The 47,131-nt window shown below is 66.1% G+C and carries 41 protein-coding genes, 2 tRNA genes and 1 riboswitch; of the genes, 19 read left to right on the plus strand and 24 right to left on the minus strand.

Going from position 1 to position 47,131, the window contains the following annotated elements:
- The first annotated feature begins 135 nt into the window (after positions 1–135).
- Positions 136–612: a YbaK/EbsC family protein gene (locus ACFW6D_RS29440; protein WP_379333480.1), complete on the plus strand. Its 477-nt coding sequence runs from the start codon at positions 136–138 to the stop codon at positions 610–612.
- Between the two features lie 2 nt (positions 613–614).
- Here ACFW6D_RS29440 and ACFW6D_RS29445 read toward each other — a convergent pair whose 3' ends face one another.
- Positions 615–1,757: a Fic family protein gene (locus ACFW6D_RS29445; RefSeq protein WP_379333482.1), complete on the minus strand. Its 1,143-nt coding sequence runs from the start codon at positions 1,755–1,757 to the stop codon at positions 615–617.
- A 197-nt stretch (positions 1,758–1,954) separates the two neighbouring features.
- Here ACFW6D_RS29445 and ACFW6D_RS29450 point away from each other — a divergent pair, with 197 nt between their 5' ends.
- Genes ACFW6D_RS29450 through ACFW6D_RS29460 form a run of 3 tightly spaced genes read left to right on the plus strand, consistent with a single transcriptional unit; the run spans position 1,955 to position 3,366 of the window.
- The gene (locus tag ACFW6D_RS29450; RefSeq protein ID WP_379333547.1) at positions 1,955–2,422 is read left to right on the plus strand and encodes a flavin reductase family protein; all 468 of its coding nucleotides are present in this window, start codon (positions 1,955–1,957) and stop codon (positions 2,420–2,422) included.
- A gap of 40 nt (positions 2,423–2,462) precedes the next feature.
- A complete protein-coding gene (locus ACFW6D_RS29455) occupies positions 2,463–3,098 on the plus strand; it encodes a Uma2 family endonuclease (protein WP_379333484.1) in 636 nt (211 codons plus the stop codon).
- Positions 3,099–3,108: 10 nt separating this feature from the next.
- A complete protein-coding gene (locus ACFW6D_RS29460) occupies positions 3,109–3,366 on the plus strand; it encodes a hypothetical protein (protein WP_379333486.1) in 258 nt (85 codons plus the stop codon).
- A gap of 50 nt (positions 3,367–3,416) precedes the next feature.
- On the opposite strand, the gene ACFW6D_RS29465 is transcribed toward ACFW6D_RS29460, so the two are convergent.
- The gene (locus ACFW6D_RS29465) at positions 3,417–4,733 is read right to left on the minus strand and encodes an aminotransferase class V-fold PLP-dependent enzyme (protein ID WP_379333488.1); all 1,317 of its coding nucleotides are present in this window, start codon (positions 4,731–4,733) and stop codon (positions 3,417–3,419) included.
- Positions 4,734–4,774: 41 nt separating this feature from the next.
- Positions 4,775–4,889: riboswitch (SAM riboswitch) on the minus strand.
- Positions 4,890–5,001: 112 nt separating this feature from the next.
- On the opposite strand from ACFW6D_RS29465, the gene ACFW6D_RS29470 reads away from it, so the two are divergent.
- The 7 genes from ACFW6D_RS29470 to ACFW6D_RS29500 all read left to right on the plus strand — a co-directional run bounded on the left by ACFW6D_RS29470 (position 5,002) and on the right by ACFW6D_RS29500 (position 16,910).
- Positions 5,002–6,120, plus strand: a complete 1,119-nt coding sequence (locus ACFW6D_RS29470; RefSeq protein WP_379333490.1) for a DUF6183 family protein — start codon at positions 5,002–5,004, stop codon at positions 6,118–6,120.
- Positions 6,121–6,356: 236 nt separating this feature from the next.
- Positions 6,357–7,487, plus strand: a complete 1,131-nt coding sequence (locus ACFW6D_RS29475; protein WP_379333492.1) for an AAA family ATPase — start codon at positions 6,357–6,359, stop codon at positions 7,485–7,487.
- Positions 7,488–7,510: 23 nt separating this feature from the next.
- The gene (locus ACFW6D_RS29480; RefSeq protein ID WP_379333494.1) at positions 7,511–9,706 is read left to right on the plus strand and encodes a S8 family peptidase; all 2,196 of its coding nucleotides are present in this window, start codon (positions 7,511–7,513) and stop codon (positions 9,704–9,706) included.
- A complete protein-coding gene (locus ACFW6D_RS29485; protein ID WP_379333496.1) occupies positions 9,699–10,964 on the plus strand; it encodes a hypothetical protein in 1,266 nt (421 codons plus the stop codon). The genes ACFW6D_RS29480 and ACFW6D_RS29485 overlap by 8 nt, the downstream gene beginning before the upstream one ends.
- Positions 10,965–11,073: 109 nt before the next feature.
- Positions 11,074–11,499: a MarR family winged helix-turn-helix transcriptional regulator gene (locus ACFW6D_RS29490; RefSeq protein ID WP_379238689.1), complete on the plus strand. Its 426-nt coding sequence runs from the start codon at positions 11,074–11,076 to the stop codon at positions 11,497–11,499.
- Positions 11,500–11,655: 156 nt separating this feature from the next.
- Positions 11,656–15,555: a Pls/PosA family non-ribosomal peptide synthetase gene (locus ACFW6D_RS29495; protein WP_379333497.1), complete on the plus strand. Its 3,900-nt coding sequence runs from the start codon at positions 11,656–11,658 to the stop codon at positions 15,553–15,555.
- Positions 15,555–16,910 (plus strand): M1 family metallopeptidase, encoded by a 1,356-nt coding sequence (locus ACFW6D_RS29500; RefSeq protein WP_379333498.1) that lies wholly within the window; start codon positions 15,555–15,557, stop codon positions 16,908–16,910. The genes ACFW6D_RS29495 and ACFW6D_RS29500 overlap by 1 nt, the downstream gene beginning before the upstream one ends.
- On the opposite strand, the gene ACFW6D_RS29505 is transcribed toward ACFW6D_RS29500, so the two are convergent.
- Positions 16,907–17,368: a DUF2752 domain-containing protein gene (locus ACFW6D_RS29505; protein ID WP_379333500.1), complete on the minus strand. Its 462-nt coding sequence runs from the start codon at positions 17,366–17,368 to the stop codon at positions 16,907–16,909. The genes ACFW6D_RS29500 and ACFW6D_RS29505 overlap by 4 nt on opposite strands.
- A 237-nt stretch (positions 17,369–17,605) precedes the next feature.
- Here ACFW6D_RS29505 and ACFW6D_RS29510 point away from each other — a divergent pair, with 237 nt between their 5' ends.
- Positions 17,606–18,694, plus strand: a complete 1,089-nt coding sequence (locus ACFW6D_RS29510; protein ID WP_379333502.1) for an alpha/beta fold hydrolase — start codon at positions 17,606–17,608, stop codon at positions 18,692–18,694.
- A gap of 97 nt (positions 18,695–18,791) precedes the next feature.
- On the opposite strand, the gene ACFW6D_RS29515 is transcribed toward ACFW6D_RS29510, so the two are convergent.
- Together ACFW6D_RS29515 and ACFW6D_RS29520 are read right to left on the minus strand one after the other, a co-directional pair.
- The gene (locus ACFW6D_RS29515; protein ID WP_379333504.1) at positions 18,792–20,111 is read right to left on the minus strand and encodes an alpha/beta hydrolase family protein; all 1,320 of its coding nucleotides are present in this window, start codon (positions 20,109–20,111) and stop codon (positions 18,792–18,794) included.
- A 34-nt stretch (positions 20,112–20,145) separates the two neighbouring features.
- Complete coding sequence (locus tag ACFW6D_RS29520; protein ID WP_379333506.1) at positions 20,146–20,715, minus strand: ArsR/SmtB family transcription factor; 570 nt, start codon at positions 20,713–20,715, stop codon at positions 20,146–20,148.
- A 110-nt stretch (positions 20,716–20,825) separates the two neighbouring features.
- Here ACFW6D_RS29520 and ACFW6D_RS29525 point away from each other — a divergent pair, with 110 nt between their 5' ends.
- From ACFW6D_RS29525 to ACFW6D_RS29535, 3 genes are all read left to right on the plus strand, one after another.
- Positions 20,826–21,707, plus strand: a complete 882-nt coding sequence (locus ACFW6D_RS29525) for a hypothetical protein (protein WP_379333508.1) — start codon at positions 20,826–20,828, stop codon at positions 21,705–21,707.
- A gap of 82 nt (positions 21,708–21,789) precedes the next feature.
- Positions 21,790–22,452, plus strand: a complete 663-nt coding sequence (locus ACFW6D_RS29530) for a pyridoxal 5'-phosphate synthase (RefSeq protein ID WP_379333549.1) — start codon at positions 21,790–21,792, stop codon at positions 22,450–22,452.
- A 50-nt stretch (positions 22,453–22,502) separates the two neighbouring features.
- Complete coding sequence (locus ACFW6D_RS29535) at positions 22,503–23,555, plus strand: transposase (protein ID WP_379333510.1); 1,053 nt, start codon at positions 22,503–22,505, stop codon at positions 23,553–23,555.
- Positions 23,556–23,656: 101 nt separating this feature from the next.
- Here ACFW6D_RS29535 and ACFW6D_RS29540 read toward each other — a convergent pair.
- Both ACFW6D_RS29540 and ACFW6D_RS29545 read right to left on the minus strand, forming a co-directional pair.
- Positions 23,657–23,747, minus strand: a tRNA-Tyr gene (locus ACFW6D_RS29540).
- Positions 23,748–24,252: 505 nt separating this feature from the next.
- Positions 24,253–24,645: a hypothetical protein gene (locus tag ACFW6D_RS29545; RefSeq protein WP_379333512.1), complete on the minus strand. Its 393-nt coding sequence runs from the start codon at positions 24,643–24,645 to the stop codon at positions 24,253–24,255.
- A gap of 550 nt (positions 24,646–25,195) precedes the next feature.
- On the opposite strand from ACFW6D_RS29545, the gene ACFW6D_RS29550 reads away from it, so the two are divergent.
- Positions 25,196–26,425 (plus strand): hypothetical protein, encoded by a 1,230-nt coding sequence (locus tag ACFW6D_RS29550; RefSeq protein WP_379333514.1) that lies wholly within the window; start codon positions 25,196–25,198, stop codon positions 26,423–26,425.
- Between the two features lie 521 nt (positions 26,426–26,946).
- Here ACFW6D_RS29550 and ACFW6D_RS29555 read toward each other — a convergent pair.
- The 4 genes from ACFW6D_RS29555 to ACFW6D_RS29570 all read right to left on the minus strand — a co-directional run bounded on the left by ACFW6D_RS29555 (position 26,947) and on the right by ACFW6D_RS29570 (position 28,426).
- Positions 26,947–27,432: a hypothetical protein gene (locus ACFW6D_RS29555; protein ID WP_379333516.1), complete on the minus strand. Its 486-nt coding sequence runs from the start codon at positions 27,430–27,432 to the stop codon at positions 26,947–26,949.
- 156 nt (positions 27,433–27,588) lie between these two features.
- Positions 27,589–27,792 (minus strand): hypothetical protein, encoded by a 204-nt coding sequence (locus ACFW6D_RS29560; RefSeq protein ID WP_379333518.1) that lies wholly within the window; start codon positions 27,790–27,792, stop codon positions 27,589–27,591.
- On the minus strand, positions 27,789–28,031 hold the full coding sequence (locus ACFW6D_RS29565) for a hypothetical protein (protein ID WP_379333520.1): 243 nt from the start codon (positions 28,029–28,031) through the stop codon (positions 27,789–27,791). The genes ACFW6D_RS29560 and ACFW6D_RS29565 overlap by 4 nt, the downstream gene beginning before the upstream one ends.
- 77 nt (positions 28,032–28,108) lie before the next feature.
- Positions 28,109–28,426: a hypothetical protein gene (locus tag ACFW6D_RS29570; protein WP_379333522.1), complete on the minus strand. Its 318-nt coding sequence runs from the start codon at positions 28,424–28,426 to the stop codon at positions 28,109–28,111.
- A gap of 195 nt (positions 28,427–28,621) precedes the next feature.
- Between ACFW6D_RS29570 and ACFW6D_RS29575 the strand changes: the two genes are divergently transcribed.
- Positions 28,622–29,827 carry a hypothetical protein gene (locus tag ACFW6D_RS29575; protein WP_379333524.1) on the plus strand — a complete coding sequence of 402 codons (1,206 nt, stop codon included), beginning with the start codon at positions 28,622–28,624 and terminating at the stop codon, positions 29,825–29,827.
- A gap of 348 nt (positions 29,828–30,175) precedes the next feature.
- Here the strand turns inward: ACFW6D_RS29575 and ACFW6D_RS29580 are convergent.
- The 5 genes from ACFW6D_RS29580 to ACFW6D_RS29600 form a co-directional block, all read right to left on the minus strand.
- Positions 30,176–30,251, minus strand: a tRNA-Thr gene (locus ACFW6D_RS29580).
- A gap of 86 nt (positions 30,252–30,337) precedes the next feature.
- Positions 30,338–30,625: a hypothetical protein gene (locus tag ACFW6D_RS29585; protein WP_379333526.1), complete on the minus strand. Its 288-nt coding sequence runs from the start codon at positions 30,623–30,625 to the stop codon at positions 30,338–30,340.
- 175 nt (positions 30,626–30,800) lie between these two features.
- Complete coding sequence (locus tag ACFW6D_RS29590) at positions 30,801–32,000, minus strand: DNA polymerase III subunit delta' (RefSeq protein WP_379333527.1); 1,200 nt, start codon at positions 31,998–32,000, stop codon at positions 30,801–30,803.
- Between the two features lie 66 nt (positions 32,001–32,066).
- Positions 32,067–35,003 carry a type I DNA topoisomerase gene (topA, locus tag ACFW6D_RS29595; protein ID WP_379333529.1) on the minus strand — a complete coding sequence of 979 codons (2,937 nt, stop codon included), beginning with the start codon at positions 35,001–35,003 and terminating at the stop codon, positions 32,067–32,069.
- Between the two features lie 336 nt (positions 35,004–35,339).
- The gene (locus ACFW6D_RS29600) at positions 35,340–35,546 is read right to left on the minus strand and encodes a cold-shock protein (RefSeq protein WP_019044597.1); all 207 of its coding nucleotides are present in this window, start codon (positions 35,544–35,546) and stop codon (positions 35,340–35,342) included.
- A gap of 435 nt (positions 35,547–35,981) precedes the next feature.
- Here ACFW6D_RS29600 and ACFW6D_RS29605 point away from each other — a divergent pair, with 435 nt between their 5' ends.
- Positions 35,982–38,369 carry a DEAD/DEAH box helicase gene (locus ACFW6D_RS29605; protein ID WP_379333531.1) on the plus strand — a complete coding sequence of 796 codons (2,388 nt, stop codon included), beginning with the start codon at positions 35,982–35,984 and terminating at the stop codon, positions 38,367–38,369.
- Positions 38,370–38,669: 300 nt separating this feature from the next.
- Here ACFW6D_RS29605 and ACFW6D_RS29610 read toward each other — a convergent pair whose 3' ends face one another.
- The 7 genes from ACFW6D_RS29610 to ssd form a co-directional block, all read right to left on the minus strand.
- Positions 38,670–39,020: an Rv3654c family TadE-like protein gene (locus tag ACFW6D_RS29610; RefSeq protein WP_379333533.1), complete on the minus strand. Its 351-nt coding sequence runs from the start codon at positions 39,018–39,020 to the stop codon at positions 38,670–38,672.
- 56 nt (positions 39,021–39,076) lie between these two features.
- Positions 39,077–39,391: a TadE family type IV pilus minor pilin gene (locus ACFW6D_RS29615; RefSeq protein ID WP_379333535.1), complete on the minus strand. Its 315-nt coding sequence runs from the start codon at positions 39,389–39,391 to the stop codon at positions 39,077–39,079.
- A gap of 41 nt (positions 39,392–39,432) precedes the next feature.
- On the minus strand, positions 39,433–39,642 hold the full coding sequence (locus ACFW6D_RS29620) for a DUF4244 domain-containing protein (RefSeq protein ID WP_379333537.1): 210 nt from the start codon (positions 39,640–39,642) through the stop codon (positions 39,433–39,435).
- Positions 39,643–39,714: 72 nt separating this feature from the next.
- On the minus strand, positions 39,715–40,290 hold the full coding sequence (locus ACFW6D_RS29625; RefSeq protein WP_379333551.1) for a type II secretion system F family protein: 576 nt from the start codon (positions 40,288–40,290) through the stop codon (positions 39,715–39,717).
- 221 nt (positions 40,291–40,511) lie between these two features.
- Complete coding sequence (locus ACFW6D_RS29630; RefSeq protein WP_379333539.1) at positions 40,512–41,090, minus strand: type II secretion system F family protein; 579 nt, start codon at positions 41,088–41,090, stop codon at positions 40,512–40,514.
- Between the two features lie 421 nt (positions 41,091–41,511).
- Positions 41,512–42,693 carry a TadA family conjugal transfer-associated ATPase gene (locus ACFW6D_RS29635; RefSeq protein ID WP_379333541.1) on the minus strand — a complete coding sequence of 394 codons (1,182 nt, stop codon included), beginning with the start codon at positions 42,691–42,693 and terminating at the stop codon, positions 41,512–41,514.
- Between the two features lie 127 nt (positions 42,694–42,820).
- Positions 42,821–44,143, minus strand: a complete 1,323-nt coding sequence (ssd, locus tag ACFW6D_RS29640; protein ID WP_379333543.1) for a septum site-determining protein Ssd — start codon at positions 44,141–44,143, stop codon at positions 42,821–42,823.
- A gap of 396 nt (positions 44,144–44,539) precedes the next feature.
- Here ssd and ACFW6D_RS29645 point away from each other — a divergent pair, with 396 nt between their 5' ends.
- On the plus strand, positions 44,540–45,352 hold the full coding sequence (locus tag ACFW6D_RS29645) for an HAD-IB family hydrolase (RefSeq protein WP_379333552.1): 813 nt from the start codon (positions 44,540–44,542) through the stop codon (positions 45,350–45,352).
- Positions 45,353–45,787: 435 nt separating this feature from the next.
- Here the strand turns inward: ACFW6D_RS29645 and ACFW6D_RS29650 are convergent, their stop codons facing one another.
- Positions 45,788–46,534, minus strand: a complete 747-nt coding sequence (locus tag ACFW6D_RS29650; RefSeq protein WP_379333545.1) for an oxidoreductase — start codon at positions 46,532–46,534, stop codon at positions 45,788–45,790.
- Between the last annotated feature and the right edge of the window lie 597 nt (positions 46,535–47,131).

A 47,131-nucleotide genomic window follows, 5' to 3' on the forward strand; every position in this document is an offset into this window, starting at 1 on the left:
CGAGTTAGCCGCCGTTGCGCATGCGCGAAGCGCGAGCAACGGCGGCTAACTCGCGGCCCCTCGGGGGCCGCGCTCGAGTTCGCCAGAACTCCAGTAACACAGCACATTTCCGGCAATCCCTTTACTCTGGATAACATGCGCAGGTCGTCATTGCCGCCGGTCGCATGCCGGGTCGCGGAAACACTCATCGCCCGCGGGCATCACGGCGTCATCGTCTGCCCCGAGACGCCGACTCCCACCGCGGCCGACGCCGCCCGCGCCATGGGCGCCCAACCCACCGCCATCCTCACCGCCCAGGTCTTCCTCCTCGACAACGACCCGGTCCTGCTCCTGGTAGCCGACCACCACCGCGTGAACCTGGCCCGCACCGGCAAACGCCTCGAAGGCACCCTCACCCCCGCCTCCACCGCCCTGGTCGAACGCATCACCGGCCAACCCATCGACGGCACCGCCCCCTTGGGCCACCCGACCAACCTCCCCACCTGGGTGGACACCGCCCTCGCCGCCCACCCCGAGGTCTGGGCCGCAGGCGGTCACCCGAACACCGTGTTCCGCACCAACTTCCGCGAACTGGTCCGCATCACCGCAGGCCTACCGATCGAGATCGACTGAAGCTAACCGCGATCGGCGTATGGGTCGACCAGAGTCGCTGGAGTGCGGGCGGTCTCGAGTACATTCTCCGGAAAGCTGGGCCCCGCCGCGTAGTACCTGGCACGCGTACGGCCCACCGGCACAAGGATCTCGCGACGCACCATCTCGCGTAGATCCCGTTGCGCCTGTTGCGTATTGAGCCCTTCGGCCTGCTCGTACCTGGTCCGGCGCACCCGACCCGACATGGCGACATCGTGCAGCGCGGACACGATCCGTTCATCGGAACCCACCGCCAGCAAGTAGTCCGAGGCCCCGTTCCACACCCGCCGTGATCGCTCGACTCGCGCGTGCACGGTCTGTGCCTGCTGGTGATAGGCGGTCAAACTGAACCGAATCCATTCGGAAACATCCTGGTCGGGCCGGTAAACACTCCCGCGCCTGCCGAGCACCTGGTAGTACTCCCAGGTATTGCCGGGCCGCCCGAGCCAAGCTTCGATCGAGGAGAACTCCGGTGCGATCACACCCGCACGCGCGATCATCAACGTCTGCAGCGACCGCGACATCCGCCCATTGCCGTCAGCCCAAGGATGAATCGACACCAGATGAAGATGCGCCATCGCGGCCGCTACCAGCGGATGCGTCGCCGACGGCGCGTTCAGCCAATCCACCAGCTCGCCGATCAGCCCGGGCACCAGCTCGACATCGGGTGCGGTGTAGGCAGCGATACTCGGATCGCGGGCGTCGGTGACGTAGACCGGGCCTCGCCTCCACTGGCCGGCGGGCTTGCGCGGCGAGTGCCGATGGCCTTGCAACATCCAGTGCAGAGCGTTGAGAAAGCCCGCGCTGTACTCGAAATCCTCGACATCGCCGAGCGTCTGAATGTAGGTCATCATCCGCGCGTACGCCGAGGTCTCGGCACGGTTCTCGTCCGAGACCTCCACATCACGTTCGCCGGCGAGCAGGTCCTCCACGTCGACCGTCGAGACCTTGAATCCCTCGATCGAGTTAGATGCCGACACCGCGTCGGCGGTCAAGAACTTCCGCAACCCGCCGACCCAGACCGCCGGAACGCTCTGCAGTTCGTACCGCAGCGACTCACGCATCCGGTCGACCTCGGCGAGCACCGCTTCGTCGGCCGACGACAGTTCGGGAGTGGGAAACAGCATTTCCCCATGATGCATTGACGCAATCATTACGTCAACGCAGGCGGTGGGGCGAGTCGGATCAAGCGGACACAGTGGGCGTGGGCGCAAGTGGGTGGCGGGCGTAAGTTGGGGCGGTGGGCGATGTGCAACCTTCCGAGACCGGACTCGTGGTCCCCGACGACCTGAGCGGGATCACCGCTGAGCAGTATCGGGCCTCCATGCGGCACTACCCGGCCGGCGTCACCGTGGTGACCCTCGGCGCGGAGACCGGGCCGGTGGGTTTCACCGCCACCTCCTTCGCCTCCCTCTCCCTCGAACCGCCGCTGGTGTCGTTCAACATCGCCCACACCTCATCGAGCATCGACGCATTGCGCGCCGCCGATTCGGCGGTCATCCACTTCCTCGGCGAACACCAACGCCACATCGCCGACCGCTTCTCCCGCACCGCCGCCGACCGCTTCACCGACCGCTCCCTGTGGACCACCCTCGACACCGGCGAACCGGTCCTGCACGGCACCCCCATCTGGCTGCGCACCACCATCCACAAACTCATCGACCTCGGCGACCACACCCTGGCCGTAGGCCTGGTAACCCGAGTCCACGACCAAACCGAAGACTCCCCCTCAGCAGCCCCCCTGCTGTACTACAACGGCAAATACCACCGCCCGACAGCCCTCGATACCTGATCGAACAGGCAAACCGCGCTCGAAGGCTAGTGTTGATCCAGTGAGCGAGGCATACGACTGGTCGTGGTTGCGCGGCGGTGTCCCGGGAATCGACCTGGACACCTATCTTGCGATGCCGGAAGACCTCTCTCGGGTGATCGAGGTCAAAGACGGCTTGGTCGTGCACTGCGACTCACCATCGCCGAATCACATCGCCATCGCCGACGCGATCAAACAGTCTCTGCGAGAAGCGATCCGGAAGCGCGATTCCGGTCAACCGTGTCTGAAGGCCAGCGGCGAACTCGACATGCTGGTCTCCGAGGTCCCGTTCAACTTCCGCCGCCCCGACGCCATCGTGTATCGCTGCGTCGAAGACCCCCGCGACAAGTGGAAGACCAAGCCGACCGCGGGCGACGCCCTCCTGGTCGTCGAGGTGGTCTCACCAGCGACTGTCACCGCCGATTGTGTGGACAAGCGAGCGGAATACGCGCGACTCGGCATCGAGCAGTACTGGATCGTCCGCATGGAGAACAACGACGGCCGCGTGAAGTCCATCGAAATCCTCCGCCTCAATACCGCAGGCGTCTACATCTCCGCCGACACCCGCTTCCGCTCCCACAACCCCATCGCGATCGCCGTCTCGGACCCACTCGATGTCACCATCACCTGGGATGTCCTCGACGCCGACCTCGCCTGAGACCGTCTCCATGAGCGAGTTCCGTGTGACAGGTGTCTACCCCGTCAGCTTCAAAGCGAATCCGTCGGTAGTCGGCGACACGACCGACAACTTCACTGTCGGGGCGGCCGTCGAACTCCGACGTGCAGATGAGGTCCTCGCGAGCGGGGTCCTGCAAGCGATCGAGCTACTCTGCCCGGGAGCCAAGGTCGCGCTCACCTTCTCGGACACGATCTCCCAGCACATCCGCGTAGGCGATGTCGTCTACGCGGTCGAGGCGGCCGGATAGTCCCGCCAACTTCCACAGCACAGGCGGTTGACAGCGGAACGAGACGGCGGTCAGCCGATCAAGCAGGGGGCCGCGCCTTCGGGGGAGGCGGCGGTGAGGGGTCGGGTTTCGGGGGTGGGGTTCCAGTGGCCGTCGGTGGCGGCGTAGGCCCAGGTGGGACCGTTGGCGACCAGGGTGGCGACGGCTTCGATCAGGCGGTCTACGTCGGCGGCGGTGGTGCCGAGGCCGATGCTGGCACGCAGGGCGGCGTCGAGGCCGAGGCTCGCGAGGAGGGGGTGGGCGCAGAAACGGCCGTCGCGGACGCCGATGGCGTGTTCGGCGGAGAGGTAGGCGGCTACCTGGCCGGGGGCGTAGTCGGCGATAGTGAAGGCGACGATGCCGACACAGTCGGGGCTGTCGGACCAGATGGTGACCAGGTCGACGCCGGGGATCGCGGACAGGCCGTCGCGGAGACGATCGGCCAGGAAGCGTTCGTGCGCAACGAGTTCGGCGGGATCGATGGCGGCGAGTGCGTCACAGGCTGCGGCAATCGCGGCCGCGCCCAACACATTCGGCGAACCGCCCTCGTGCCGCTGCGGCGCGCAAGCCCATTCCACTTCCGACACACCGACATTGCGCACGGCGCCACCACCGGCAAGGTAGGGCTCACCCTGGTCCAGCCAGTCACGCCGCCCGACGAGCACACCCGAGCCGAACGGCGCGTACAGCTTGTGCCCGGAGAACGCGAGGTAGTCGATCCCGGTCTCGCGCAAGGAGATCCGTCGATGCGGAGCCAGCTGCGCGGCGTCGACGAGAATCCGCGCACCACACAGGTGGGCGATGGTCGCGAGCCGTTCCAGCGGCAGCACCTCACCGGTGACGTTGGATGCCCCGGTCACCGCGAGCAGCGCGGCCGGCTTGCTGCACAACTCGGCGACGACCCGCTGAATCGTCTCCTCGACAGTCGCACCGGCCCGCACCACCCGGCGACCGTGCTCGGTCCACGGCAGGAAGTTGGCGTGATGTTCGATATCGAGCACCACCGTCTCCCCTGGCACGCACCCGGCCAGCAGGTTCAGCGAATCGGTGGTGTTGCGCGTGAACACCACCACCTGGTCGTCGTCGGCATCGAGGAACCGGGCAACCGACCCACGCGAGGCCTCGTAGCACTCGGTCGAGATCCGCGAGGCATACCCCGCACCCCGGTGCACGCTGGCGTAGAACGGCAGCAACTGCGAAATCCGGTCGGTGACCTGCTTCAACGCGGGCGCACTCGCGGCGTAGTCGAAGTTGGCGTAGGAGCTGGTGCCGCCCTGAACGAGCGGAACCTGCAGGTCGGCACCGGAAACGGCGGCGATGGCACAGGTGGGGTCGATTACAGCAGTCATGACGAAATCCCGTCGGCTCAGGGACCCGCTCCACAAGAGTTGGCCCGCGCTTGCCGCGCCCAATTCGGACGTCAGCCTGGTCGTCACCCGGAGCACCCCACCGCGGAGGAGGGTTGCCGACCAGCAAGCCGGGGCTGAACGCTGGTACTCGTGACCTGCAACGAGAGTGACAGATGACCTCGCGGCCTGTCAACTACCCCGGCGGAAGTGGCCTCCTACCGCGCCGAACTTCGATTGCCTCGGCACGGCAGATGCGTACGCTGGGCTCGTGCACGTCGAGATCGAACAGATCATTCGCGAGTTCCCGCAGCGCGACGATTATCGCGACATCCGGGAGCGGATCGAAAGTAGTGTTGGCGCAGGCGATCTCGAGTTCGCCGTGTCGCTCGGCCGAGCGGCGGCCACGGCCTACGGTGCCGGTAATTGGATTGTCGAGGATTGCGTCGGCACATTGCTCCACGCCTCCGCACCGGAGAGGGCCGGGGCCGCGCTCCGGGTGCTCGCGGCGACGAAGCCGGAGAAGAGCCGGGCGGGCCGGATAGCGGCGAAGCTGGCCGGATCGCTGGAAGCGGACGAGGCCGTCGCCGCGTTCGGTCAAGCCGGTCTGATCGGGCCGATCGCGGACGAGCTGCGTGCCTGTTTGCTGCAGGAGTTGATCCTGCGCGGCGTCACGGTGGCCGACCACGACGGGCTCGTGCGGTGGGCGAATTCGGCGCACTGGTCAGGTCATCCGCTGCGCGTGCTGCCGTTCGAACGCACACCCTTCGAGCACGGGCTCGCGCTGCGCCAATTCAGCCAGCACGGTTCGAGCGTCGGCCTGCCGTTCAGTGCCGACACCTCCCCCGCGCTGAGCAGACGCACTCGACTCGCCCTCCCCCGCGCCAAGGAAACTACCCACCCCGCGGTCGCGGACCGACTCGCGCAGGCTGTCGCGAACTGGAAGCGAGAATCCAACGGGCGCATCGAATCTCGGACCTTCGCACTCGGCAGCGTCCCCGACCCGGCGACGACGGCGGCCCTCATGGACACCTTGTCGCTGGAGTGCCTACACGCCCGGCACCCGTCGGCGACCGACCTCGTGGTCACCCCGTCCACACCCGGGCAGGTCTGGTCGATGCTGTTCGCCGCGGCGGCCAACGGCGGCGCCTACAACCACGGCGAAGGCGCGGCCTACGGCCGTCTGCGCGCCTGGCGTTCGCTCGGGGCACTGTGTGGTGCAACAGAATTCGACACCATCGACCATGTCACCCGCCTCGCGCGGGACTGCCACTGGTTCACCTTCGAGGCCGATACCGCATGGTTCGAGCGCGTCGCCTGGGATATCGGCATCGTCGCACTGACCCCCGAACCCGCCCTGTCGATCCTCGCTGCCACCGACACCGACTGACCGGCGCGTTCGCGCGGTGAGGCACGCCCGACGCGGCGGGAATCGCCCATGAGGGGGGCCGGCGGAACTAGCATCCGACGAAGGGAATTGCTGCGCTGAGGGCTCGGCAGATCAATGTGGCGCTGCGGGTGGGGTCCGATGTCAAACCGGTACACAAGGGGTGAACTTTGCCCGCGATGGACGCCGTACGATCGAGTGAAGCGAAAACAGTCCACGTATCAGATCGGAAGAAGACCATGTCATACGCCTTGAGCTCCACTTCGGCGGACGTGAGCGCTGATCTGCCCGATGAATTCGTCCACCTGGCGAGGTTGGCGTTGGCGGGGCGTGAGCAGGATGTCGCGATGTTCGTGCGGCGGGCCGCGCGGCGACACCGGCATGCAAGTCCCGAGTTGGCCGATGCGTTGATCGCGCTGCTGCGCCAGAACCCCACTCGCGCCAATCCCCTTCGCGCTGAGGTGGATACGCCGATTCCGGTAGACGGCGACAGTCGGCTGCCGTTGGTTCGGGTGATCGCACCCGGCGCCACTGTCGAAGTGCCGATCCTGGCCGCCGAGACCTACGACGTGCTCACCCAGATCGTCGATGAGCGCAAGCAAGCCGACCGGCTGGCCGCCGCCGACCTCACCCCGGCGCGCAGCCTGCTGTTCGTCGGCCCGCCCGGCGTCGGCAAGACGATGGCCGCGGCGTGGCTGGCCCATCAGCTGGAGCTGCCGCTGGTGGTCCTCGACCTGGCGACCATCATGAGCAGCCTGCTCGGCAAAACCGGCACCAACCTGCGCCACGCCATCGACTACGCCAAGCAGCGGCCGTGCGTGCTGCTGCTCGACGAACTCGACGCCATCGCCAAACGGCGCGATGACGATCGTGATGTGGGCGAGCTGAAGCGCCTGGTCACCGTGCTGCTGCAGCAGATCGACGACTGGCCGACCGGTGCGGGCCTCGTCATCGGCGCGACCAACCATGCCGACCTGCTCGACCCGGCCGTGTGGCGGCGTTTCGATGTGAGTGTGGAATTCGCGCTGCCCGAGGCCGAGCAACGCTGCGAGGCGATCCGCCGGTTCGCCGGACAGCCACTGCCCGACGGTGCGGTGGATGCGGTCGCGCTCGCGTCGAAGGGGTTGTCGTTCAACGATATCGAGCGAACGATGCTGCGGTTGCGCAGACGTTGCGTGCTGGAGGACCAGCTACTGCCCGGCTTGATGGCCGAGCATTCCGCACGACTAGTAGCTGAACTTCCCAAAACGGATCGGTTACGGCTCGCCCAGACGCTGACGGGCGTGTCAGGCTTGTCTCAGCGGCAGATCAGTGCGCTCACGGGGGTCTCGCGTGACACCATCCGTGGCTTCACCCATCGACGGGAATAACGTGGCAGCTGGGGGGATTTCGGGTGGCGGGACCGCGATTTCTGATCGGGTTCGGTGAGCGGCTCACCGCGCCCATCTCCCCCAGCAGATCCGGCGGTTCGCCGCAGCCGCCGTACACCGTGGCACAGGCGCGGGCCCGGCTCGCGCCGATGCTGAACGCGGCGACCGCGAGTGCGGACGCGTTGCCGAAAACGGCCTGTCCGGAAGACGAGACCGTCACGGCGGTCACCCTGCATCCGCAGTACCTGTCCAAAAGCGGTTACCCCACACGGCTTCTCACGTCACTGCAGCTGGATCCGCTGGGTAGCAGGCCGGTGGCGATCACACCGGAGCACGGCACGCCGCGGGCGAGCACGCTGCTGTTCCTGGCTACGACTCGCGTGAATCTGCAGTTGCTCACTGCGAGAATCGGCGCCGGCGTACCGCTGGGCAGCGCCGAGAACGGCATCGTCTGCCTCGAGGAATTCCGGCTCAACAACCCCGACGACCGTCTGAGACTTACAGCGGCACCGCGTAATTCGGAGACCGTCGCCGAATTGGTCCTGCACTCCGACCGCGATATCGCCCTGCAGGGTCTGCTCGATTTCTCCCGCGATCTCGACCTCGACGTGGCGATCGACCGCAGACTCGACAACGGCGGCCTCGCCTTCGTCCCGGTCACCGGCACCCATGCCGCCATCGCCGCGCTCGCAGGCTACTCGTTCACCAGGGTGATCCGCCGGATGCCGCGCATGCGAACCCAACTCGGACGCGACATATCCACCAAGACGCGGCTTTCCACCTTCCGGCCGATCTTGCCGACCGCCGAACCGACCGACCACGAACTCACCATCGCAGTCTTCGACGGTGGCCTCCCCGCCACCACCCCACTGGCCCGCTGGGTAGACGCCCACACCTTCGCCGACAGCGCCGCACCCCAGCGCAACTACCTCGACCACGGCCACCGCGTCACCTCGGCGCTGCTGTTCGGCAGTGTCGATCCGGTCCACCCGGTGCCGGTCCCGTACGGCTACATCGACCACTACCAGGTACTCGACGAGGACACCGACGACGACCAGTGCGAGCTGTACGCCGCGATCGAACGCATCGATTCCGTACTGCGCCAACGAAAGTACGAGTTCGTCAACGTCAGCATCGGACCCGAACTGCCGATCGAGGACGACGAGGTACACGCCTGGACCGCCTTCTGGGACGACTACCTCAGCGACGGCACCACCCTGGCGACCATCGCCGTCGGCAACAACGGCGAAGCCGATCGCCCCAGTGGCAATGCGCGCGTGCAGGTTCCGGCCGACAGCGTCAACGCTTTGGCAATCGGCTCATCGGATCGCGTTGGTGCGCAATGGAACAGGGCGTCCTACTCCGCGATCGGGCCCGGCCGCTCCCCTGGCACCGTGAAACCCGACCTGCTCGCGTTCGGCGGCAGCGATCACGAGCCCTTCCACGTCGTCGGCCCCGACGGCATTGCCGTCCCGGACTCCGGTACCAGCTTCGCCGCCCCGATGGCACTGCGCGCGGCACTCGGCGCACGCACCCTGTTCGGCCCGAAACTCGGCGCTCTCGATCTGAAGGCCCTGCTCGTCCACACTGCCGAAAGACGCACCAGCTCACCCGATTCCGACTCCGGCCATGGTCGCATCGCCGCCACCCTGGCCGACATGGTCCTGTGCGGCGACGGCGAAGCCCGGGTCCTCTACCAGGGCGAACTGACCCCGGCGAAGTACCTGCGCGCCCATATCCCGCTCCCGGCGGCGCTGCCGGCGGGCATGGTCAGGATTCGAGCCACGCTCGTCTACGCCACACCGGTCGACCCCGCCGACCCCGGCAGCTACACCCGCAGCGGTCTCGACGTCACCTTCCGCCCCCACGACGAGAAATTCGCCGAGCCCACCAGAATCCACCCCGATTCGGCCCCGTTCTTCCGCGCCAACGAACTCGATCCCGAGGCCGTCCTGCGTCGCAACTCGCACAAGTGGGACACGGTGCTGCACGCCGAGCGGAGCAAGCGCGTGCACAGCCTGCGCAACCCGGTCTTCGACATCCACCACAACGCCAGGGAATCGGGTCACTCCACCGCGACCGCGCAGCCGATCCGCTATTCGATGGTGATCACTGTGCGCCACGCCAAGGTCGACGACCTGTACGAGCGGGTGCTGAGCGCGTACGTGACCCAGTTGGAGGCGCTGCGTCCGACCATCGAGATCCCCCTCGATGTCTGAGTTCCCGGCCGAGATCTTCGTCGACCCGATCGCGGCGCGGCGGCTGAGTTGTCAGAGCGTGTACCGGTTGCAACACCTTGGCGCGCGGCTGTTCGCCTGGCAGGAGGAGACGTTCACCGAACTCCTGCTCGGCCACCTCACCGGTGTCGACTACCGCATCGATGCGCCCTGCCCCGATTGCGTGCCGCCGCGCAGGTGCACGTCGTGGGGGTCGGCCTCGCAGGCAACGGGTTCGGGCGGGCTCAGGCTGCTGACCAGACCCGAGGAAGGCGGCAACCGGGCTCGCGGAAGACGCGGTGTCGGCGCGGATTTCATCTACAGCGTGCAGGAACCGTCGGGTATCAGCGAGGTTCGATTGCTCATCCAAGCCAAGCGAGCCAGACGCGGTGAATCGATCAAGTCTGCGGCTCTCCCCGCCGCACAGCGAGCCGACTTATGCGACGCCGCACAGCATTTCGGCGCAACCGCGTACTACCTCTTCTACGCCGAATCCGAGTCGGCCCACGTCGGCCACCTCACCCGCTGCGCCGAGCACACGAGCCCCTCGGACACCTCCATCGTGATGGTCCCCGCACAGGTCCTCACTCGCGCGTTCGACGAGGAGAAGCGGGGTTCGATCGCGGCGGACCACGTCTTCGCACTCGGCCGCACCCTGCTGTGCCTCGACGGTTGCGCCCCCGCGCCGGGCCTGTCCGCCTTCGACCGCGTCCTCGGCTTCGTCCGCGAGGACAACCCCGACTACCAGCCCGTCGCCCCTTCGACGCGACTTCCCGGCACCCCCGCCGTCACCGTCATCGGCAAACGCGCCAAACCGCCCCGCCGCCCACCATCACGCCGCGTGACCCGCGCGGGCCACCAGGTCGGCGACGGCGAAATCCTGTGGGTCGACCTGAGCGCCGCCGACCGGTGGGCACAGCAGTCCGCACCGGACGACTCCACACCAGCGCGTGCGCCCAGCTGGTACGAAAGCGTCAGCGCCGACCGATTGCGCGAACGAACCAGCAAGTACTGGCGACTCGCACTGCACCGGGCGGTTGCGGTGCGATACGTCGCGGCCTGGGCCGACGGCGACGTGCGCGCCGTCTACCGCGTACTCGACGATTCCCTGATCATTCACCACGATCACGGCGGCAAGGTCTCCTTCGACCTCGCCGAACTCGACCCCGAATCCGCCATCCACCACCAGGTCGTGCGCCGCGCCAACGCCTATCAGGCCGCACGCTCGCCACGCGCACGCAACGTCGTCGGTTACCCCTAGCCGATTGCCCCTGAGTTGCCTGATCACACCCAGTTTCCAACCATCTACGCACCCTATGATGGACACCCACGATGATTGAGCAGCCCCACCATTTGCTAGAGTCATCCAAATGTCCACGAACACGAACTCCGTCCGCGGCCTGCCGCGCTACCCGGTGTACGCGCTCGGACGGCTCACCAAGGCGCTGCACGCCGAGATCGACGTCCCGTTGCGCGATCACTGGGTGCTCACCTTCATCTCCGAAAACGCCGACCTGACGCAGAAGAAGGTGGGCGACGCGCTCGGTATCGACCGCAGTGAAGTCGTCCGGCTGATCGACGCGCTGGAACGCGCCGACCTGGTAGAGCGCACCCGCGACGGCAAGGATCGCCGCAAATACCGGCTGCGGGTCACCGAGGCCGGGCGCAAGCAGTGCAAGCGCACCGACAAGCTGATCGCCGACGCCACCGCGCGCGTGCTGAGCAACCTCGACGAAGACGAACAGCGGCTGCTGCATCAGCTGGCAGTCACAGCGCTGGGCGAATTGCCGTCGTGATCAGCGCGGACGGCACGCCTCGCGCTGCCGTCCGGCGACACCCGCACCGAGTACCGTTGGCATCTGGTGACCATCCCGTTTGCCCTCCGGTAACCCGTTCATGAAACAACAGACACCACCGATGGGGGTCAACCGATGAGAGGTGGACTGAGCACGATGCTCGAGCCACAGGTACCGGCGGTCCTTCGCGACCCGCTGCTGCGCGCGGATCTCGCCTCGCCGCCGCGCACCCTGGTCGACATTCTGACCAGCACCGCCCTCGCCCACCCGGACGCACCCGCGATCGATGACGGCACGGTCGTGCTCAGCTACATGGAGCTGATCGCCACGATCGAGGCCAGGATGGCCGAGCTCACCGCGGCGGGCGTGCGACCGGGCGACCGGGTCGGCGTGCGGATGCCGTCGGGCTCGGCCGCGCTGTACGTGACGATTCTGGCCGTGCTCTACTGCGGCGCCGCCTACGTCCCCGTCGACGCCGACGACCCGGAGGAGCGCGCCAAGCTGGTCTTCGGTGAGGCAAGGGTGAGCGCGATCGCGACCGCCGACGGCATCGAATCGGCCACCACCGCCGAGGGCGACCACGACTGGAACACCCTGCCCACCCCCGCCGACGACGCCTGGATCATCTTCACCTCCGGCTCCACCGGCACCCCCAAAGGTGTTGCGGTCACCCATCGCAACGCCGCCGCCTTCGTCGATGCCGAGGCGCGCCTGTTCCTGCAGAAGGCCCCGATCGGCCCCGGCGACCGCGTGCTGGCCGGGCTGTCGGTGGCCTTCGACGCCTCCTGTGAGGAAATGTGGCTGGCCTGGCGCAACGGCGCCTGCCTCGTCCCCGCCCCGCGCGATCTGGTGCGCACCGGCGCCGACCTCGGCCCGTGGCTGATGCGCCGCGAGATCAGCATCGTCTCCACGGTGCCGACGCTGGCCGCGACCTGGCCCGCCGAAGCGCTGGATTCGGTGCGGATGTTGATCTTCGGCGGCGAAGCGGTGCCGCCAGAGCTGGCCGAACGCCTGACTGGCGCCGACCGCGAGGTGTGGAACACCTACGGCCCCACCGAGGCGACCGTCGTCGCGTGTGCCGCGCTGCTCACGGGCGAGATGCCCATTCGAATCGGCCTGCCGCTGGACGGCTGGGACCTGACCGTCGTCGACCCGCAGGGCAACCCGGTTGCCGAAGGCGAAACCGGCGAACTGGTGATCGGCGGCGTCGGCCTTGCCCGCTACCTCGATCCCGCCAAGGACGCCGAGAAGTACGCGCCGCTGCCCTCGCTCGGGTGGGAACGTGCTTATCGCAGTGGCGATCTGGTGCGCAACGACCGCGAGGGTCTGATCTTCCTCGGCCGCGCCGACGATCAGATCAAGATCGGCGGCCGCCGCATCGAACTCGGCGAGCTCGACAACGCACTGCAGCACCTGCCGGGTGTCAGCGGCGCGGCCGCCGCGATTCGAACAACCAAGGCGGGCAACAAGATTCTGGTCGGTTACCTGAGCGCCGGCCCCGATTTCGACGTGAAGAAAGCCAGAGAGATTCTGGCCGAACAACTTCCGGCCCCGCTGGTTCCGCGTCTGGCCGTTGTCGCCGACCTGCCGACCCGCACCTCCGGCAAGGTCGACCGCGACGCGCTGCCGTGGCCACTGCCGTCGAACGACGAACCCGAGACCGGACTGTCCGGCACCGCGGCGTGGGTGGCGGGCCTCTGGGACGCGATCCTCGGCGCCCAACCCACCGATCTCGACGCGGAATTCTTCGATCTGGGCGGCGGTTCGCTCTCGGCGGCGCAGCTGGTCGGCGCGCTGCGTGAGCGGTACCCGCATGTCACCGTCGCCGATCTCTACGACCACCCGCGTCTGGGTTCGCTGGTCGAACTCCTCGACGGCAGCGCACCGGTCGCGGCCGTCGACGTGCGCGTGGTGAAACCGACCCCGTTGCGCGCGCAGATCATCCAGGTACTCGCCACGATTCCGCTGACCACCCTCACCGGATTGCAGTGGGTCACCTGGCTGACCGTGGTCTCCGGCATCGCCAGCTGGTCGGGTTCGCTGCCGTGGCTGCCGCGCCTGTCGTGGTGGTGGATTCTGCTGGCGTTCGTGCTGTTCATCTCGCCGATCGGCCGGATGACGATCTGCGTGGTCGGCGCCCGAATCCTGCTCGCCGGATTGCGCCCCGGTTCCTATCCACGCGGTTCGTCGGTGCATCTACGACTGTGGGCCGCCGTACGACTCTCCGAGGCCAGCGGCGCCGAAAGCCTTTCCGGCGCACCGTTGATGGTCCCGTTCGCTCGCGCACTCGGCGCCAAGATCGGCAAGGGCGTCGACCTGCACAGCCTGCCCCCGGTCACCGGCATGCTCGAACTCGGCGACGGCGCCAGCGTCGAACCCGAGGTGGACCTGTCCGGTTACTGGGTCGACGGCGACATCGTGCACATCGGTGGCATCACCATCGGTGACGGCGCGGTGATCGGCGCCCGCTCGATCCTGCTGCCCGGCAGCAAGATCGGCAAGAAGGCCGAGATCGCGGCCGGCTCCGCCGTCTCGGGCAAGGTCAAGGGTGAGCAGGAATGGGCGGGTTCGCCTGCCGCCAAGACCGGCAAGTCGCAACACCGCTGGCCCGACCACTCCCCGGAACGCGCACGGCACTGGCTGGTCGTGTTCGGTCTGTCGTCGATGGTGCTGGCCGCGATGCCCGTGTTCGGCCTCGCCGTCGGCGGCACCTTCATCGCCTGGTGGGTCCGCGAGGAGACCACCATCAGCGCCGCCGCCCTGCGCGGTTTCGCCATCCTGCCGCTGGCCACCCTGCTCAGCCTCGGCGTGTACGCGGTTGCCACCGTGATCGCGGTGCGCCTGCTCAGCATCGGTCTGCGCGAGGGTTATCACCCCGTGCGCAGCCGCACCGGCTGGCAGGTGTGGGCCACCGAACGCCTCCTGGATTCGGCACGCACCTTCCTGTTCCCGCTCTACGCCAGCCTGCTCACCCCGGTCTGGTTGCGGTTGCTCGGCGCGAAGATCGGCAAGAACGTCGAGGCGTCGACCGTGCTCATGCTGCCCAAGTTCACCGTGATCTCCGACGGCGCGTTCCTGGCCGACGACACCATGATCGGCAGCTACGAACTCGGTGGCGGCTGGCTGCGCATCGGCGAATCCAAGGTCGGCAAGCGCGCCTTCCTCGGCAACTCGGGCATGACCGCGCCCGGCCGTCGCGTGCCCAAGAACGGCCTCGTCGCGGTGCTCTCGGCCGCACCGAACAAGGCCAAGGCGGGCTCGTCGTGGCTGGGTAGTCCGCCGGTGCGGTTGCGCCGCGCGACCGAATCCAGCGACACCTCACGCACCTTCGATCCGCCGCTGCGACTGAAGCTGGCTCGTGCCTTCGTGGAGACCTGCCGGTTGATCCCGGTGATGGTGACCTTCGCCATCGGCCTCGGCGTGCTGCTCGTGCTCGCGCTGATCGCCCAGCACACCGACTACCTGGTCGCCGCGCTCGTCTCCGGACTCGTGCTGATGGCGGCGGGCGCGCTCGCCGGTGCCATCGCGGTGGCCGCTAAGTGGTTGATAGTCGGGCGAATTCGCGCGGTGGAGTACCCGCTGTGGAGCTCGTTCGTGTGGCGCAACGAGGTCTCCGACGCCTTCGTCGAGACCGTCGCCGCGCCGTGGTTCGCGCGGGCCGCCACCGGTACGCCGGTGATGAATCTGTGGCTGCGCGGACTCGGTGCCAAGATCGGCCGCGGGGTATGGTGCGAGTCCTATTGGCTACCGGAGGCGGACCTGGTGACACTCGGTGACGGCGCGACCGTGGAACGCGGCTGCGTGGTGCAAACGCACCTGTTCCACGACCGGATCATGTCCATGGACACCGTGACACTCGAAGCGGGCGCCACCCTCGGACCGCACTGCGTCGCCCTGCCCGCCGCCCACATCGGCGCGGGTGCCACCATCGGCCCGGCCTCGCTCGTCATGCGCGGTGACGTGGTTCCCCCGTCGACGCGCTGGTGGGGCAACCCCATTTCGCCCTGGACCGATCCCGCGTCGACGCGGGAGTCGAGGCAGCGCGGAGCCGCCTGATGCGGAGCAAGTTCTACGAGGACCCCATCGATAACTACCTGCCACAGAACGGCAATCGCGGCTACCGCGTGTCCCGCTACGAACTGGAGCTGAGCTACAAACCCGCCAGCAACCGACTCGCCGGACGCGCGGTGGTCATCGCGGTCACCACCACGGTGCGACCGTGGTTCACCCTCGACCTGTCGCAGGCGCTGACGGTGTCGAAGGTGCTGGTCAACGGGTCGAAGGCGGCGAAGTTCGTCCATCAGCAGGGCAAGCTCGCGGTGACCCCGCAGCAGAAGATCCCCGCCGGTGGCGTCCTCGAGATCACCGTCCACTACTCGGGCACCCCCAAACCGGTGCGCGGGCCGTGGGGCGAGGTCGGCTGGGAAGAACTCACCGAGGGCGCGCTGGTCGCGAGCCAGCCCAACGGCGCCGCCTCCTGGTTCCCGTGCGACGACCACCCGAGTTCCAAAGCGTCCTACCGGATTTCGATCACCACCGACAGCCCGTTCTACGCGCTGGCCAACGGCACCCTGCTCAGCAAGCAGGCCAAGGCGAGCCAGACGACCTGGGTGTACGAGATGGCCGAGCCGATGGCGAGCTATCTGGCCACGATCCAGATCGGCAACTACCGCAAGTACCGGGTCGGCGCGGTCGGCGAACCGGTGCCGATGCACGCGGTCATCCCGCCACGCTTGCGAGCGAACTTCGACCACGATTTCGCACGTCAGCCCGCGATGATGGCGCTGTTCACCGAGAAGTTCGGACCGTACCCGTTCGACGATTACACGGTGGTTGTCACCGACGACGAGCTCGATATCCCGATCGAAGCGCAGGGCATCTCGATCTTCGGTGCCAATCATTGCGACGGCAAGCGCGGCGCGGAACGCCTTGTCGCACACGAACTCGCGCATCAGTGGTTCGGCAACAGCCTGACGCTGAAGCGGTGGCAGGACATCTGGCTGCACGAAGGCTTCGCCTGTTACGCGGAGTGGATCTGGTCCGAGGCGTCCGGCGGGCCGACCGCCGATCAGCTGGCTCGGGCCGCGCGCACGAATCTGGCGCGCCAGCCACAGGACATCATTGTCGGCGATCCCGGACCCAAGGACATGTTCGACGACCGGGTCTACAAGCGCGGCGCACTCACCTTGCACGCGCTGCGGCTGGAACTGCGCGATCACCTGTTCTTCGAGCTGATTCGCGAATGGACCGCGCGGTACCGGCATTCCTCTATTACTACGGAGGAGTTCGTCGACCTGGCCGGTCATTACAGTGTGGCGCCGTTGCGTGGGCTGTTCGCGATCTGGCTCGGCACCAAGCCGCTGCCGCAATTACCGCCGCTGGGCGGGCAGGCGCATCAAACACCCGGTTAAACGGGCGTCAGCCAGGTGCCCCACGGGGTGTTGCGCAGGACGGTATAGACGGCGAGCAGACCGAAGAAGGACCACACGATCACCGGGCTGATGCTGGGCACCCGCCAGCGTTGGCCGCGGCGGGCGCGCCGGAACCAGTCGACGACGAAGATCACGAACGCGAGGGTGAGCGGCACGGCGAGCAGGTTGCTGTGCAGCGAGTCGACGATGTTGCCGTCGGTGAGGTTGTGCATCGCGCGCATGCCGCCGCAGCCGGGGCAGTACACCCCGAACAGCGCGTAGACCGGGCACAGGCCGTAGGAACCCTCGACGTGCGGGTCGCGGAAATGCAGCAGGGCCAGCGTTCCGATGCCGAGACCGGCTGCTAGCAGCGGCGGCGTGAACCGCTGCCAGGCGGGCGCGGGCTCCGGTTCGGGGCCTGCGCCGGAAATCCCGGCCATGACGTGCGCGTTGTCCACTCCCCTACGGTAGCGGCGGGCGAACGTCACCGCCAGCACCACCCGACTCGCCGAGATCCGCCACGCCGGTCCGGATTGTTATCGATACTGTGTAATTTTCCGGCGAAATCAGGCGATTTCACAGTGATGGAGCCCACAGCAACCCAGTTCACAACAAGTGGGACACCCCGACCCGCTAACACTAGCTAGCACCCCAGCTCGCACTGTACGGTGGCCTACGACACAAAGGAGTGCCACATGCTTGCGAAGTCGATGATGACGGTTGCGGCAGCGCGAACCAAGGTCTCGCAGTTCGAGACCGGCGCACTGACCGCACAGTTCCGTGCCGGACTACGGACCCGCAGTTTCGCCACCGCGAAACTCAACGCCCCCACCGCCGAGCACCGGGTCGTCCCGGTGACCACCGCGGACGGCGCGCAGCTCCGAGTCCACGTCTACGGTCCCGATACCGCTCCCACCCTGGTGCTCGTCCACGGCTGGGCCTGCAGCATCGAGTACTGGAACCCGCAGATCAGCGCCTTCGCCGGCGAGTACCGCGTGGTCAGCTACGACCAGCGCGGTCACGGCGAATCCACCCTCGGCACCGTCGCCCCCAGCGAGAACACCCTGGCCGACGACCTGTCCGCCGTCCTCGACGCAACGCTGCATGCAGACGAGAAGGCCGTCCTGGCCGGGCACAGCATGGGCGGGCTCACTATCCAAGCCTGGGCCAAGCACCACCCCGAGCAGGTGTCGGCACGCGCGTCGGCCGTCCTGCTCGCCAACACCGCCAATGCCGCGATCCGCTGGGAAACCGACATGCTGCCGGTGCTGAACAAGCAGCTCACCGTCGCGCAGTACCCGGTGACCCTGCTCGGCGCGCCGGTGCGGATGCCGCAGCCGGTGAGCGAGTCGCTACTGTTCGCGCCGCTGCCGATCCCCGGCGGCTGGCTCACCCAGCAGATCTTCCGCAGTCGCATTCTGACCCCGGAGGCCACCGCCGACGAGGTCGATTTCGCGATGGGCATCATCCGTTCCTGCCGCCCGGTCGCGCGTGGCCGCCACGCCGCCGCCATGGCCGACATGGATCTGTCGGAAGGCACCGCCAATCTGAACGTGCCGACCACCGTGATCGCCAGCGCCAGGGATCGCCTGCTCCCGCAGCGTCTTTCGCGTCCGATCGTCGACATCCTGCGTCGCACCGGCCATCTGGCCGATTTCCAGGTGCTGCCGCACGGCCACCTCAGCAATATCGAAGACACCGTCGCCTTCGACACCGTGCTCCACCAGATTCTGCGCAGCTCCATGAACTCTCGGGCCACTCGCCGCAACGTCGCTGCCCGCTGACCCGAGCCAGTTCTCCTGAGACCGATCAACGGCGATCGGCTCAGGGGTAACTCGAACCGAGGCCCCCGATCTCACCGATCGGGGGCCTCACTCGTTGTCAGGGCCTGAGCAGGCCCCAGTAGACGGACCAGAGTGTGAAACCGATTCCGGCGCAGACGATCATGGCCCATCGGATCTGTTGTCCAGTGCCTTGGGGACGGCGGACGACGACGAAGCCGAGCGCGACCACCGCGCCGCAGGCGATCACCTGCAAAGCCACCCAGGGCAGGGTGCGGCCGAACAGCAGTGGACCGAATTCCGTCGCCCTCGATGATGCGACGAACAGCAGTTGCGCGAAGGCGCCCATGATGCCGATTACCGACGCTGCCAACAGGATTCGTGCCGGTGCCACGCTGGGTAGCCGCCATGCTTCGACAAAGCCGGTCAGTGCGTAACCGAGCAGTGCGAGCACTGTCACCGCCAAGAGGATGAGCTGGGCCGTGGGCGACTCCCACCACTTCAGCGGAGACAACGGTGTCACCGAATGCCCTTGCGCTGCAGGAGGATCGGCTTGCACATTTGCGCTGCCAGGTAGCCCGTTCACCCAGTCGCCCATGAGCTGGGCATAGCCGGGTGCCAGCTCGTCGCCCTTGTCGAAACCGTCGGTCGTTGTGAAGCCGCCGTGCTGGGCATTCTCTAGTGTGCGCAAGGCGTAGTTCGTTTTTCCGGCGCGGTCGAAGACTTCCTGAAAGCCGCGCAGGCTGTCGCCCGGCGGGGTCAGCCGATCCAGCTCACCCCAGATTCCCAGCACCGGCTGTTGGATCCGGGCCAGCACGGGCAGCGGGTTGTAGTCTGCCTGCGCGAACAACCCCGCACCCGCCATCACCCGGATCCCATTGCGCCCCAGCACATCGACCATCGAGCCACGAACACCCGCAGCCTCGAATCTGGTCTCGTTGGCCCAGGTCTGCTGTGCGGCCGGTGCGCCCGAGTTGGCGCCGATGGTGATCAGGAACGCGGCGTCGGCCGACCGCGACACCGCCAGCGGCGCGACCCAGCCGCCCTCCGACAGTCCCCAGATCCCAACCTTCGCCGGGTCCACCTCCGTCCGATTACGCAGTGCCGCAACAGCACTGAGCGCATCGTCGGCGAGCAGGGAGTAGTCGCGGTGGGCGGGGGTGTAGTTCTCGGCGCGCTTGTCGTAGCGCAGCGCGACGATGCCTTCGCGCGCCAAAGCCGCTGCTACTTGGTCATATTGCGGGCTTTTCTCGGTTCCCGAGCCGTGGACGAGCACTACGCCGGGTCGGCCGGTCGCGCCAGCCGGGGCGTGGATCGTGCCGTTGGTGATCGTTGCATCAGAACGGGTGAACGTGATGTCGGTGGTGGTGATGTCACCGGCCCGCGCGACCGGAGCACCAACCATGATTGCGGCGATCATGCTGGCAAACAAGGCAATTCGAAGAAGCATGGTTCTACTCGTTCATTCCTGGCGCCGGAAAGGCGATGAACCGGGTCAGCACCCGGCGCGTGCCCGGCCTGCCCTCGGCGTGGGTGGACTGGAATCGTTTGAGGAGTGCGAGGTAGTCCTCACAGAAGGCGTCGAGTTCCTCGCGGGTCGCGTAGATCGCACCGCGGGAGAACGGCATCGCATCGGCCCAGTCGCCAAGGTGGTCGCGTTCTGCCCGGAACCGCTGGAACGTCTCGATGTCCTCGGTGATGTGCTGCGCGACAAGCCCTTCCAGCAGCTCCCGCATCTCCGGTGACTGACCCTTGTCCAACCGATAGCGCAGATCCTTCGGCGGCGAACGCCACCATCGCTCCTTACCCTTCGCCAGCTCGGGCGCCTCCTCGATGAAGCCGTGTTCGGCGAGTTGGCGCAGGTGGTAGCTGGTGGCGCCGGTGTTCTCCTCCAGCCTCGCCGCCAAGGCAGTCGCAGTCGCCGGGCCGCGCTCGGCGAGCGCGCGCAGGATGCGCTGACGAAGGGGGTGCGCGAGCGCTCGCAGCGCGGCGGGATCGGTGATCTCTCTGGGCGGTACGTCCATAGTTGCACAGTACTCTTTGCACAAATAACTGTGCAAAGAACTTTATGCAACGCTGGGCCGTCAGCCGTGGCACTATCGACAGCACACTCGTCTCCAGAGACGGAGGGCCCGTGTACATCTACACCAACCTGTCCGCCGCACTGCGCGACAAGACCTCGCCGCTACGCGAGTACCTACACGAACGATTTCCCCACACCAGGGGCGTGCAGGCCGAATACCGGCGCGAAGCAGGCCCCCTCCTGGTCGACACCGGCGGCGCCAACCCCGCCACCCTCGGCGCCGCCTTCGACTTCTCCGTCCGCTTCCTGCTCGTCCCCGACCACGCACCGGTCCTACCGCTGCTCGGCTTCTTCGGCCACCCCCGCGAGTCGGCCGTCGTCGAATCGGTGATCGGAACCGCCCAGGCCGCCGTCGCCCCCACCGCCCCCGACGTCGACCGCCTCAGCCGAGCCTGCTGGGCCCTTGCCCTGTGCACCGACGTCTACCGCCGCGGCCTACTCCGCGACTCAGCCCTCGACACCCTCCTCAGAACCGGCCGCTTCACCCCCGACCACCTCCTATCCCTCACACCCCCCGACGCAATCCGCCAACTCTGGGAACTCCGAGGCCTAGCCGAAGACCACCTCCTCCCCCACCTACACCCACCGACCTTCCCCGGCCCCACCTTCGACGCCTCCACCCTCTGCAACGCCGACGCCGACCTCATCAGCGCAGGCCTACTCCTAGACCTCAAAACCCACCTCGGCCCCAAGAACCAGCGCACAGGAGTCCGCTCCGACTCCCTGTCCTCCAACGACCTCTACCAGGCAATCGCCTACGCCCTCTTCGACCACACCAACACCTACGCCCTGACCCACGTAGGCATCTACTCAGCCCGCTACGCCCACCTCGCCACCTGGCCCCTCCCCACCCTCCTCACCACCCTCGCAGGCCGCGACATAGACATCGCCCACGAACGCGAAACAGTCTGGGACCTGCTGGGCGGCCATTGAATTCAGCGCGCACGTTCCCAGCCCTCTACCGTCGACGTCAGGCGTCCGCCGCCGCGGCGGAAACGGTGAAAGGGTGGAAACGGTGGGTTCGATTGACGGATTGCGCGATATCTTGCGGGGGCTTCCAGTCCTGAAAGGCACTGCGCCAGAGTTCGATCCACTGAACGTGCCCGACAGCCCGGTCGAACTGTTCGCACACTGGTTCCGGACCGCGGTCGACGCAGGTGCAGTCGAACCGCATGCCATGACGCTGTCGACGGCCGATGCGGACGGACGCCCCTCCGCACGAGTGCTGATCCTGAAGGATGTCGACGCCGCCGGCTGGCATTTCGCGATCAACGCGGGCAGCCGGAAAGGCCGCGAGATCGCCGCGCGGCCAATGGCATCGTTGACGTTCTACTGGCCGGAGCTGGTCCGACAGGTCCGAGTGTCGGGACCGGTAGTCGCGGACGCGCCGGAAATAGCCGCCGCGGACTTCCTCGCCCGACCGCTCGGATCCCGGCAAATGGCACTGACCGCCCGCCAGAGCCAGCCATACCGGGAAGACTCCGAACTCGACGACGCCCTCGAACGCGCCAGCCGAGCACTCGAAGCAGATCCCGACCAGGTACCGGCCGAATGGATGTCGTACGCGGTCCAGCCGGACGAAGTTGAGTTCTGGCAAGGCGATCCAGCCCGCCGCCACACACGCCTTCGTTACGACCTCGCCAACGAACAGTGGACCCGCACCCGCCTATGGCCGTAGCCCGACCAACCGATTCCGGGCTCTGACTTGCCGAAACGCATAATGGGCGGATGTCCGAACCGCTGCCCACTCCCGTTGACCACCATCAGTTCGTCGTAGGCGCAGCGACGGCCGAGACATACGAGCCGTCCGAGTCCGGCAGCGTGCTGGAGGTCGGACAGAACTTCGTCACCGTCCGGACCGGCATCGCCTACGGACCCGTGTGGCTGACGGTGACCGTCCTGGACAACGCACCGCCGGACGACGCGGACTGGGAGGTGGTCGAGGAAGCCGACGTCCAGATCACCAAAGCCGTCCACGTTCTCGGTCTCGACGGTACCCACACGCCCGGGTTCGACCGCGTTCCTGTTCGTCGGGGGCGCTACCGCTGCCGGGTGTCGGGCCGAGGGCGTGACCAGCACTGGGATCTGGAGGTGTCGCAACCCTCGGAGTCGTATCTAGTGCAGTTCTGGAAGGTCGCGCGGCCGACACCAATGGTTCGGCTCCGCAAGACCGACAACGTCCACGACGAAGGCATCGTGACTCATCCCGGTCGCAACTGGTGGGATCCCGATCCTGCCGCCGACGCGACGATCGCCGTGCGCTACGGATACGAATACGTCGCCGAACAAGCCAAGAAACAAGCTCGCCGATGGGGTGGGCGCCCGCCGACAGACAAGATCAGCGGCCTCAACCACGCAGAGGAATTCGCCTATCTCGACAGAGCCTTGGTCGATGCGATCGCACGAGCACGAGTAACGAAATTGCGCACCATCGCGGTCTGGGCCGCCGAGTACGCCTGCACGGCAACTGGGGCCGCTCGAGCCGATTGGGTACAAACCGCGCTCGCCGCCCTACCCGACGGTGGTCCGCTCCCGGAACCGTTCGACGCCCCCGACCTTCATTTCCGCATCATCGACGCGCTGGGCGGTGACCAACTGGCCGCGTCCGGTGTGTGGGCGATCCGACGCGCCCTGCACCCAGAACCACTACGAGCGGTATTCGACACGTTGGGATCCGCCGCCAGAGCACTCGACAACGACCACGCCACGCTGATCGCCGACCTGCGCGCGCAATTCTTCCCGAAGCTCATGCCCGCCGAGGAGTACGAACGCTGGATCTGAGGATGCGGTTCGAGTTGTGGCACATCCGTGGCACGCCGAGCCATCGTCCGACCAACCACAAGGGCCCCTGAATGCGGATTCGCATATCAGAGGCCCTGAAGTGGAGCCGCCTGGGGGAATCGAACCCCCGACCTTTTCATTACAGGTCGTCACGACTACTACAGACGACCATCGACTGTCAATCAAGGCAGCCGTACCGCTCTGATCAGCATAAACGACTACTACGGAGGGCTATCGACTACCGAATATGCGTTCGATGCCTAGCGATGGGCACGGAATTAGTTGGGATTAAGCTGGGGGTCATAGGGCATCCGGCACGGGCGTGTCCCATACGACACGCTGAGCAGTTAGATGCAGCGGCAAATCGGTGGCCATCTTGAGTGACGGGGGGCAGGATGGCATCGCACCCGATACCCGGAGCTACTAGCAATCATCGTCTCCGTCGTTGGTCGGCGGCCGCCTCCGCACGGTCAGCGAATCCACTTGTAGCGGTCTCGTTAGAGGCTTCCACGATGCGGTCGTCGGGCTCGCAATCCATCGATATGCTGCCCTCGTGCTAGTCTTGTCCTGTCAGGAGCGGGACTCGGTCCTACTGGTTCGCAACCAGGCGTTCCACAGAAGTGGGAGATCCAAGTTCGAACCTTGGCGGCCCTCCAGAGGGCTGTAGCTCAATTGGCAGAGCACCACTTTTTCTTCTCTAGATCGCTCTTTTGATGGCATCCACAAGTTCTGCCTCTGTTAGAGAAAGCGGTCCATAGTACTGCCTTGCGGTGCCTCTAGCGGTTCTAATACCTGCCGTGGTCTTTATAGAATTCGGGTCATTCTCCAGAATTTCCTCAATGACCATATCGGCCCACATACTTCTAGATATAGCCCCCTGGAGCATTACATTTGTTTCACGCTCCAAGGTTTTCGTGACCGCCAGAGCAAGAAGCATCTCACCATAACCGAAAGTTACCGCCTGTCCAGCAGCGAGATTTCGAGGACTCCGTTTTGCTACTTTTTCCCATGCCCCCTCCACTGCAAGATTCCAATTTGACAAGTCGTTAACAAGCGCGCCGTCCACCTTACCCCCGAGTGGATCGTGCAATTTCTCATCCTGCGCAACGTGTCAATCTGAACGCGGGCAATACTACTGAAATTTCCGCGACTAGCTGTCGCAATCAGATCATGTTGTGTCGCTAATTTGCTATTGCTAGCCGCTCCAGAATTACACAGAGTCGCGACCTCCAGAAGCTCCACACAACTCTTTAGATAATCCTCATGCAGAGCGAGAATGTAAGGGACCGCCATTGCACCCAGGTATGTATCGGCCGAGTCGAGGACCTGGCGGGCCGAGTCAGTGGAAAGATTGAAGCGATGGATGTGTGGAACATTGGGAAATACTTCCGGCAATAGAGAGTTAGACCCTTCAGTTATCTGTAAGAAGTGCCCTGCAAGTCCAGCGCCTGATAGCAGGCCCATCATCGCATTGCTAGTCTCAATTCGGGTTGCTTGATAGCTCCGATACTTCGCGTATTTTACGACTGGTTGGTTGACCACAGATCGGATGTTACACGCAGCGCGAGGTTGCACGCCAATAACACACCACATGGTCTCGAACTACCATACATCCACAAACAGACCCTATAATTGCGCCTATGTCCGTGGGTCGATACGCCAATATTCCACTTCAAGATAACCTTGACAAAGACCGAAATGGGGCTATATTTCTTCTCCGCAAAGAACCCGTACAAGATGTAGCAATCAAAATGGCAGGCTGGACTGTCGAAGTTAGCCGGGGGCTAAAGGCGGTTGTGGTCCATGGCAGCAAGGGCAATACGTTCGAAGATACCTTCGACCATGCGCTCCTGGCCGCAAACAACGGTCTCGACTATATGTCATTCCGCGGCCAATGCGATGTTGCCATTGCTAGTGCCTTTGATGACTGCATCGTCTGGTGGCCAGAGTCCAGTCGGGTGGTAATGCGCACGCAAATGACCCACACATCGGTGTCGCATTCGAGCGCGACCGTCGTTGCTATGGACTCCACTGGTAGGGAAATCCCGCAAGCGCCAGCACCAACACCACTCCAACATGACGCTTTTCGCTACCTTCGGATGTCTAGAACTTCTGAGTATCTATATGATTCCCATCGCAATATGTTCCTCGCGCTCGAATCAATCCTGAGTGAAATACACCCCCGAACCGAGAAAGGAGAGCGCTTATGGTTTCGAAATGCCTTACGTGAGGCACATAAGATAGAACCGATGGACACACTGGCCGCACCAAACGTATCTAACCCATTGAATTGGATATGCAATAACCTGTATAGTAATGAACGGTCAGGTCTTATGCATGCGAAGTCGAAAAGCTCTTATCACCTTCCGCAAGACCATCGAAAGCGCGAGCGTATTGAATCGTCACTTAGGCGCCTGTCTAACTACACCATTAGCTTGCTGGAGAAACAACTCGGGATAACCCATAATTCGAGTGGCCTCGCACAGCCCGGGTGGGAGATGATGATGAAAGGTTTCCTTCCAAAAATGAGGCTAGCCATAACCGATGACCAAACCAAACTGGAAATCGATTCCGATGCGCAACCCTCCACCGCTGTAGGTAGTTCTGTTGTTGTTCTCAACCAAGGCCCTGTGGTAGCCGACGGCAGCGAGCCATTCATGATTACTACGATGGGCGATTGCAGCCGAGGCGATTTGGAGCAGTTGAAGGGTGTCTACAAGATTGGGCTCTTCTCCGAGGACAACGATCTGATGATCGCGGCCGAGTTCTTCGCAGGATTGCATTTGGGTGATGATGTGGATCGATTCGAGGTAAAACTTGGGATGCGAAACGTAAACAGTACTGGTCCGCGGAGTCATTTTTCGGCCTGATGGGTGGCTCAATTCATGCTCGATTGCGTTCGTCACTACCTACGGCAGTGTATGCAAGCTATGACAAATCTTTACAGTGGAATGGATGGCAAGCCCCGGATGGGGCGCGGCAGCATTCGCGACTGATTAGTCAGTTCGGTTTGTATCGTTCGCTTAGTAGCGCTCGGACATCTAGTCTAGCCGGTTAGGTGCGCCCGCCCGGGTGCCTCCGGAGCGTAGCGGAGGGGCGCCCTGGGGCGGCGCGTTCGAGCTCTTGATGTTGTAGAGAGAAATTCGGCAAAGTTTCTCACCTCAAACTGAAACCTACTCAGCTGGGTTACCGGCCTCTCTTCTTTTTCTGTTCATCTCCGGGGGACCCAGCTTCATCTTTCCCAGACTTCTACTCCCCCACAACCCATCCCAAAGCTGCCTATGGACCTGCCAGACAACCAAAGGACTGCACAAACCTGAGCTGAGCGATCGGGCAACGGCATGCCGGCCGGATGCGCGCGCTGGATCCTGGCTGGTGCGGAGAAGGAGAGTTAGGGGAGTTCTGGATCTGCCAGTAGCACCATGCGGTCGGCCGCCGGGTCGAACCCGAGGAGTGGGTAACCGTATTGCCCCTCGGCGCCCATGAACACTGGTTTGCCCAGTCGACGGCCGATCGCGCACACGAAGTCGCACAGGGTATCCACTCCCGTCTGACCTTGCAGCTCACGAAGGTCCACGTCGAAATCGACCTGGGTAGCGGACATCGGCCAAAGGGTCACTTGCACGCCCGGAGCAGGCCAGACGTGCAGCCTGACATATTCCGCATCTGCGGGGCGCGGCAGCACCTCGGCAGCAGGCGGTAACGGTCGCACGATGTCGCCTTCCATGTAGTCCCACGTCCACCCGCTGGACTGAACTAGGTCGAACACCGCCTGCCAGTCTTCAATCGTGGCACCTAGCACCCACAGATCCGGCAGGGAACCCATCAGGTTGGGGTTGAAGAAGTTCTTGACGTCGTCCCACAGCAGATCTGGCATCCGGCCATGCTGCCAGGGCGCTCTATCGGGCCGCACCCTGATTTCATCGCTCCATCAAGGAATAAGCGGCCACAGCTAGCAGCCGATTGATCTCTACCCTTCACCATCGCGCGCCACTTGGGGTCGTCTGTTGGCCTCAGGTTTTGTGCCACGGTGTCACGGATCAGCAGAGTAGGCCGTGCCGGATTCGGCTGCGGTCAACCATGTTTCGATCTGATCGAGGGTGCCGGTGCACACCACACGAAAGGCGTTGTCCAACGCCCACCCGTACGGCGGTTCACTCGCCGGGCGCAAACCGAGGTTGCGTCTTGCAGCGCGTTCGGTGAGCTTTGCCACCCTGTGCTTGATCGGCTCAGTCATTCGCGCTCGGCCTTCCTTTCCACGTGACGAGCGATCGCGGGATAGACGGTGACGATGGTGATCGCCGCCTCGTCCAATGTTTCGAGCGCGCCGACGGGCAGATGATCGAGCGAGGGAACGACGACGGCTACTGCGCCGAGTTCGCTGCAGGTGCAGAGCAATGCTTCCATGGTGGTGTAGGCGAGGTCGATAACCCGCGGGCTCTTGTACCCGAGTTCGGTGGCGCGGTCCGAGATCATGCCCCGGTCCCATGGTTCGGATAGGCCAGAGATCGACGTGTTGAGGACGCAGATCGCAACCGCGCGTGTGTCGGCTGTCATCGGTCTTCCCGTCCGTCAAGGCGCATCGCGCCCGACTCGACCAAGGTGGCTCGGGCGCGACGACGTACCGCGCAGACGTGCAGGACGCAGTCGATGTGAACTTGCATCGCGAGGTGCGCTTGTGGGCCGCTCATCGGGCCTGGATCTGAACCGCACGACCACATTCCGCGTTCGCCACCATGGCCGGGGCGGGTGAAGGTCGGGCAGCCGAATTGTTTGGCCAACGCGGCGCGCTCGATGTGGTCGCGTTGGAGTTGGTCGATGATGCCGTCCACGGTCAGGATGCCGCGTTCGCTCTGGCCGCTCCCGAACATGTCGCCCCCCGTGATTGGTGTGGTTAAGGTCTCTGCGGGGTGTTCGGCAGTCAGCACGTCCTCCCCGGGCACATGTTCAGAACACCACGCTGTGACCTCGGCTTACAGCGATAAGCTGTTGACAACAACGGATTTGGGATCTGTCAACGATGGGGCGGATGCGCTATGGATGACATAGCTTCACGATTGCTCGGCATGGAGGCCGACCGAACGGGCCGGACGCTGCGACAGCTTCGGATCGCCCGCCAACTCTCGTTGCGCGACTTGGCCGGAGTGCTGTTTTGCGATCACACCTGGCTCTGCAAAGTCGAGAGCGGAACGCGGTGGCCGAAGGATCGCGGGTGGGCCGAGCAAGCCGATCTCGCGCTCAATGGCGGGGGCCTGCTGGTGGCGGCGTGGGACGCCGATCAAGTCGACCAGGCGCGACGGATCGACACCGTGAAGATGCTCGAGCGGGCGAAACGGGAATCGGAAGCGCTGCTCGCATTGCCCGACGCGGCCGACCTTGACGATATCGAGCAGGGCATCGCTGACATCGCAGTGAAAGCGCGTTTCGAGGCGTACGACCGGACGTTGGAACGGGCACTGGACCTGCGAGCCGAGCTGACGCGGCGGGTACGGGAAGGCGCACACTCGCCCGAACAGTTGCGGTCGCTCTATGTCGCGTTGGGCCGGGTCTGTGGGGTGCTGTCGTATCTGACTCTGGACCTCGGCCAGTCGGAGACCGCCGCCGTTCATGCGCAGGCGGCGTTCACGCTCGGGGAGCGCGCTGGCCACGATCCACTGAGGGCATGGGCGCGCGGTACTCAGGCGCTCGCGTTCCGGTTCACCAAGGATTTCGAGGCGGCACGCGACGCTGCACAGGATGGTTTGAACTACGTCTCGCGCTCGACTGGCACGACCGAGCCTCGCCTGTTGTGCGGCCTTGCCGCCTCGGTGGCGAACCTCGGCGACTCGACGGCCGCGATCGAACTACTTGACCACGCGGAGCGGGCACGCGAACGCGCAGGCGAAGATGAGGTAGGCGGACTCTTCCGGTTCTCCGAAGCCAAGCAGATCTACTACCGGGGGTTCTCGCTGATGTGGGCCGACGACCCGGCCGTACTGCGCAAGTCCGCCCTTGCGTCCGAGGACGCTATTCGCGCGTGGCAGGTTCAGCGCTCCCCCGGCGACGAAATGCTGTCGCAGATCTATTTGGCGTCGGCATCGGCGCGGCTGGGCGATCTCGATGCGAGCTTGGCCGCTGTAGACCCGGTCCTGATGACCCCGATCAGCGCTCACTTCTCCTGGGTCCGCAAACGACTCCGCCAGTTGGATGAGCTTCTGGCCGAACACTTTCCAGACTCGGCCGTAGCCGCCGACGCGCGTGAACGTCTGCGGGCATACGTGCTCGCTGCATGAACGCTGCCGACAGCCCCGCGGCGTCGAAGATTGTCGCGACCGCGTGGCGGAAGCTGTGCGGAACGATGTCGTCGGGCGGTCCGATCGCCTCCCGAACCCGTTCCCGAACCCGTCGCCATTCAGCCGCCACGTTATTGGGATCACGCAACCGCCCTCGCGTCACCGCTGACGTGCTCGGACATGTCGATCCGGCGATGACTCAGCGGCATTACATGGCGCGTGGGCGAACTCACGAAGCGGCGGCCGACGTTTTGCACCGCGCGGTGACAGGCGAGGCCAGTTAGTTGGGAAAACGAGGTCAGGGCGGCTGCCGGGACACATCCCGATAGCCGCCCTGACCTGGCGTTATGGAGCCGCCTGGGGGAATCGAACCCCCGACCTTTTCATTACGAGTGAAGCGCTCTACCGACTGAGCTAAGGCGGCGTACCTTTCGGCGGTGCGAGTCTATCGCCTCCGGGTCAGAACGCGAAAACTGCAGGTCATCGTGGGACTCGGAAGTGGATGTTCGGTCAGCAGGAGGGCTGGAACGGGTAGCACTGTGGCGGTGGGGTCGTTGTCGTTGGCGGTGGGGATGAGGGCGCGGCCGGTGCGGCTGACGGCTGTGTGATGGTGGTGGCTGTCGGTGTAGCAGCGGGGTCGGCGGAGGCCATGTTGGCGATGGTCAGGACGATCAGCAGGAATATCACCCCGCCCACAAGTGCGGCGAAGACCCACAGGATGGGCATGTGGGATGCGCTGCGATAGCCGGCGACGTGCAGGGACCGGTAGCGCCCCGGCCTGGCCTTGCGTCTACTCACCGGTGGGACCTGTCTACGTGGCGCCCACCCTGGAACTGTCCCCCGCGACCGATCTGCGCCGCCCCGTTTTCCATGTCGAAAGTATGACCCGAGGGTCCGACATGATCGGCAGACTTCGACCAAATGACTTGGGACAACCAATCTTTGGACAGAAGTGGCTGACCGGAAACGACTGTCAGGTGGTGCGGGCGGTGATGAGGGTGGCGGTCATGGCGGCTATGGCGAAGCGGGGTTTTACGTTGAGGGCGAGGGCTTCGCGGCAGGTCAGGACGGCGTCGATGCTGCGGAGGAGGCCTTCGGGGCGGACGGACGTGGCGAGGTCGGTGATTTCGCTCGACATGTCGGGGTGGGTGAGGGTGATGGGGGTGCCTCGGCCTGCGAAGCGCATGGCGAGTGCGTCGCGGTACATGCCGGCGATGTCGATGAGGGCGCGGTCGAGGGCGTCGCGGCCGGTGCGGGTGGCTCGGGATTTCTGGCGTTTTTCCAGGTCTTTGAGAACGCCTGCCGAACCTCGGGTGGCTGTGCCCGCGCCCTTGCCTGTGCCGCCCGCACCGAGGGCGGTGGCGAGTTCGTCGCGTTCGCGGTCGTCGCGGTCGGCGCTCATCAGTTTGGCTTCGTCGTCGGCGGACTTCACCAGTTCGTCGGCGGCGAGGTAGGCGGCGCCGGGGCGTTCCGTCGCGACGACCAGGGCGAGGGCGCGCTTGCGTCGTTGGCGGGCGTCTTCGTCGGTGGCAAGGCGGCGGGCCCGGCCGACGTGGCCGCCGCTGACCGAGGCCGCCCAATCGGCGGTTTTCGGGTCGAGTTGGTCGCGGTCGCGCAGGACCTTGGCGATGGCGGGGACGGTCGGGGTCACCAGGTGGACGTGCCTGCAGCGCGAGCGCAGGGTGACGGAGATGTCCTCGGGGTCGACGGTGGGGGCGCACAGCAGGAAGACGGTGCGGTCCGGCGGTTCTTCGACCACCTTGAGCAGGGCGTTCGCCGCACCTTCGGTGAGGCGGTCGGCGTCCTCGACGACCACGACCTGCCAGCGGCCAGTACTCGGGCGCCGCGCCGCGATCTGCACGATCGCCCGCATCTCCTTGGTGCTGATGCTGAGGCCTTCGGGGATGATGCGCCGCACGTCACCGTGGGTGCCCGCCATCGTGGTGGTGCAGGCATGACACTTTCCGCAGCCGACGATTTCGGGATCCGTGCATTGTAGCGCCGCCGCGAAACACAGCGCCGCTACTGATCGACCCGAGCCGGGAGGCCCGGTGAACAGCCACGAATGCGTCATCGCACCGGTGACCACACCGGCCCGCGCCGCCGCGGCGGCAGCGGCCAGCTCGGTCTCGACCACGTCCTGGCCGACCAGTCGATCGAAGACACCTGCCACGCGCTACACCTTAGCCGCGGAGTCCGACAGGATTCGCCGAGGCTGGACGGGTGCGTGGCCGAGCGATCAAGCCTCTTCTGTCCCAGCCGGTTTCGCGGCGGCCTTCTTCGCCGGAGCCTTCTTGGCAGCCGTCTTCTTCGCGGTCGTCTTCTTGGCTGCGGTCTTCGTGGCCGTCTTCGTCGCAGTCGACTTGGCTGCAGCCTTCTTGGCAGGCGCCTTCTTGGCCGCCTTCTTCGCCGTCGTCTTCTTCGCAGCCTTCTTCACCGGACCACGCGCCCGGCGATCAGCCAACAGTTCGGACGCGCGCTCGTCGGTGATCGACTCGACCTCGTCGCCCTTGCGCAGGCTCGCGTTGGTCTCACCGTCGGTGACATACGGACCGAAGCGGCCGTCCTTGATCACCATCGGCTTGTCCGTGGCGGAGTCATTGCCCAGCTCACGCAACGGCGCCGCGGCTGCCGCCTGACGTCCACGACGCTTGGGCTCGGCGTAGAGCTTCAGCGCCTCCTCGAGGGTGACCGAGAACAGTTGATCCTCGGTTGCCAGCGAACGAGAGTCGGTGCCCTTCTTCAGGTATGGGCCGTAGCGGCCGTTCTGCGCGGTGATCTCCTCGCCCGAAGTGGGGTCGTTGCCGACCACCCGGGGCAGCGAGAGCAGCATCAGCGCGTCGTCGAGGGTGATCTCGGCGAGGTCCATCGACTTGAACAGCGAACCGGTGCGCGGCTTGACCTCTGCCGCCTTCTTGGTCTTCTTCGCGGGCGCCGCATCCGGGTCGGGCGCGGGCGGTTCCGGCAGTACCTCGGTGACGTAAGGGCCGAAACGTCCTTCCTTGGCGACGATTTCGTGTCCCGACACCGGGTCGACGCCGAGCGAACGGCCCTCCTGCGGCGTCGAGAACAGCTTCTCGGCGACCTCGGGAGTGAGCTCGTCGGGCGGCAGATCGTCGGGCAGGTTCGCCCGCTGCGAGATCCGATCGCCTTCGGGGTCATCGGGATTGATGATCATCCGCTCGAGATACGGACCGAAGCGGCCGACGCGGACCACGACGTCGCGGCCCTCTTCGTCGACGAACATCTTGATCGAGTTCACTTCGCGCGCATCGATGTCGTCGAGCTGCACGGAGACCATCTTCTTCAGGCCACCCGAACGCGCGACCGAACCCTCGGCGCCGGACTCGCCACCGAAGTAGAAGGCGGACAACCAGTTTCCGCGCTGCTCGCGACCACCGGCGATCGCATCGAGGTCGTCCTCCATCGCGGCGGTGAAGTCGAAGTCGACCAGTCGACCGAAGTAGGCCTCGAGCAGACCGACCACCGCGAACGCCACCCAGGCTGGGGCGAGCGCGCTGCCGCGCTTATATACATAGCCTCGATCGAGGATCGTCTTGATGATCGAGGAGTAGGTCGACGGTCGGCCGATGCCGAGGTCTTCCAGCGTTTTGATCAGCGAGGCTTCGGTGTAGCGGGCGGGCGGGTTGGTGCTGTGACCGTCCGGGTTGAGCTCGACCGCGGTGACGCTCTGGCCCTCTTCCAGTGCGGGCAAACGGGATTCGGCGTCGTCGGACTGGCCGCCCGCCTCTTCGTCGACGCTCTCGACATACGCCTTGAGGAAGCCTGCGAAGGTGATGGTGCGACCCGAGGACGAGAACACGCACTCCTCGCCGGTGCGCGCGGTGCCGGTGATGCGCAGGGTCAGCGTGGTGCCGCGCGCGTCGACCATCTGCGAGGCGACCGTACGCTGCCAGATCATCTCGTAGAGCTTGAACTCGTCGTTGTCGACCTTCGAGGCCAGCTGGCCGGGCGTCATGAAGGTGTCACCCGAGGGACGGATCGCCTCGTGTGCCTCCTGCGCGTTCTTGACCTTGCGGGTGTACTGGCGCGGCGAGGGCGAAACGTACTCCGCGCCGTAGAGCTGGGTCGCCTGCGAACGAGCCGCCGCGATCGCCGACTCCGACAGCGTCGTGGAGTCGGTTCGCATGTAGGTGATGTAGCCGTTTTCGTAGAGCCGCTGCGCGACCCGCATCGTGCGCTCGGAGGTGAACCGCAGCTTGCGGCCCGCTTCCTGCTGCAACGTCGAGGTCATGAACGGCGGATACGGCTTGCGCGTGTATGGCTTGGCCTCGGCCGAGCTGACCTCGAGGGCGGCGCCGTCGAGCGCCTCGGCCAGCCGACGGGCATAGGCCTCGTCGAGCACGACCACGCCGGTGGCCGACTTGAGCTGACCGTCGGAACCGAAGTCGCGACCGGAGGCGACGCGATCGCCCTTGACCTGGACCAGGCGCGCGCCGAACGTGCGCGGGTTGGTCGAATCGGACTTCTCGTCGGGACCGGCGTCGAGCTTGGCGGCGATGTCCCAGTACCCGGCGGAGCGGAACGCGATGCGCTCGCGCTCACGCTGCACGATCACGCGGGTGGCGACGGACTGCACGCGACCGGCGGACAGCCGCGGCATGACCTTCTTCCACAGCACCGGGGAGACCTCGTAGCCGTAGAGGCGGTCCAGGATGCGGCGGGTTTCCTGCGCGTCGACCAGATCGTTGTCGAGTTCGCGCGTGTCGGCGGCGGCCGCGAGGATGGCGGGCTCGGTGATCTCGTGGAAGACCATCCGGCGGACCGGGACCTTCGGCTTGAGCGTTTCGAGCAGGTGCCAGGCGATGGCCTCGCCCTCGCGGTCGGGGTCGGTGGCGAGGTAGAGCTCGTCGGCGTCGGCGAGCAAGCTCTTGAGCTCGGCGACCTTGGCCTTCTTATCCGGGTTCACCACATAAATGGGCTCGAAGTCGTGGTCGACGTCGACACCGAGGCGCGCCCACGGCTGCCCCTTGTATTTGGCGGGCACGTCGGCGGCACCGCGCGGCAAGTCGCGGATGTGGCCCACCGAGGCCTCGACGGTGTAGTTACGACCCAGATAGGGCGCGATCTTGCGGGCCTTCGTCGGGGACTCGACGATCACGAGACGACGCAGGGGTCGGCCCTGGTCGGCTGAACTGCGGTCTCGTGTTGCCACCGGCGAACACCTTCCTTCTTGATCCGCGCGTCGGGAGGTCCGCTCGGTGCGCGGCTGGGGCTGACAGTGACGTTCGGACATCACCATCAGTGACGTTTATACCCTGCGCACTAGGGGTAGAGCTGCGCACGTGGCGGCTGGTGCCGCAGGTTCTCGGCCTGGAAGCCTCGATCTTCCCTCCCGCCGGGCACTCCTTCGTCGCACCCTCTGGTCAGTCCAGATCAAGGCGGCCGAGAACCGAAAACCCCGCTGCCGTGGCCGATGCTACCCGGAAATGACTCGTCCCCCTCCTCCGCGTACGGAGGAGGGGGACGAGGCGTTGTTGTGTTTCGCAGCTCAGGAGAGCGCGCGAACGCCGGTAGCCTGGGGGCCCTTGGTGCCCTGGCCGACCTCGAATTCGACCTTCTGGTTTTCCTCGAGGGTACGGAAGCCCGTGCCCTGGATCTCCGAGTAGTGGACGAAGACGTCAGCTGAGCCGTCCTCAGGCGCGATGAAGCCGAACCCCTTCTCCGCGTTGAACCACTTCACAGTTCCCTGTGCCATTCTGTTTCCTTCTCTTTCTACCGGAATCGGCGGACAACTGGGTTCGTCCACCGGGCCCGTTCCGACCGCTGTACTGTTGGTCCCCCTGCAAGGAAATCCTGAGCACGGCGTTCGCAACAACGATCCTGCTGATGGTTTGGACCTTGGATCCGTCCCTCGAACACAGAAGCTTGCGACCGAGACCCAGTGAACCATGTCTTTGGGCAATTCGACAGTCGAGTTACCGACTATTTGCAAAATTCATGATCTTGCGAATGTGCAGGTAAGGGAGAGATTGGGTGTATCCGTACTTTTGGTCTGTTTGCTTCTAGATAACCGAGTGAGCTTCCAGCAAACTTGCTGTGACCCAGATCGCTACTGGGTTACGAAATCCCAGGTAGTGGTTGGCGCACACACACGTTTCACACTTCGCGTGTCGCGTGAGAGGAGGACCGGATGAATCCGGCAGACCGGACCGAGCTCCGAGCGCGCAATACGAGCGAGAGCTACGGGCGATCGTTGCTGAATCGTGTCCTGACCGAAGCGGCCGCCGGCGGCAGCCCGTTGACCCACGTGGCCGAGCTACCCGCGCAGCGCGCGATCACCACCGCGTGGCCGGATTGGGTGCCATCGGCGCTGGTCACAGCCTTGGATGCACAGGGTATCGAGCTGCCGTGGGAACACCAGACCCGTACGGCCGAGCTGGCGGCGGGCGGAAACCATGTGGTCGTGAGCACGGGAACGGCGTCGGGAAAGTCGCTCGGCTACCAGCTTCCGGTGCTCACCGCACTGCACGACGACCCGCGCGCCACCGCGCTGTACCTGTCCCCCACCAAGGCACTCGGGGCCGATCAGCTCCGCGCCGTCGGCAGCCTGATTCACGACAATCCCCTGCGTGAGGCCCATCCGGCGAGCTACGACGGCGATACTCCCGCCGAGATCAGACAGTGGGTGCGGGCCAACGCACGCTGGATCTTCACCAATCCCGACATGCTGCACGTCGGGATTCTCCGCTCGCATCAGCGCTGGGCACGGGTGCTGCGAAACCTGCGATATGTGGTGGTCGACGAATGTCATGCATATAGAGGAGTGTTCGGTTCGCATGTGGCGCTGGTGCTACGCAGGCTGCGGCGGCTCGCCCAGTTCTACGGCGCCGACCCGGTGTTCATCCTGTGCTCGGCCACCAGTGCCGATCCGGCGGCATCGACAGGCAGGCTGATCGGGGCGCCGGTCACCGCGGTCACCGAGGACTGCTCGCCGCGCGGCGCCAGGACCGTCGCGCTGTGGGAACCGCCGCTGAGCGCGACGGTGACCGGGGAGAACGGGGCGCCGGTGCGCCGGACTGCCACCAGCGAGGCAGCCAAGATCATGGCCGCCCTGGTGGCCGAGGGCGCGCGGACGCTCACCTTTGTCCGGTCGCGGCGCGGTGCCGAACTGATCGCACTCGACGCTCGGCGGGTGCTCGCGGAAACTGCCCCTGAGCTGCAGGAAAGAGTGGCCGCTTATCGGGCGGGTTATCTCGCCGAGGACAGGCGCGAGCTCGAGCAGTCGCTGTCGCAGGGGACATTGCTCGGCGCGGCCAGTACGAATGCGCTTGAACTCGGCGTCGACATCGCAGGCTTGGACGCCGTGGTCATCGCCGGTTTTCCCGGGACGGTCGCCTCGTTCTGGCAACAGGCAGGGCGGGCGGGCAGGCGGTTGCAGGGTTCGCTGGTGGTGCTCGTAGCTACCGACGATCCACTCGACACCTACCTGGTGCACCACCCGGAAGCGCTGCTCGATCGGCCGATCGAGGCCACCATCACCGATCCGTACAACCCCTACATCCTCGGCCCCCAACTGCTGTGCGCTGCGCTGGAACTGCCGCTCACCGATGAGGAGGTAAGTGAGTACAGAGCCGACGAAGTACTGGCTGACCTGGCCGAACAGGGCTTGATCCGGCGCAGGCCGAGCACTAGAGGCACGGGTGCTCGCTGGCATGTCACCGCGCAGACCCACCCGCACGACGACGTCGATGTCCGCGGCGGGCTCGGCTCGCCGGTCGCGATCGTCGACGCCGAAACCGGGCGGCTGCTCGGCACCGCCGACGCGGGCCGGGCGCCCGCCACGCTGCACACCGGGGCTGTGCACCTGCACCAGGGCGAGACCTATCTGGTCGACGAACTCGACCTCGAGGGCGGTGTCGCGTTCGTCAACGAGGTGGATCCAGGCTTCACCACCAGTTCCCGGCAGGTCACCTCGATCACCGTCGAAGGGCTGATCGAGGAGCGCGTGTTCGGTGCGGTCACGGTTGCATCAGCGCAGGTCGCGGTCACCAACCAGGTTGTCGGCTACCTGCGGACCCTGGTGACCGGCGAGGTGCTCGACCAGGTGGAACTCGACCTGCCCGCGCACACGCTGCACACCAAGGCTGTGCTCTACACCGTCACGCCCCAGCTGCTCGCGGCCGCGGACATCTCCGACGAACAGCTGCCCGGCGCACTGCACGCGGCCGAGCATGCCGCCATCGGCATGTTGCCGCTGGTCGCGGGGTGCGATCGATGGGACATCGGCGGTGTCTCCATCGCCGAACATCCCGATACCGGTGCGCCGACGGTGTTCGTCTACGACGGACAGCCCGGCGGCGCTGGCTTCGCCGAGCGCGGATTCGCCCAGCTCACGGACTGGCTGTCCGCCACATTGAGCGTGATTCGCAGCTGTGCGTGCCAAGACGGGTGTCCCTCCTGCGTGCAGTCGCCCAAGTGCGGCAACGGCAACAGCCCGCTGGACAAGGACGCCGCCGCACGTCTGCTGGACGCCGTCCTCGGTGAACTGGCGACCCATGGCGAACCTGCTGATTCGTGATGTGCGCGCGCTCACGATGTGACTGGCGGTACACCTCGCTCCCCGAATGCTGGTCACTTGTCCGAATTAGTGTTGACCAGCGACGATATGTTCACAGACGCACGGCGCTCGATTAAAAAGGACCACTTTTATATTAACTGGCCCATAGCCAACCGGAACCGCCGATACCCCTCGACCCTTTCTTTCATTTTTTTCCTGCCCAGATCAAAGAATGCGCATGAAATAGTGCAAACGTGCTTCCGGTAAATTCCGAATTGGTTCGGTGCGGAACAACCACCGACCAGTGATAACACTTCCGTGTCACCCATTCTCTTCCACCGGACCCGCTCGCGCCGAAGCGCGCACAGTGCGCATGCCGAACACTCCCGCCGTTACATTCGCCTCGACATCGACAACAACGTCCCATTGCGCGACAGCGCATCGGCGCGCCTTCACGCCCATCCGGCGAGCGACCTCGGAAGCCTCCGCGCACCCCACCTCCGAGCCTTCTGCCAGCATTACCGCCGCGGCCAATGCCCCGAGATCCGCGGCCGTTTGCGCTCGGTGCCGCGCGACCACCACGGCACCTACCTGCGAGACCACCACCGTGAAACAGATCAACGCCGCCAACACCACGCAGACGAACACTGTCGCCCCACCCGCATCCCCCACCAGCCCCCTCCTCGCCGACCGTCGGTATGCGTCCGAAGTCTCATCGCTGCTCGCCGTCACGGGTTCACGCCTGGTTCGGTGACGGCTACCGCTTCGGCGCGCAGGCGCAAGCCGGGCAGAAGTGGGGTGCCTGCGGCGACGGTGGCGACCACTCGGTCTCCCTCGGTACGGAGTTCGACGGTTGCGCCCGGCGGGGCCACGGTCTTGCCCGCGGCGATCGCGCGCGAGGTGTCACCGCGGGCGGCAAGGCGGGCGGTTTCGCGGGCCGCGTCGACGCAGCGGATCTGGGTAGATCCGGCGAGAAGTGCGCCGATGCAGAGGGCGACGGCGGCAACCAGGGCGGCGAGGGCGATGGCGGCCTCGACCGTCACCGCACCCGCATCGCCACCGAAAGAGCTTGTGCTGCCGCGATTTACACGCTCGTGTTGAGCGCCTTGTCGATGATCCCGGTCAGCGCGTTGACGATGCTGTCCCCGGTCACCACCCCGTAGAGCACCGCCCCGAAGGCCGCCGCGGCAATCGTCCCGATCGCATATTCCGCGGTCGACATGCCGTCGTCGTCGATCAGCAGGCGGGTGAATCGGGTGCGGGCCCCCAGGTATACCGCGTGGACGAACGTCATCGTGATCCCCTCTCTGGTTACACCGCGCGACTGGTCCGCGCGGTGAAGATTCGGTTGCCTCGTCGAGGCCGGTCACAGCAGCCCACCGCCGCCGAGCACGCGGTCCGCGAGGCCGATAACGACCGGGACGATGCCGAGACAGACGAAAGCGGGCAGGAAGCACAGGCCGAGCGGTCCACCGATCAGTACGCCCGCCCGTTCGGCGCGCGCAACGGCGGCGTCTTCGACGGCTTCGCGGCGCTGCGTGGCAAGTTCGCCGACCGCGGCGGCCAGCGAAGCACCGGAGCGAGCCGAGCGCCGAGCCATCCTGGCCAGGGACTCCACGTCGTCGGCCCCCGGTGACCCGACGGCATCGGCGGCGGCCCGCTCCCACGCCGTCGCCGCGTCGGCGCCGAGCGCGAGCAGGTCCGCGGCCCTGAACAATGCGGCCCGGAGAACCGGCGGCGCTGTCGGCGCACTCGCCCGCGCTGCCGCGGCCATCGGCAGTCCCGCCCGCAGGCAGGCCGCCAGTAGATCGAATGCGGACGCCGACCCGAGCGGGTCATCCTTCGTTGTCGCGCCAGGTCCGGCGGCGCAGACCGGCGCCGGGCCGAGCGCTCGCACCCGACGACGGACAGCGACCCGCCCAGGTAACAACACCATCGCCATCGCCGCGATCAACAATGCCTCCGGCGAACCAAACCCAACTATCGACTGCACAGCGATCCCTCCTCGAAGTTCGATCCACACCCGTCCACACCGCGTCGACCTGTGTCCCTGATCCGCACACACCGCAGGCGCTCGAGCCCGGTTCTGCGCACCGGCGCCGAGCGGAGCACCACTGTGCACCCAGCCGCCGCTGCCCAGGTTCGACGTCCGGGCGATCCGGGTCAGGCCGTGCTCTTGCGGGTGATGACATCTGTCCACAGCAATCCACAGCAGGCGAGGGCCGCGCCCAACGGGAGGAGTAGTTCACCGGCTGGGGAGGTGAACAGGATGGTCAGTGGGGCAGCGCCCATCAGTTGGCCCAGGCCGATACCTACCAGTGGGAGGCCCGCCAGGACGGTGGCGGAGGCTCGAGCGCCGGCGAGAGCCGCTTCGGTGCGGTCGCGGAAGCGGATGCGGCCGAGGAGGTCGGTTCTGGCGGCGGCCAGTAGTTCTGCCAGGGCCAGGCCGTGTTCTTCGGCCACTCGCCAGGCGGCGGCGATCCTCGACAGCTCCTCGGCCACCACCGAATCCGGTTGCACCCAGCCGTCGGCGCCCGAACCGCCGAGGCGGCTGCGACCCGCACTGATCGCCAGGACACGAGCAGCTTCGCCGCGTGACTCGCCTGCGGCGGATTCGGCCGCCGCGCTCGGATGGGCGCCGACACGGAGTTCACCGACGACGGCTTCGAGCCCGGCCAGCAGGTATCCGCATTCGCGGCGCCGTTCACGGTCGCCTCGTCCGCGCCGCTTCCGAACCGCCACAGTGGTTCCCAGCATGAGGGCTGCCAATCCGACGCCAGGTCCGAATGCGAGCGCTGTGCACCCCAGCGCGATTCCTGCACACCACTCCACAGGTATCCGCCTCGACGCCCTACGCCCGTCTGCGCCGAACAGTCGCGCGAACCGCCGCTGTCCGCCCGCCACCGGTAGTACCAGCACCGCAACCGCACAACAGAGCAACGCACTACCCACGAGCTCACCTTCCTCGAGACGAAACCTGCTGCTCGCTCACCACTCGCCGACCACCTCGGCGGCCAGTTGCTCGACCCGCGGACGTACCGGATCTTCTGATGGGCGATGCGTGGACGCAGGGTCGAACGACGAATCCACTTGCCCACCACCGTGCTTCGAAACTCTCGGTGCCGGCCAGGCGGTGGCAACGACACCTTCGCACTCTGATCGCTCATCCGAGTCGCACCTCGAGTAGTCGTCGGAGTTCGGCGCTCGCGGGAGTGGGATTGCTGTCCGAGCGCCAGGCCGGGGTGATGTGAACGCCGTCGGAATCACGTTGTAGGACACCGATTTCCCGGAGCGCGCGGGTGCCGTCGGATCGACGGTGGACGTGGAGGACGACCTGGACGGCGGCGGCCAGTTGACTGTGCAGGGCAGCGCGGTCCATGCCGCCGAGGGCCGCCAACGCTTCCAGGCGGGCCGGGACCTCCTGCGGTGAGTTGGCGTGGACGGTGCCCGCTCCCCCGTCGTGGCCCGTATTGAGCGCGGTGAGTAGGTCGACTACTTCCGCGCCGCGCACCTCGCCGACGACTATGCGGTCTGGCCGCATTCGCAAGGCCTGTCGAACCAGGTCTCGGACCGTAACCGCGCCCACCCCTTCGACATTGGCGGTCCGGGCGACCAGACGAACGACGTGGGGATGGACCGGAGCCAGTTCGGCGGCGTCTTCGACGCAGACGATTCGTTCGGCAGGGTCGACGGCCGCGAGCAGCGCTGAGAGCAAAGTAGTTTTCCCTGCGCCAGTACCTCCCACGACGAGGAAGGCGAGCCGGGCGCGGACGATGTCGCCGAGTAGTCGGTGGGCGTCCGGCGGGATCGAGCCGGCCGCTGTCAGTGCGTCGAGGCCCTGGGTTGCGGGGCGCAGGATCCGTAGGGACAGGCAGGTGCCGTCGTGGGCGACGGGGGCGAGGACGGCGTGGAGTCGGACGCCGAACGCATCACCGAGCGTCGCTTCGGTTCCGGCGAGTTTGCCGTCGACCCAGGGTTGGGCGTCGTCGAGTCGGCGCCCCGCTGCCAGGGCTAAGCGCTGGGCGAGACGGCGAACAGCGGCTTCGTCGGCGAAGCGGACATCGGTCAGCTCCAACCCACGGCCTCGATCGACCCACACCGAATCCGGCGCTGTGACAAGAACATCGGCGACCCGAGGATCGTGTAGCAACGGCTCGAGCAGTCCCGCCCCGGTCATCTCGGTTTGCAGCAGGCGCAGCGCTCGGAGCAGGTCGGTGTCGGCGAGCACGCCACCCGCTTCAGTGCGGATAGCGGCGGCCAGTTGTGCGGCATCAGGGACGCCCGGATGTTCGGCAAGACGCTCGCGGACGCGTTCGAGGAGATCGACGGTGACAAAGGAGGTCATGTCGAGGCGCCTCCGTCCGCGCAAAGGGCCACGTCGGAGACTCGCCTGCGCCCGACGACGGCGGCATCAGCTCCGACTATGACGAAGGCCGGGTCGGGGACTCGCCGGTGCTTCACGATGGCGGCGGTCATGCGTCAGCTCCGACCATGGCCAGGACGGCGTCGGCGGCGTCTCGGAGGGGGCCGCGACGGCGCATGCTCAGGCCGCCGCGTTCGAGACGGGACGCCAGGCCTGCTTGCCCGCGAACTGCGGCCAGCAGGGGCAAACCGAGCAACTCGGCGACTTCCGCACCGCGTAGACCGCCGGGTGCTGGTCCACGAACTATCAAGCCGCGGTTGGGGTTTCGCTCGCCAAGATAGGCCGAGACGATTTCGGCGGCAGCGATGGAGCGCAGGCGCGCCGGGACGATGAGGACGACCAAATCGGCCGCATCGAGCATCGCGTCGGCTGCCGGACCACGCTCGGACGAGACATCACAGACGACGAGATCGCCTGCGTCTCTGCCGGATTCGATGACAGCCCGCACCGCGGCCGGCGACAGTTCGGTCGATGACCATCCCATCGGCACGTGCCCGGCCGACGAGTATCCAGTCCCCGCACGCGCGGAAACGGGCACCGTCGCGGACGGCGCCCCGCCGATCACCGCACATCCATCCACAGGCATCGACCCGGCCGGTTGTCGACTCACCGCGTGCTCGGCCGTTCGGGACGAGCCCGCCGAATACTCGATCCCCGCACGTCCGGCAGTCGAGACGGCCGCCGACCGACTCGCCCCGGAGGCGCTGGGCCGGGCTCGCCCGCAGGACAGCACCGCCAAGCCGGGAGAAGCAGCGGGCAACGCGTTGTGCAGTGCCGCGGCAGACACCCTTCCGTCCTCGATGACCAAGTCCGGCCATCGCAGCCCCGGCACATTCTCCATGCCCAACACCAGGTCTATCCCGCCGTCGAGCGGGGCGCCGTCGATCAGCACCGTGTCGCGCCGGACCCGGCGCGCGGCTCCACGCAGCGCGGTGGCGGCGGCCAGGGTGGACGCGCCCGCCCCGCCACCCGCTCCGACCACCGCGATGACTATCCCCTCGCCCGTGCGGAATTCAGCATGCTCGGCGAACTGTTCGACCAATGCGACAGCACCCGTCGGCAGCGCGACAACCCGTTCGGCACCCACCGCTGTAGCCGCCTGCCAGTCGGGCACGGCGGGCTCTCCCTCGGTGACCAGCACCACCCCCGCCCGGCGCGGACAGCCTGCGACAGCGGCAGCAACGGCCGCGGCGGTATCGAGGATCACCATCCCGGCCCCGGACCAGGTATGTCGGCCGACCGGCATCACCCGTTCCTCGGTGACGCGCTCGGCGGCCGCCGCGACCCGGCGCACCTCGGCACGCAACCGTTCGTCACGGACGAGCACGAGGGCGGGCGCGATCTGTGGCGAGCGCATCGGGACTGGGTTCATGCCACTCAGCGTTGCCGAGCGAGGAAGTTGTCAACAGCCCGAAAACGCAGATTGTGGATAACTCGGGGGTGTGGAGAACTTTTACGTTCTGCCCCGGAATAGAGGACGGCCCCAGCCGGGGGGGAGGAGGCTGGGGCCGTCGGGTTCAGCCCCGGGGGGTCGGGCTGAACGCGCCTGGACTAAGTCCAGGTGCCAGCAATACTACACCCACCCCCTGCTGCGGGCGCAAGTAGCATTCGCCGACATTCTTCGGCGATTCGCCCCTCCCGGCGTCCCCACGGCAAACCCTTTTCCACGGTGTGGAAGGCCGATCCTGCGGCGCGCGCAGGTCGTGCCTATTCTGTTGTCGTGACGCCAGAACGCGACCAGACCTCGCCTACGGACACAAGACTCGGCATATCGGGCACGGACCCGGTGCCGGGCGGGCGGGTCGCGGCGTTCTTCGATCTCGATAAAACGGTGATCGCGAAGTCGAGCGCATTCGTGTTCAGCAAACCCTTCTACGCACAGGGTCTGCTCAACCGCAGAGCCGTGTTGGAGAGCAGCTACGCACACTTTTTGTTCCTGCTTTCCGGTGCCGATCACGACCAGATGGAACGGATGCGGGCAAACCTGGCGAACATGTGCGCGGGCTGGGATGTGGAGCAGGTGAAAACCATTGTGGCCGAGACGCTTCACGATCTCGTCGACCCACTGATCTATGCCGAAGCTGCCGATCTGATCGCCGATCACAAGATCCGCGGACACGATGTGGTGATCGTGTCGGCCTCCGGCGAGGAGATCGTCGGGCCGATTGCTGAGGTACTCGGCGCCTCGCATACCGAGGCGACCCGGATGGTGGTCGAAGACGGCAAGTACACCGGCGACATCGAGTTCTACTGCTACGGCGAGGGCAAGGTCACCGCTATCGAAAAGCTCGCCGCCGAGCAGGGTTACGACCTGTCGCGGTGCTATGCGTACTCCGATTCGGTGACCGATGTGCCGATGCTGAGCGCCGTCGGCCATCCGACCGCGGTCAACCCCGACCGCGCGCTGCGCAAGGAGGCGGCGAGCCGCGGCTGGCCGGTGCTCACGTTCTCCAATCCGGTGTCGCTGCGGTCGCGCTTCCAGACGCCGTCGACCACCACCGTCGCCGCGACTGCCGCCGTCGGGCTGAGTGCGATCATCGCCGGCGCGATCAGCTACCGGCTGCTGCGCAAACGGCGCTGACCAGCGCCCGCCCAGCACGAATCTCCGAGTGACACGCCGAATTCACGGGGATCCGGTAATGCCTTCGAAACACTTGATGTGAGTGCCGTCACAGTGTAAGAATGGAGTCACGGAAGGACGGAAGGCCAAGACGGAGCCGGAAGAGAAGGTTTCGCCTCCCATCCCACCCTTCCCAGCACGGACGCCAGGCACCCACGCGGAGCGCGCCGCGACAAGGCCGAAAGAGTTGTGGGCCTGCGAAATCCGAGCCGACGTCGGCGAACGCCTCGCACAGGTTGCGGGGATGAACCGGCGAGGTTGGGATGATCGCCGAGGCCACCGAACACAACCCACCCTGCACGCTTGGTAACCGGGTGTTCCGTGCTAGCGGGCGGTGAGGTCGAGCAATCGACAACGCCGCCCGTTTCGATGTGTGGGGCCGGTTCAATGACCAGCTCAGCCCGCCGCCGCGTCGGCGATCGAGTTCGCTTCACGGGCGCCGTCTTCCAGCGCACCCGCGCAGAACACCACCCAGCCGCCCACACCCTCCGCGGTGCCCGAACCGAACCCGGCGGCCGCGTCGAGGTAAGCCTGACGGCGACGCAACCAGAACACCTCGGGCACGCCCAGGCTGTGCGGATCGAGCCCACTCGCCACCGCGACCAGGCGCGAAGCAGCGCGCGCGACAACCCCGTCACCGGTGCCGAACGGACGCAACGACAGCAGCTCACCGTGCACGATCGCCGCGACAACGGGGGCGGGCGCCTTGCTGGTCTGCACGGTTTGCGCGAGCATGTCCAGCCGTTCGGCCACGCCGGGAGTCGAGCGCGGGCGGCCCAGTTCCTGCTCGTCGGTCACCAGGTCGGCGGCGGCGAGCAGGTGCAGCCGGGCCAGCGCCTGCAGTGGCGCGCGTCGCCAGGTGCCGACGAGATTGTTGAGCGCGTCGCCGTCGAGCGCCTGCCCCACCCGCAACGCGCCCGCCAGCACCGGATCGCTGACCTGACCGTCGGCGGGCAAATCGGTGCTCGCCCCTTCGATGGCGGCCGAGGAACGGGCAGCACGAACAGCGGCTTCGGCGGCGGTGGTCGCCCACCCACGCCGGTTCGACTTGTGCCGGTGCACGGCCGCGAGCGCATCGCGCGCCTTGTCGGCGGCCTCGCTCACACCGGGCAGGTCGACCAGGGGCTGCAGCGGATCAGTCACGGCATGGAGGTTACCGCTCGTACAGTGCGGCCCCCACGGTCACATACAACCCACGCACCGTAGGCCAACTCCGATCCGGCCAAGGCACCTCCGCCAACCGCTTGGCCGCAGGCGTCTTCGCCCGCCGCCGCCGAGCCTCCCGCTCCGCATACCGCTCAGCATCAATACGATCCACCGGCGTCTCCAACCCTGAGAACAACCCGCACCACCTCGGACAAACCAACGCTACGCCGACAACCAGGCCGCTCAAAGGATTTCGAGACCCCACTACCCCACCGCCACACCCCGCACCGCACACCCGGGCCGTCCCCGTCTTCCACAACCCACCGCACCAACAACCGCTTGCCGCACCCCAGGCGCGCCCCCTCCCGCACCCCCAGCCACACCGCACACCCCAGACTCCGCAGCCCTCCCGCACCCCCAACCACACCGCACACCCCAAAGTCCTCAGCCCTCCCGCACCCCCAACCACACCGCACACCCCAAATCCGCCATGACCGCATTCCCGGCCCCGCACGACCCGACCTCGAGGAGGGTCCGCCGCGCAGCGGCGTAGCGGCCCGGCCGCGAGTTAGCCGCCGTTGCGCATGCGCGAAG

Origin of the sequence: Nocardia sp. NPDC058705 (assembly GCF_042749305.1) — a bacterium.
GTDB lineage: Bacteria > Actinomycetota > Actinomycetes > Mycobacteriales > Mycobacteriaceae > Nocardia.

Coding starts and splice junctions, on each gene's coding strand:
- ACFW6D_RS29440 (WP_379333480.1), top strand. CDS start 136: ATGCGCAGGTCGTCATTGCCGCCGGTCGCATGCCGGGTCGCGGAAACA.
- ACFW6D_RS29445 (WP_379333482.1), bottom strand. CDS start 1,757: ATGCTGTTTCCCACTCCCGAACTGTCGTCGGCCGACGAAGCGGTGCTC.
- ACFW6D_RS29450 (WP_379333547.1), top strand. CDS start 1,955: ATGCGGCACTACCCGGCCGGCGTCACCGTGGTGACCCTCGGCGCGGAG.
- ACFW6D_RS29460 (WP_379333486.1), top strand. CDS start 3,109: ATGAGCGAGTTCCGTGTGACAGGTGTCTACCCCGTCAGCTTCAAAGCG.
- ACFW6D_RS29465 (WP_379333488.1), bottom strand. CDS start 4,733: ATGACTGCTGTAATCGACCCCACCTGTGCCATCGCCGCCGTTTCCGGT.
- ACFW6D_RS29475 (WP_379333492.1), top strand. CDS start 6,357: ATGTCATACGCCTTGAGCTCCACTTCGGCGGACGTGAGCGCTGATCTG.
- ACFW6D_RS29485 (WP_379333496.1), top strand. CDS start 9,699: ATGTCTGAGTTCCCGGCCGAGATCTTCGTCGACCCGATCGCGGCGCGG.
- ACFW6D_RS29490 (WP_379238689.1), top strand. CDS start 11,074: ATGTCCACGAACACGAACTCCGTCCGCGGCCTGCCGCGCTACCCGGTG.
- ACFW6D_RS29495 (WP_379333497.1), top strand. CDS start 11,656: ATGCTCGAGCCACAGGTACCGGCGGTCCTTCGCGACCCGCTGCTGCGC.
- ACFW6D_RS29500 (WP_379333498.1), top strand. CDS start 15,555: ATGCGGAGCAAGTTCTACGAGGACCCCATCGATAACTACCTGCCACAG.
- ACFW6D_RS29510 (WP_379333502.1), top strand. CDS start 17,606: ATGCTTGCGAAGTCGATGATGACGGTTGCGGCAGCGCGAACCAAGGTC.
- ACFW6D_RS29515 (WP_379333504.1), bottom strand. CDS start 20,111: ATGATCGCCGCAATCATGGTTGGTGCTCCGGTCGCGCGGGCCGGTGAC.
- ACFW6D_RS29520 (WP_379333506.1), bottom strand. CDS start 20,715: ATGGACGTACCGCCCAGAGAGATCACCGATCCCGCCGCGCTGCGAGCG.
- ACFW6D_RS29535 (WP_379333510.1), top strand. CDS start 22,503: ATGTCCGAACCGCTGCCCACTCCCGTTGACCACCATCAGTTCGTCGTA.
- ACFW6D_RS29550 (WP_379333514.1), top strand. CDS start 25,196: ATGTCCGTGGGTCGATACGCCAATATTCCACTTCAAGATAACCTTGAC.
- ACFW6D_RS29555 (WP_379333516.1), bottom strand. CDS start 27,432: ATGCCAGATCTGCTGTGGGACGACGTCAAGAACTTCTTCAACCCCAAC.
- ACFW6D_RS29560 (WP_379333518.1), bottom strand. CDS start 27,792: ATGACTGAGCCGATCAAGCACAGGGTGGCAAAGCTCACCGAACGCGCT.
- ACFW6D_RS29565 (WP_379333520.1), bottom strand. CDS start 28,031: ATGATCTCGGACCGCGCCACCGAACTCGGGTACAAGAGCCCGCGGGTT.
- ACFW6D_RS29570 (WP_379333522.1), bottom strand. CDS start 28,426: ATGTTCGGGAGCGGCCAGAGCGAACGCGGCATCCTGACCGTGGACGGC.
- ACFW6D_RS29575 (WP_379333524.1), top strand. CDS start 28,622: ATGGAGGCCGACCGAACGGGCCGGACGCTGCGACAGCTTCGGATCGCC.
- ACFW6D_RS29600 (WP_019044597.1), bottom strand. CDS start 35,546: ATGGCACAGGGAACTGTGAAGTGGTTCAACGCGGAGAAGGGGTTCGGC.
- ACFW6D_RS29605 (WP_379333531.1), top strand. CDS start 35,982: ATGAATCCGGCAGACCGGACCGAGCTCCGAGCGCGCAATACGAGCGAG.
- ACFW6D_RS29620 (WP_379333537.1), bottom strand. CDS start 39,642: ATGACGTTCGTCCACGCGGTATACCTGGGGGCCCGCACCCGATTCACC.
- ACFW6D_RS29625 (WP_379333551.1), bottom strand. CDS start 40,290: ATGGCGATGGTGTTGTTACCTGGGCGGGTCGCTGTCCGTCGTCGGGTG.
- ACFW6D_RS29635 (WP_379333541.1), bottom strand. CDS start 42,693: ATGACCTCCTTTGTCACCGTCGATCTCCTCGAACGCGTCCGCGAGCGT.
- ssd (WP_379333543.1), bottom strand. CDS start 44,143: ATGAACCCAGTCCCGATGCGCTCGCCACAGATCGCGCCCGCCCTCGTG.